This window comes from Streptomyces sp. NPDC054757, from assembly GCF_053612185.1.
In genome coordinates this window covers 1-53,956 of sequence record NZ_JBSHBW010000003.1, presented here as the reverse complement: position 1 = coordinate 53,956, position 53,956 = coordinate 1, and the positions used below count along the sequence as shown (strand labels likewise).

Genomic DNA, 53,956 nt, shown 5'->3' with positions numbered 1-53,956 from the left:
TCTTCGGGCTCGCGGCACGGTACGGACTTGAGCAGAACCGGCTGGTGCTGATCGGTATCGGTGTCTCCGCGGGCGCCGCGGCGCTGGTGAGCCTGCTGATCGTGCTGACCGACCCGCACAACGGTACGAAGGCGCTGGTGTGGCTCTCCGGATCGACGTACGGGCGCACGTTCCCCGAGGTCCTTCCGGTGCTGGCCGCTCTCGTGGTCTGCCTGCCCGTGCTCTCCGTGATGCGGCGCGACCTCGACATCATCGGCCTGGACGGCGACACACCGAGACTGCTGGGGATCCGTATCGGCAGTACGCGACTGGCCCTGCTCGGGGTCTCCGTCGTGCTCACCGCGGCGGCGGTCGCGGCGGTCGGTGTGATCGGCTTCGTCGGCCTGGTGGCACCGCACGCGGCCCGCGCCCTGGTGGGCCAGCGCCATGCCCGGGTGCTCCCGGTGGCCGCGCTGATGGGCGCCCTGCTGGTGGTGGTCGCGGACACGGTGGGCCGGACGGTGATCGCGCCCGCGCAGATCCCCGTGGGCGTGGTCACCGCGGTGATCGGCGCCCCGTACTTCGGGTGGCTGCTGTGGCGGGCCAGGGCGGACGGGTAGGGGGCGCAGCCGGACGGGCCCGGCAGGTGTGGATGCGGCCGGCGCCGGGCGGTGGGTATCCGGTCTCAGGCCGCGGCCGGCCCGGCAGCGCACTCCCAGGTCTCCGGCGACCACACACCCGAGCGGCGCAGTGATGCCGGGCAGTGCCGGAAGATCTCCTCGATCTCGACCACCAGGGCGAGTTCGGGCCGCCGCCCCCTGACCGTCATCGCGTCGAAGAACGGCGCGTCCCGGAGGAGCCGGGCCCGGCCGTTGACGCGCAGGACGTCCATGACGCCCGGTATCAGGTAGAGCAGCCCCACCTGCGGGTTGGACAGGACGTTGTGGAAGCTGTCGCCACGCCGGTTGCCCGGACGGTCGGGCAGCGCGAGCGTGCGCTCGTCCAGTACGCAGGTGAAACCGGCGGCGTCACCGCGCGGCGAGACGTCGCAGTTCCCCTCCGCGTCGCTGGTGGACAGGGCACAGAAGGGCGACCGCGCCAGCAGGCCCAGGTCCTCCTCGGTGAGCCGGTCGTGCACCTTGTCGATGACGATGGGGTGGGGCTCGCCGAGGATGTCCCGCAACTCGTCGGCCGACCGCACGGGCACGGCCCCGTCGAGCGGAGTGTGGGTGCCGGGGGCGAGCGGGGGTGCGACGTTCGACAAGGGGTGCTCCGTACCGTAAGAGGCTGCCCAGTACGACAGTGACCAGGATTTATTAGGCTTACCTTACTTGATCCGCCCGGCCCGGCACGGGGCCCGTTCAGGCGCCCGGCAGAAAGAGGCAGAACGGGTGGCCGTGCGGGTCGCGGAGGACTCGTACGCCCTCCTCGGGCTGGGACTCCGCCACCGTCGCACCCAGGGCGCAGGCGCGCTCGGTCTCGGCCTCCAGATCATCGACCTGCACGTCCAGATGCGCCTGCATCTGCTGCGTACCCGGACGCGGCGGCCACACCGGGGGCGTGTGGTCGGTCTCCAACTGGAAGCTGAGACCCGGGCGTTCCTGTTCGGGAGCCCTCAGACGGACCCACTCCGGGGTGCTCTCGACTTCCTGCCAGCCGAGCAGGCGCCGGTAGAAGTCGGCCAGCGCGAGCGGATCGGGAGTACCGAGAACAAAGGCACCGATTCTCGTCGTCATGACGCCATCCTGCCTCACACCCCGCCTCGGACCCTCGCCGTCACGGCCGGTCGGGCACTCCCGCGCCTTCCGTGTAGGGGTGCGGGGCGCGGGCGGGTCCGCGGAAACGGGCCGGACCTACACCGGGCCCGGCAGGAAGAGCACCGGCCGGGCCGTCCAGACCACACCGGCCGCCGTGAAGGCGTACGGCTCCCCGGCGCGCAGCCGGTAGAGGGCCTCCCACTGCCCTTGATCCAGCCAGTGATACGCCCGCTGCCGGTCATCGGCACCGAACTCCCGGAGCAGCAGCCGGACTTCGATGCGCATCCAGACGAGCGCACGCTCGGGGCGGTCCGCCCGGTACGCGAACGACACCTCGGGGGCGCGTACTTCGCACCACCAGCCCGGACACGCCGGCCCGCCGGACGGCCGGTGCAACAGGCTGACGTTACGCATCCCCGCCACCCCGGGTGGCGAGCTGCACCCAGACGGTCTTCCCGGCCACGGACCGCTCCCGCACCCCCCAGGCATCGGCGAGCGCGTCGACCAGCCATAAGCCCCGGCCGCCGAGGGCTTCCGGGTCAGGCTTGCGCAGTTCCGGCTGAGCCCAGGTGCAGGCGTCCGCGACCTCCAGCACGAGTACGGAGCGGCGGCGCCGCAGGGTCAACTCGAAGTATTCGGAGATCCCTTGGGCGTGCAGGACGGTGTTCGTGGCCAGCTCACTGGTGATGAGGACGGCCGGTTCGGCAAGGTGCCCGAGCTTCCACTCCACGAGCACGGCCTCGACGTGCCGCCTCGCCCTGGACACGGATGCCCTGTTTCGGCGGAAGCGGGTGGTGTTCGTACGGCCGGACATGGGGCCTCCAAGGGGCGCTGGGCAGCCGGACTTTTCACCTTCAGTGCCGCAATCGGCACCCTCAGTGACGCAACCCACGCTAGAGCGCCACCCATCGAAAACGCAATTCCCCTGAAGTCGCGAATTTGCGTGTGGCTGAGCGTTCCGTCGTGGTGGCGTGTAGCGTCCAGTGCCGTGCAAACTGAGCACGCGCAGTAAAGGAGGGGACATGCCCGCAGGTGGACGCCCTACGGTGCGAAGCAGACGTCTGGGAGCGGCCCTCCGCCGGTACCGGGAAATGGCCAAGCTCGACCAAGAACACGCAGCGGAGCAGATCGCCGGATCAAAGACCAAGATCAGCCGGATCAAGACCGGGCAGGTATCCGCCCGTCCCGGCGATGTACGGCTCATGCTGGAGCTGTACGGGGTCGAAGACCGCGAGGTGTACAGGCAGTTGGAGCAGCTGGCCCGGGACTCCAACAAGCGGGGTTGGTGGCTGGACTACCAAACCCCGTCACTGACGCAGCTGGGCGACTTCATCTCACTTGAGGCGGACTCTACGTACATCCGCTCCTGGCAGCCTGTGTTCGTTCCAGGTGTGCTCCAGTCCCCGGACTACACACGTGCGTTGATCGATGCCAACCCCAGCGTCTTCTCGGCGGAGGCAGTCGAAGAGATCGTGCAGGTGCGGCAGGAACGCCGCAAGGCAATCGCCGAGACGGGCTCGCGGTTCGCCGCCGTGATCTGGGAACCCGCCCTCACATCCCCCATGGCCTCCCCGACCACACACCGCGAGCAGCTCGCCCTGATCCTCGCGATCTCGGAACAGCAGAACGTAACGGTCCAGGTCCTCCCGCACAGCGAGTGGGCGGCTGCCCGCATCACGAATGCCTTCGTCACGTTCGCTTTCGACCAGCGAGCAGCCGCTGAGGCCGTGGCCTTCGACAGTCTGTCCAACACCATGATCCTTGAGGGCGAGGACGAACTGTCCAGCTACAGCAACGCTTTCGACTCCCTGAGATCCGCCGCGATGACTCCGGAGCAGAGCCGATCCTTCATCAAAAAGACGATGAGCGTCATCCCCGAGGAGAACGAGCAAGCGTGAACGGCAAGCAGATCATCACCCCCTTCGTGAAGTCGTCGTACTCAGGCGGCGCATCGAACGACTGCATAACGGTGGCCCGCACCGTCGATGGCGGCCACGCCGTCCGGGACAGCAAGTGCCCGGCGCACGGCACCGCGTATTACTCCAGCGCTGCCTGGGCAGTCTTCCTCGGAGCAATGAAGCACCACGATTAGCTCCACCTCAGCTCCCCTACTCGCCAAAGGGTCGCGACCATGACACGAAGGACGGCGCAAGCCCAGAACAAACGACTGACAACGGCCTTCCGCAAGTCTTCGTTTTCCTCCTCCACAGACAAGCAAGAGTGCGTAGAGGTAGCCGGAACGGCCGACGGAGGCCGTGCCGTCCGGGACAGCAAGTGCCCGGCGCACGGCATCACGTACCACTCCCCCGCCGCCTGGGCTGCCTTCCTCAAGGTGGTGCGGCCTCACGGATAGCACCCAGGAAGGGGCTCCCCGCTGGCCATTACTCGTATGTACAGGGAGTGATGAAGCGTTCTACGATTCATCACGGCACATACGAATGAACGCTCCGACCGAGGGGAGACGACATGCGTCCCTGGGAGGCCGATCCTTCCGCGCCCTTCGTGCGGCGGCTGGGAAAATCAGCTAGGGAACTGGGCACAACCCAGGATGAGGACGGCTGCCCGGACATCTGGGAGCTCGGCAACGGCGACATCGCCGTCGTCGGACGGGACCTCACAGATGTCTACGCCGCCCGTCTGCCCGCAGATGTCACCATCGCGGCGGACGAGCGCCTCGTGATCATTCCGGGCAGCATGCTCCGCTCGGCGAAGCCGGACATCGCAGATGCTTGATCCGGGCTCCCTCGAACTCGTCGCCTCGCAAGGAGACCGGCTGACGACTAACGCCTACCGTAGCGACTTCCGTCAGCGTCGCATGGAGATCAGCCGTCAGGACTGCTGGAAACTGGAGCGGCGGCAGCAGTTCGAAGAGCAGGACAGCAGCTGGCAGGCGGTCCGGCGAGGCAGCTGGGAGGAGGCTCTGCGGCTGTTGGAGGACAAGCGGGAAGGGCTGCTCAGTGCCACCCGGCGGGACCAGCAGCTCCATACCGTCTTTCGCCGTGTCCGAGTCGTGGAGGAGCCTCTCACTCCGTACCTGCAATGGGAGTTGCATGCCCTGAGAGTGCAGGCGGAGTCCGGCAGAGTAATTCGGGTCATCGACTCTGCCGAGCTGGCCGAACTCGAACGCGCCGGCCCGCTGCCCGAAGTGGTCGTGCTCGGGGACCAAGCCCTTTATCAGGTCGTCTACACCGAAGCCGGGGCTCTTGACGGGGCCGTCCGCTTCCGCGAGCCCACGCTGATCGCACGCTGGGCGAGCCTCGTCCGAGAGCTTTACGAGGCCGGCGAAGAGCTGCTGCCGTTCTTCGAACGCCGGGTGGCGGACCTTCCTCCGCCACGGGCAACAGCGGAGTAGGCGATCGGCGGCGACGGCATGAGCGGCGAACACTCCGGCGATACAGGCAATGAGCTGTCAGGATCGTCACGGGACGTGGTGCAGGCCGGAGCCATCAGGGACGTTCACTTTCACCACGACCGGGCAGCGTCCGGGAGCCGCACGGAAATCGCACCACGCCAGTTGCCCCGCGAGGCAGGGGGGTTCGTCAACCGGACGTCGGAACTGCGCCAGATCGACGCGTTCCTGACCGATGCCAACGGCGGATCTGCCGCAGTCTGTGTCATCGCCGGCACAGCGGGAGCGGGGAAGACCTCACTCGCCCTGCGCTGGGCCCACCGGGTCGAAGCCGACTTCCCCGGCGGCCAGCTCTATATCAATCTGCGGGGCTACGACCCGGGCGAGCCAGTCACCGCACAGGACGCACTCCACCGCTTCCTCACCGGACTCGGTGTCCCGCCCGGTGCCGTACCCTCGGAGACCGATACCGCCGCAGCGCTGTTTCGGTCCCTGCTGGCCGACCGGAGAATGCTGGTTCTCCTCGACAACGCCGCATCCGCCGACCAGGTGAGACCGCTGCTGCCCGGCCACTCGGACTGCCTCGTGATCGTCACCAGCCGGAGTCGTATGTCCGGACTGGCCGTACGCGACGGAGCGCATCGCATCACTCTGCGCACCCTCCCCGAAGGGGAAGCCGTTGCCCTGCTGCGGGCCGTGACCAACGGCTACCGGCCCGAAGACGACGCCGACAAGCTGACCGAGCTCGCCCGGCTCTGCGCGCGGCTTCCACTGGCGCTGCGCATCGCGGCCGAGCGCGCGGCGAGCCATCCCCATATGCAGTTGGACGAGCTGATTTCCGATCTGCGTGACGAGTCGGCCCTGTGGGAGGCGCTCAGTACAGGCGACGATCAGGAGTCGGAGGCGGTGCGCTCGGTCTTCGCCTGGTCCTACCGGGCTCTGTCGGCGGACGCGGCGCGCCTCTTCAGACTTCTTGGGCTGCACCCGGGGCCCGACTTCGGAGTCGGGGCCGTCTCCGCTCTCGCCGGGATCAGCACACGACGATCGCGAAACCTGCTGGATGTCCTCGTGGGCGCCCATCTGCTGGAACAAACCGCCCCCGACCGCTTCGAGTTCCACGATCTCCTTCGGGCCTACGCGACCGACCGGACCCGGGAGGAAACGCAGGACAGCCGTGATGCCGCGCTCCGGCGCGTTCTCGACTGGTACCTGCACTCCGCAGATGCCGCCCAGAGCTGGATTGCTCCTGCCCGCGACCACGTCACCCTGACACCGCCCGCCGAAGGTGCGCTCCCTCTGTCGTTCACCACCTACGACCAGGCCGTCGACTGGTCCGAACGTGAGCAGGGCAATCTCGTGGGGGCCGTACGCGCCGCCGAGAAGGCCGGACTCGACCTGTACACCTGGCAGCTTTCCGCGGTCTTCTGGAGCGCCCAGGCCCCCTCGGCCCCCGTAACCGACTGGCTCGCCACCGCACACACAGCCCTGCGGGCCGTCCGGCGTCTCGGTGACCGGGTCGGCGAGGCCATGCTGCTGGAGAGCGCCGGTTTTGCCCATCGCCGACTCAACCGCCTTGTGGAGGCGCGGCGTTCGCACCGGGATGCCTTGACGATCCGGCAAGAACTGAGGGATCCACGAGGAGAGGCCGCAGCACTCAACGCCCTTGGCCTGATCATGCTGCGGACACGGCAACTGCCGGAAGCGAAGGACCACTTCGTTCAAGCCGTGGCACTGTTCAGAGATCTCGGTGCCTCGCACTGGGAGGCCGTCGCACGCTCCAACCTCGCCGAGACACGTATCGAGAGCGGAGACCTGACCGAAGCGGCAGACGACCTCGACCGGGCCCTGGCAGTCCACCGCAGCATGGGGAACAAGCGCAGCGTAGGCAACGTGCTGCGTCTGTGGAGCGCGGTCCATCTCGACCGGGGCAAAGGTGCCGAAGCCGTTCGGGCGGCGAGTCAAGCCGTGGAGCTGGCCCTGGAGTTGCGTGATCACGCGTTGGAGGGGTACTGGATCCTCTACCTGGGCCATGCCCAGCAGGCCGTTGGACGGTTCACGGACGCGCTGGTCTCCTACCAGCGGTCCGCCACAATTCACCGCCGCTCGGGCAGCCGCAGCCGCGAGGCGCTGGCCTGGCAAGGAGCGGGTGAGGTGTACCAACGCCTGGGGCGGGGGCGTGAGGCCGCCGACTTCCACCGCAGAGCCGCCGCCGTGCATCAGGAACTCGGAGATTCCTGGCTCCGGGCCATCGCCCTCGACGGTCTCGCGTCCGCACTCCACTGCGAGGACCCCGAAGCGGCGGACGGGCACTGGGGTGACGCTCTTACCCTCCTGAGCCGCTACGAGGACGTACGCGCGGTGAGCATGCGGGAGCACGTCGAGGAACGGCGCGGGCTGCACCGGTGATAGGAGCGCGGAGGGGGAGGCAGGCTGGGAGACAACGCCACCGGCGACCGCCGATACCCCGCCCCACACGGAAATCCAGATGGCCGTCCGGGCGCGAGGCCCCTGCGCGCAAGAAACCGGATGGCCTCGGCAAGGATCAGCGTGATACGCCCCATGCCATGGACGACCTCATGACAGCACGGCTCGTACTCCATCCACTGACCGTGGCCGAAGCCGAGCGGCTGGTGGCGGGTCGGCCCGGTGAGGCGGATCGGTGGGCACCCGGATACCCCATGGAGGGGGACGTCTCCGCGGCCCGGCGGTTCCTCGGGGCGCGCGGCGGAGATGAGGGGGCGCACCCGGGTGCGTACGAGATCCGGCTGCGGGGCGACGGATGCGCGGTCGGGGGTGTGGACTTCCACGGGCCGCCCGACGCGCAGGGCAGCCTCACCATCGGCTACGGCCTGGTCCCGGCCGCGCAGGGCAAGGGATATGCGTCCGAGGCACTCCGGGCCCTGCTCGTCTCCGCACGGGAGCGGGGCTTCGCCCGGGTGAAGGGGGGCGCCGACCACGACAACGTCGCGTCCCACCGCGTGATGACCGCAGCGGGCATGCAACCGGTCGGACGGGACAAGCGAGTGAGGTACTACGAGACCGCCTGGGGCGACGGCGGACCCGAGCCCTGCGCAGCCGCCCCGCCATGATGCGAAAATAGCCGGGCGAGGACAACGCGGAATCGGAGTGGCATCAGTGATGGGCACGAATCCCGGCCCCGGTTCCGATCCCGGTTCTCAGTCCCGGGACGCCGCCCACCTGGGCTCCGAGGTCATCGAACTGTTGGAGATGTTCTGGGAGCAGGGTCGTGAGGCCGGTCACGCCGGGGCGGTCTCGCCCTCCCAGTTGCGCGTGCTGTACACGCTGGACCGCGACGAGGGCATCAATCTGCGGATGCTCTCCGACGCCCTGGGCTCCGCTCCCCCGTCGGTCAGCCGGCTGTGCGACCGGCTGCAGGCGATGGGATTCGTGGAGCGTGCTCCGTCCCCGGTAAGCAGGCGCGAGCTGAATCTGCGGCTGACCCGGCACGGCAAGACGTACCTCGCCGATCTGCGGGCCCGCAGGGAGAACGTCCTGATGTCGACGATCGACGCCATGCCGGCTGCGGCCCGGCAGGCACTGCTCGACGGGCTCGACGGTTTCCGGAGCGCCGCGGCTGCGGGACCGGACGAGATCGGCGGCCCGGGGATCTGGCCCTCCACGGCTTAAGCCCGTCCGTCAGTCCGTCAGTCCGTCAGTCCGTCAGTCCGTCAGTCCGTCAGTCCGTCAGTCCGTCAGTCCGCCCGTTCGGGCACATCGGGCAGCCTGCCAGACACACCACCCGCCCCGGCACGTCCGCCTGTCAGGCAGCCGCCCGCTCGGACCGACCGACCGCCCGCTCAGCCACACCCCCTGCTCAGGCCGACCGCCCGCCCCCGTCCATGCCATCCGTACGGTACTGACGGCCGAACCAGTCGAGGCAGACGACGAGCGCGTCGTCCTCCTGTGGCGAGGACCCCCGGTACTCCCGCAGATCACGGAGGACCGCCACCGGCACCTGGGCCGCCGGCAGGAAGCGGTGGGCCGACAGGGAGCGGGCCAGTGACCGCTCCCCGTACTGTTCGCCCGTCGCCGAGACACTGTCGTACACGCCGTCGCTGCCCACCAGGATCCGGTCCCCCGGTTCCATCCGCAGACGCTCCGCCGAGTAGACGGTCTCCTCGAACATCCCCAGGGGCAGCTGCGCGTCGAACCCGACGGGCTCGACGCTGCGCCCCCGCAGTCTCCACATGCGCGGAGAGCCGGCGTCGACCGCCTCCGCCTCGCCGGTGGTGAGGTCGAAACGGAGCAGCAGGACGGAGGCGTGCAGCGCCCCGCGGTACTCCGCGTAGACGGCCTGGTCGGCGAGGCTCGCCTGATCGGCGAGGCCGAGTCCCGCGCGGCGGGCGTTGCGCAGGGCGTTGACGACCAGGTTGGTCAGCAGCGCCGCCTGCATGCCCCGGCCCATCCCGTTGGTCACGGTGAGCGTGAGGTGGTGGGCCGTCACGGACCAGTCGAAGTTGTCGCCGAAGATCGCGTACGCCGGTTCGAGGTGCGCGCCCAGCGAGAACTCCGGCCGCGACACCGAACGGCCGGGCAGCAGCTGCCACTGCATCTCGGCGGCGAGGGTGAGCCGGGTGGCGCGCCGGGCGAGACGGTAGAGGTCGGTGTCCCGTTCGGCGACGAGGATTTCGCGGCCGAGCATGTCGCAGATCTGCTGGACCTCCACGAGATCCGCTTTCGCGTAGCCGTCCTCAAGAGTGCTGACGCTGAGGATCCCCATCCGGTCTCCGCGGACGGTCACCGGTACGTGGGCGGTGACCGCGCCCTGCGTGATCCTCGGCTCGACATAGGGCTCCTGCGCTCCGAAGGCCCGCCCCTGCGGGCTGCCGTCGATCGGTACCGGCTCCCTGAGCAGCGCCACGTCCTCCACCGCCTGAAGGGTGGTCAGACCGTAGTCGGCGAGGCGCAGCTCCACCCGCTGGGCGCCGTAGTGCTCCCGCAGGGCCGCCGTTACGACGTCGAGGAGCGAATCCGGTGCGGCGCTCCGCAACGCCCTCTCGACGGCAGCCAATCTGTCCACGTTGATCCTGCTTCTCGTGTCTGCACCGAAGGGAGATTCCGGCCGAGCACGAGTGCGGCGCGTCCGGACGTTCCTGCAGCGGTCGGGGGGGTGCGAGGGCCGGCCGGTGACTGGGCCGGGGGCCAGCCGCTCTTCGCCTCACTATACGTTGCGGAGAGACAACTGTTGTTGCGCGGCAAGAAAAGTGCGCCCAACCGGTGTGCGGTCCCCGAACCGGGGAAGTGCGACTAATGGGAAGCCTGCATGACGAGCGAGGAAGAGATATGACACTGATCGCTGAACGGACCATCGGCGCCACGCAGGACACCAAGGCTCCGGCTGCCGGTGAGGCTTCCGCCCTGGGCGACCTGCCCCGGGTCGAGGACGGCGGCAAGGTGGCGCCGAAGGACGCCCGGGCCCTGTCCAAGCTGTACTTCGACCGGCTTCAGAACCTTGAGGAGGGCACGCACGAGTACCAGTACGCGCGCAACACCCTCATCGAGATGAACCTCTCCCTCGTGCAGTTCGTCGCCTCCCGGTTCCGCAACCGCGGCAGCGGTGAGATGGAGGACATCGTCCAGGTCGGCACCATCGGCCTCATCAAGGCCATCGACCGCTTCGAGCTCTCCCGGGAAGTCGAGTTCACCACCTTCGCCATCCCCTATGTCCTCGGCGAGATCAAGCGGTTCTTCCGTGACACCAGCTGGGCCGTCCATGTCCCCCGCCGGCTGCAGGAACTCCGTATCGAACTGGCCAAGGCCAAGGACGAGCTCGGCAGGCGCCTGGACCGCGACCCGACGGTCAAGGAGCTCGCGGAGTACCTGAGCATCGGCGAGGACGAGGTCCTGGAGGGGATCATCGCCTCCAACGGCTATACGGCCGGCTCCCTGGACCTGTCCGTCGACGGCGCCGACAGCGCGACCCCCTCGACCCGTGCCTTCGCCGATGTGCTGGGTGAGCCGGACCCCGGTATGGAGACGGTGGAGAACCTGCACGCGCTCGCCCCGCTCCTCGGTGAACTCGACGAGCGGGAGCGCAGGATCATCCAGCTGCGCTTCGGCCAGGAGATGACCCAGTCACAGATCGGCGCGGAGATCGGCGTCTCGCAGATGCACGTCTCCCGCATCCTGTCCCGCACGCTCGCCAAGCTGCGTACCGGCATGTTCGCCTGAGCCGGGCTCCTTACGCTCCTTACTGAGCCAGGCCCCTACTGCCCGCAGTCGCCCTTCGTCCGCCCGCCCGGACGAGGGGCGACTGCGGTTTCGTCCGTGGACGTCCGCTCGCTCTCCCGGGGCGCCGCCTCCAGTACGAAGAGCTGCCGGGTGCCCGTGATGTCCAGCATGCGTTCCAGGAAGGGCGGGACGGCGTCCAGATGGAGCGTGATGCCGCGGGCGCTGGTGCCGCGGTGGAGCATCAGCAGCGTCGACAGACCCATGGAGTCGCACATCCGCAGCTGGGCACAGTCGAGGTGCAGCTCGCGCGGGGTCGGCTCGGCTGCCAGAAGCGCGTGGGCCCGCTCGGTGAGTTCGTCGCTGGTGTCGTAGTCGAGGTCACCGGCGATACGTACGAGTGCGGTGCCCGGCCCCGCTTCGACGGTGAGGGTGAAGTACGGGCGGGCCGGGGTGGTCATGCGAGGGCTCCGGGGTGTCGGCCGGCCGGGGCGGGGGTACCGTCCAGGGCGCGCCGTGCCCCGTCCAGCAGCCGCACCGACCGGGGGAAATCCTTGAGTTCGGCCGCCAGGACGTCCAGGGCGGGGTGCAGGGACCTGGCCGGGACGTCACGGGCGGTCAGGATGCCGGCGGTCCAGACCATGAAGGTCGTGAACAGGTCGTCGTCATCGGTGTAGAGGGCGACGGCCAGGAACTCCACGATGTGCGCGATGTCCTCCGCGGTGCGCTCGCGCTGCTGTTGGCTGTAGGCCGCCATCGCCGGGAACCGCTCCTCCAGCCGCGTCAGGACCTCTCTGACGAGCTGGCGCCGGGAGCGGGCGACGAGTGTGTACTCCTGGTCGGAGAGGTGGAGCAGGCCGCCCTCGGCCGGCTGCGGCCCGCCGCCGGAGCCGGGACGGGCGATGCCCTCCGCGAGCTGCCGCGCCGCACTGCGCGCGTCGGGGGCCCAGGCGTCGGCGCCGAGCAGACGCGCGTACCTGCCGTCGGGCCCGAAGGCCGCCCCGCCCGCCAGGACGGGTACACCGACGGCCTGGCAGGCGCTGATCGCGGAGTGGGCGGTGGGCAGCCGGGTGGGGACGGAGGAGGAGAGCGCGACCACGTCCGCGCCTCTGCTGTGCAGATGGTCGATGAGGTGCGGGGTCGGCACCTGGGCGCCGAGGAAGTCGACCTGCCAGCCCCTCAGGGTGAGGACCTCGGCGAGGAGCCTGGCCGGGAGGACGTGCCACTCCTGGTCGACACAGGCCACGGTGATACGGCCCAGACGGGGTGCGGCGCGGTGGGCCGGGCGATGGGCGAGGGCGGCGATGACCCGCTCGGCTATGGCACTGGCCGCGTGCTCCTGGGCGACCGTGAGGCGGTTGGCCGCCCACTCGGTGCCGACCCTCGCCTGGACCGGGGCGATCAGGTCCAGGAGGACGTCCTCGGCGTCCATCCCCCCGTCCAGCGCGGCGAAGACGATGCCCGCGGCGCCGTACTCGTCGCGGTCCGTCACTGCGGTCCACAGCTGGTCCCGGAGAGCCTGCCGGTCCGTGGTTGTTCCGTTCATGCGGTGTACCTGCCCCGGGTGTGGCCGTTCACCGCGCTCAGGTGGGCGGTCCGGGGGGCGGTGATGGCGACGAGGGCCATGTCGTCGTGGCTGTTCTCCCGCAGCCACTGGGCGGCGAGCATCTGGATCCGCTCGACGACGGCCTCACCCGGCATGCCCGCGCACTCGGCCAGGGCCCGCTTGAGCCGTTCTTCGCCGTACAGCTCGTCGCCCAGCGGCCCGCCACGGGCCTCCGTGATCCCGTCGGTGTAGAGCAGGCACGTGTCGCCGGGGAGCAGCGCGACCTCGACGGTGCCGGCCTCCACCTGCGGGATGGCCCCGATGAGGGTGCCGCTGGTGGGGATCTCCTCGACGGTGCCGTCGGTCCGTACGACGAGAGGGACCGGGTGGCCGGCCGAGGTGAGACGGAGCCGGACCTGGTTCTCCGTACGCAGCACGGAGGCCAGCACCAGGGTGGCGAAACGGGCGTGGTGGGAGTTGAGGAGCGCCCCGTTGAGGAGCTGGAGCATCCGCTGGTGGTCGTCGGCCATCGGCATCAGCGCCTGCAGGGTGTTGCGGATCTTCCCGGTCAGGACGGCGGCGTCCAGCCCCTTTCCGCAGACATCGCCCAGGACGACGAGAGAGGCATCGGCTTCGGTGGCGCCCGGGTGGACGTCGTAGAAGTCACCGCCCACCCGCTCCCTGTCGCCGGCCGGCCGGTATCCCCCGGCGAACTCCACTCCGTGTGTCCGGTGCAGCGGGGGCGGCAGCAGATCCCTCATGAGGGTCCGGGTGATGTCGCTCTGCTCGGCGTAGAGGCGTGCGGCGGAGAGCGCGGCGCCCGCGCGTGCGGCGAAGAGCCGGGCGAAGACCTCCTCGCTCTCGGTGAACCCGCTGTGGCCGGAGCCGCGCACCAGGATCAGGGCCCCGGCCGGCACCCCGTGTCCGGGCAGCGGGGTCACGACGACCGACCCGACCGACCCGGTGAAGCCGGGCGGGAGCACCCAGTCGGGCAGCGCGGCCGGGTCTATCCAGCGGGAGGGCACCGGCGGGAAGCCCTGCAACGCCTCGCTGAGGCCCGGGAGTTGCGCCGGGTCCGCGGTGACGAGGGTACGGGTGACGTCCTGCCCGGCGACGGCCCTCGCGACCGGCAGCCTGCGGCCCGCGTCCGGGGCGACGACGACGGCCACATCCGCCAGGTACTCTGCGGCGAGCTGCGCGGTGGCGCTCATGCAGCGGTCGGTGTTCAGCGAGGCCAGCAGGACGTTGGACGCCTCCGCGAGGAACGCGGTGCGCTGCCGCTCCGCGGTGAGCGCCTCCTCGGCGACCCGCCTGCCGGTGTTGTCGACCAGCCACCACACCACGTGCCCGTCCTGGCCCCGGGTGGGATGCGCCTCGAAGCTCCGCGCGGCGATCCGCCCCGAGACCGGAGCAGCAGGAACCGGCGGAGCCGGGACCGAAGAACCCGGGAGCGGACCCGGGGCCGAAGAACCCGGGGCCGCGGGAAGGGCGTCCGGGTCCGGAGTGTCGGCCGGTCCGCCTGCCGCCAGGTGGGCGCGGGCCAGCCAGTCCGGGACCGCGTCCGCCATGCTCGCGCCGGGCCGCGCACCCTCCAGCAGACGGGCCGCCGCCGGATTCACGTCGGTGACGGTGCCGGCCCGGTCGGCCGCGATCACGGGACAGGGGGCCAGGTTCCACACACCGGACGCCGGAACCTGCTCGGTCTTCGTAACGGAATATCCCTCGGTAGAGACCATGAAAGGGGGCCGTCCGAAACGGACCGCACCACCTCTCCTGACGGGTCGCCCGACGGATCGCCGGCCGCATCCCAGGACGCATCACTGCACGCGAAATTAGTTACCTGACGGCAACCATCCCGCACCCGCCCGCGTCATGGCAACCCGCCCCCGGAGAAGCCCGGTCGCCGCGTCCCCGTCAGCCTGCGGCCGGGCGCCCGTGCCAGTCGAGGCACACGACGAGGGAGTCGTCGGCGGCGGGACCGAAACCCCGGTGCCCCAGCAGCTCCTCCAGCATCGCGCTGGGCACCTGCGAGGCGGGCAGCCGGCTCGTCCCGGTGACCGCCCTGGCCAGGGCCCGGAGGCTGTACTTCTCACCCGCCGGGGACAGGGCGTCGTAGACACCGTCGCTGATGAACAGCAGCCGGTCGCCGGGCTCGACCGTGAAGTGCTGTGGCGTGTAGGGAGTGTCCTCGAACATCCCGAGCGGCATCTGCAGCTGAAGCTCGATGGGTTCGACGACTCCTGCCCGCAGCCGCCAGATGCGGGGCGAACCGGCGTCGATGATCTCCACGTTCCCGGTGGGAAGGTGGAAGCGGAGCAGCAACGTGGAGAGGTACTGGAGTCCCTGGTGCTGGCCGTAGACGGCCTGGTCGGCGAGGCCGGCCTGGCCCGCCAGGTCCAGGCCGGCGCGGCGGGCGTTGCGCAGCGCGTTGATGGTGAGACCGGTGAGCAGGGCGGCGTCGATTCCTTCGCCCATGCCGTTGCTGACCGTGAGGATCAGATCGTCGGCGGAGGCCGACCAGTCGAAGCTGTCGCCGAAGATGGCATAGGCGGGCTCCAGTTGGGCTCCGATGCTGTACTCGGGCCGGGAACAGGAGCGGCCGGGCAGCAACTGCCACTGCATCTCCGCGGCCAGGGTCAGCCGCTCGGTCCTGCGGGCCCGGAGGAACAGGTCGGTGTCCCGGTCCGCGACGATGATCTCGTGCGCCAGGGCGTCCGCGTACTCCAGGAGGCGTTCCGCCGTTTCCGCACCCGTTCCGTCCCGGCCCGCTGCACCGTCCCTGCCCGGTGCTACGTCCCCGCCCGCTGCACCGTCCCGGTCCGGTGCTCCGTCCGCGTCCGCGGGCAGGGTGACGCTCAGGACCCCCAGCCGGTCGCCGCGGACGCTGACGGGCACCGAGATGGTCACCGTGGCAGCAGTGGAGTCATGGTCGTACTGCGGCTCCTGGGTGCTGAACGCGCGTCCCGCCGGGCTGTCGTGGAGCGCGATCGGCGGCCCGGTGTGAGCAAGAACACCCACCGGCTGCAGCTCCACCATGGCGTAGTCGGCCATCAGGAGTTCGACGGCCACCGCATGGTGCCGACGTTCGATGAGGGCGCGGAGCACGTCGAAAACCTCGTGCGGGGCGGCCTCACGCAGCATGCGTTCGACCGCACAGGGTCTCTCCACCGGCAGGAACCTGCTTTCCTTGACATATCTTCATTACGCAAAGCTGCTCAGATCGACCAGCCGGTACGAGCCCATCGTGGACCATCGGGAGTTTCACATGCGCGAGGACTCCGTCCGTCACCACCCACAGGCCCCCGGGACCCTGCCCGAGGTCGGCCCCATGCTGGAGCTCCTGGAGGCCGCCTGGGAGCACGGCCGCGACGCCCTGAGCACCGCGCCGGTCTCGTCCTCCCAGATCCGCGTGATGTACATCATCGAGCGGGAGCCCGGCATCAGCCTGAGCGCGCTCCGCCGGCATCTGTCGGTGGCGGCCCCCTCCGCCACCCGTCTCTGCGACCGGCTGCAGGCCGCCGGATTCCTCCGCAGGACCCCGCGCCCCGAGGACCGGCGCGAGACGCGGCTGGACCTCACCGAGGCCGGCGCTGCGCACCTGCGTGAGATCCGGCGCCGCCGCGAGCAGGCCCTGCGCCTGGCCATGAGCCGGATGGCGCCCGACGCACGCGACGCGCTGACCGTCGGGCTGACCGCGTTCTGCGAGGCCGTCACCGAGACCCACCCGGTCCCGGAGTAGCGCCTGTCCGCGGCCTTCACCCGCACCACTTCACGCACCCTTACCACTGTCCGGGCGGTGGCCCGGGGCGTACGAGGAAATCAGCCGCCGATTCACCTCTGCGGGGTGCGAACCGGCCGGTCCCGGCCCCGGGGAGCCGACGGCCGCCTAATCTGACCGTACGCTCAACACCCGCGTCCGGGCGCCCACTTGACGGGGCTCTCCGAAGCGGCCGCAACCGAAGGGGAGCCATGCCGATCCATGTCATCGTGGCCGTCAGCAGTCAGGAGTCCCGGGCGGCGGACGAGCTCGAAACGCTTGCGCAAGGCGTCGCCGCGGCGGGGGAACGGACGGAACAGCGGCCCTTCGACGGCGAAGCCACGCTCCAGATTCTCATCGCACTGAGCGCCGCCACCTTTCCGTACTTCCGGACGTGGATCCGCTCACGCACCGAGCAGCGGAAAGTCACCAAGGTGGTGATCGACGGTCTTGAGCTGAGCGGCTACACGGAGAAGGAGGCGAACAGGATCCTGGACCGCGTCCAGAGCAGACTCGCCGCACTCCCTGAAAGCACCGACGGCCCTGAAAGCCCCGACAGCGCCGACGGCCCTGAAGCCGCCGGGCGCCCCACGGGTCGTCATGGATAGCGTCTATCTGAAGACCCTCTACGGCGAGGACTGCTTCGACCGGGTGCAGCCCGCCTGGTCCGGCCAGTACGAGGACTTGTTCCGGCTGTTCTGGCGGAGAGAGGCGGACCTGCTCCGCGTGGAGAGCGAACCGCCGCCCTTCGTGGTCGTTGATTCCTTTCACGCCCGGCCCTCGCACTTCCTGAGCGGAACCGGGGAGTACGTCGTCTACGACCAGCAACTCGGCCGGATCTTCCGCGCCCTGACCAATCTGGCGCTCAACGAGGCCGATCCCGAACAGGTCCTGGCGTGCCTGTACCGGCTGGCGGGCCACCGGCTCTATCTCACCGGCCATCTCGACTCCGCGTACTATCTCTCCCTCGCCCACGAACTCCTGCGCAAGCAGTGCGCGCCCGTCGCCGCGGCCTCCGACACCATCCTGACGCTGGCCCTCACACAGGAACTGTTCACCATCGCGCACGAGGTGTGCCACATCCTGCTGCGCAAGGCACCGGAGAGGGCCCGACAATGGAGCGACGACTCACTCGCCATCGTGCGGGAGTGGGCCGGAAGATTCTCCTCCGCACACGGCACGTACGCGTCCGGCGTGAGCGGTTTCGACGTGGACGGAATCGTGGGCGGTCTGACACCGTCCAGTCCGCTCATCGAGGAGTGCGTCTGTGACCACATCGCCTTCCTCTCCCTGGTGCCCTTCGTCAAGCACTCGGGGCTGCCGTGGCCGACGATGGACTCCGCGCATCTCGCACTGAAGAATCTCCATGTGCTCCAGCTGCTCGACGAGCGGGTGCGCGTCCACACGACGCGGGCCGAAGTGAGCGTGACCGACTCCTATATGGACTCCTTCATCAGGCAGGGCCATCTGCACACGCACATCGAATGGCTCTCGCAGGACCAGGCCAACCCGGAACGCTCCGGAATCGATCTCGGATCCGGCGACATCTACGAGGCCTCCCGCAAGAACGCGGCGAAGTTCGACCGGACCCTGGGAGACAGGTCGTTCCTGTTCGGCTTCGACGAACTGCTGGACAGGATCACCGAATCCGGGCTGCGCGACCAGCCGCTGCCGCCCGACCGTGAGCTGTCCGCCGTCGTACGCGGCCGGCTGGCCTTCTGACGGCCCGGCCGGCCCGCGGACGCCCCCACGCAGGAGGCCCCGCCCCCGCCGAAGCGGGACCGGGGCCCTCCGTGGTGCCGGTGTCGTGCCGGGTCAGCAGCCCAGCAGCCGGCCGCCGAGGTACGACTGGATCTGGTCCAGCGAGACACGCTCCTGCTTCATCGTGTCGCGCTCGCGGACCGTCACCGCGTTGTCGTCCAGCGTGTCGAAGTCGACCGTGACACAGAACGGCGTGCCGATCTCGTCCTGGCGGCGGTAGCGGCGGCCGATGGCGCCCGCGTCGTCGAACTCGATGTTCCAGTTGCGGCGCAGATCGGTCGCCAGGCCCTTGGCCTTCGGCGAGAGCTGCGGGTTGCGGGAGAGCGGCAGGACCGCGACCTTGACCGGCGCGAGGCGCGGGTCGAGGCGCATCACGGTGCGCTTCTCCATGACACCCTTCGCGTTGGGCGCCTCGTCCTCGATGTACGCGTCGAGCATGAAGGCCAGCATCGCCCGGCCGACACCCGCCGCGGGCTCGATGACGTACGGCGTCCAGCGCTCACCCTTCTCCTGGTCGAAGTAGGAGAGGTCGGTGCCCGACGCCTTGGAGTGCGCGCCGAGGTCGTAGTCGGTGCGGTTGGCGACGCCCTCCAGCTCGCCCCACTCACTGCCGCCGAAGCGGAAGCGGTACTCGATGTCGGCGGTGCGCTTCGAGTAGTGGGAGAGCTTCTCCTTCGGGTGCTCGAACCAGCGCATGTTCTCCTCGCGCATACCGAGGTCCCGGTACCAGTTCCAGCGCTGCTCCATCCAGTATTCCTGCCACTGCTCGTCCTCGCCCGGCTTGACGAAGAACTCCATCTCCATCTGCTCGAACTCGCGGGTGCGGAAGATGAAGTTGCCCGGAGTGATCTCGTTCCGGAAGGACTTGCCCATCTGCGCGATGCCGAACGGCGGCTTCTTGCGCGAAGTCTGCTGCACCTGGCCGAAGTTGGTGAAGATGCCCTGGGCCGTCTCGGGCCGCAGATAGGCGATGGAGCCGCTGTCCTGGGTCGGGCCGAGGTGGGTGGAGAGCAGACCCGAGAAGTTCTTGGGCTCGGTGAAGGTGCCCTTGTTTCCGCAGTTGGGGCAGTTGAGGTCGGCGAGGCCGTTGGCGGGCGCGCGGCCGTGCTTCTCCTCGTACGCCTCCTCCAGGTGGTCCGCGCGGAACCGCTTGTGGCAGGAGGTGCACTCGGTCAGCGGGTCGGAGAAGGTCGCGACATGGCCGGACGCCTCCCAGGTCTCGGAGGCCAGGATGACCGACGAGTCGAGCCCGACCACGTCCTCGCGCGCGGTGACCATGTAGCGCCACCACTGGCGCTTCAGGTTCTCCTTCAGCTCGACACCCAGCGGCCCGTAGTCCCAGGCGGCGCGCTGACCACCGTAGATCTCACTGGAGGGGTAGACGAAGCCACGGCGCTTGCTCAGGCTGACGATGGTGTCGATCTTGTCGGCGGCCACGGTGCTCTCTTCATTACGACGATGACGAACAGCGGAATACCTCAGGTTACCGGCGGCTCCACCCCCCGGATCAAATCGGTTCCCGCACGGACCCTTGTTGACAATCGTTTCCACTTTTGTTGAAAATGACTGTCATGAACGTACGACGCCTCATACCCGCCACAGCCGTCTCCGCAGCGGTCGCCGCCGGACTGGTCGCCCTCTCCGCCTGCTCCGGTTCCTCCTCATCCAGCGCCGACCACAAGGACGGCAAGCTGCACGTCGTGGCGTCGTTCTATCCGCTCCAGTACCTGACCCAGCAGATAGGCGGCGACCATGTCTCCGTCACCAACCTGACGAAGCCGGGTGTCGAGCCGCACGACCTGGAACTCAGCCCGAAGCAGACCGTCGCCCTCTCCGACGAGGACGCGATCGTCTATCTCAAGGGGCTCCAGCCCGCCGTGGACGAGGCGATCAAGCAGTCCGGCGTGAAGCACACCGCCGACGCCGCCTCGATGACCACGCTCGAAAAGCACGGCACCGAGGTCGACGGCCACCACCACACGACCGGGAACAACGACTCCCACTCGGAGAGCGAAGCCGGTCTCGACCCGCACATCTGGCTGGACCCGGTGCGGTACGCCCAGGTCGCCAAGGGCGTGGACAAGACACTCGCCGCGGCGGACCCGAAGCACAAGGCCGACTACCGCAGGAACACCGACGCCCTGGTGAAGAAGCTCGACGCCCTCGACAAGCAGTACGCCGACGGCCTGAAGCACCGCACGTCCGACACCTTCGTCACCACCCACGCCGCCTTCGGCTACCTCGCCGAGCGGTACGGCCTCACCGAGGAGGCCATCAGCGGTATCGACCCGGAGAGCGAGCCCAGCGTCTCGCGTATGAAGAACCTGCACGCCCTCGCCGCGAAGCACCACGTCAACACGGTCTTCTTCGAGACGATCGCGAACCCCGACACCGCGAAAACCCTCGCATCCGACCTGCATGTGAAGACCGATGTGCTGGACCCGCTGGAGGGCATCACCGACAAGTCCAGGGGACGCGACTACCTCCAGGTCATGAAGTCCAACCTGGTCGCACTCCAGAAGGCACTCGGCGCCAAGTGACCGCACCGAAAGCCGGACCGTCCGGGCCCGGCACCGCACCCGCGACCGCACCGGAGGCACGCGCCATGGACATGGAACCGGAACCCGTCATCTCCGTACGCGGTGCCACCGCCGCACTCGGCTCGCGCCCCGTGCTGCGCGGCATCGATCTCACCGTGCACCGCGGCGAGGTCGTCGCCCTGCTCGGCGCCAACGGCTCGGGCAAGTCGACCGCCGTACGCACGGTGATCGGCCAGGTCCCCCTCACGGGCGGCTCGGTCGAGCTGTTCGGCAGCCCGCTGGGCCGGTTCCGGCAGTGGGCGCGGGTCGGTTACGTACCGCAGCGCACCACGGCGGCCGGCGGGGTGCCCGCGACGGTGCGCGAGGTCGTCTCGTCCGGGCGGCTCGCCCGGACAAGGCTGCGGTGGCCGTCGAAGGCCGACCGGGCGGCGGTCTCGCACGCCATCGAGCTGGTGGGGCTCGGCGACCGGGCCGGCGACTCGGTGGGCGCGCTCTCCGGGGGCCAGCACCAGCGGGTGCTGATCGCCAGGGCGCTGGCGTCCGAGCCGGAACTGCTGATCATGGACGAGCCGATGGCCGGGGTCGACCTGGCCAGCCAGGAGATCCTCGCCTCGACGCTGCGCGAGCAGGTGGCCGCCCGGACCACCGTGCTGCTGGTGCTGCACGAACTGGGCCCGCTGGAGTCGCTGATCGACCGCGCTGTCGTACTGCGGGACGGCTGTGTCACCCACGACGGTCCGCCCCCGGAGGCGCTGGGCGTGCATGCGCTGCCCGGACACGACCACGTACACCCGCACGCGCCGGCCGAGCCGGCCAGGACAGGACTGCTGAGCTGATCATGGAACTTCTCCAGAGCGCCCTGATGCAGCGGGCCCTGCTCGCCGCCGTCCTGGTCGGCATCACCGCCCCCGCCATCGGCATCTATCTCGTCCAGCGCCGCCAGGCGCTGATGGGCGACGGCATCGGCCACATCGCCATGACCGGGGTGGGCCTGGGCTTTCTGCTCAACTCCAGCCCGGTGTGGATGGCGACGCTGGTCTCGGTCGTCGGCGCCGTCTCGATGGAGCTGATCCGCAGCTACGGCCGGATGCGCGGGGACGTCGCGCTGGCCATGCTCTTCTACGGCGGCATGTCCGGCGGGGTACTGCTGATCAACCTCTCCCCCACCGGCTCCAACGCCAACCTCTCGTCGTACCTCTTCGGCTCGCTCGCGACCGTCTCGGACAGCGATGTCACCGCGATCTGCGTCCTGGCCGCGTTCGTGGTCCTGGTCACGCTCGGGCTGCGCAGGCAGCTCTTCGCGGTCAGCCAGGACGAGGAGTTCGCCCGGGTCACCGGGCTGCCGGTGCGGGTGCTCAATCTGCTCATCGCGGTCACCGCGGCCGTCACCGTCACGGTCGCCATGCGGGTGGTCGGGCTGCTGCTCGTGAGCGCGCTGATGGTGGTCCCGGTGGCCGCCGCACAGCAGCTGACCAAGTCGTTCGCGGCCACCTTCGGACTGGCCGTGGTGATCGGTACGGCCGTGACGCTCTCCGGAACCGTCACCTCCTACTACCAGGACGTGCCGCCGGGAGCGACAATTGTGCTGCTGGCCATCGCCGTCTTCGTGGCCCTGACCGCGCTCGCCGCGCCCCTGGCGAGGCGCCGCGCACGGGCCGCGGAAGCGGCGGAGGCCGCGTGCGGCCCCGGCCTTCCGGCGGCGCGTCCGCCGGTGGAATCCGCCGGGACCTGACGGAGCTGGCACAATGGCCCGACACATGGGCGGCGACGCACGGCGAGGAGGCACCTGTGACCGCGGGAGCACCAGTACGAGGCCGGTCGACCCGGCAGCGGGCCGCGGTGGCCGCGGCGCTCGACGAGGTGGACGAGTTCCGCAGCGCCCAGGAGCTGCACGATGTGCTCAAGCACCGGGGCGACTCGGTCGGGCTGACCACCGTCTACCGCACGCTCCAGTCGCTGGCAGACGCGGGCGAGGTCGATGTGCTGCGCACGGGCGACGGCGAGTCCGTCTACCGGCGCTGCTCCACCGGTGAGCACCACCACCATCTGGTCTGCCGCAGCTGCGGCAAGGCCGTCGAGGTGGAGGGGCCGGCGGTGGAGAAGTGGGCCGAGTCGATCGCGGCGCAGCACGGGTATGTGAACGTCGCGCACACGGTGGAGGTCTTCGGGACCTGCGCGGAGTGCGCGGAGTCCGGCACGGAGAGCTGAGCCGGGCCAAGATCTGTCACGGAGAGCCGGGCCGGGGGTGCACTTGCGCCCCCGGCCCGGCCGTCTGTGCCCGGACCGGGACGCTCAGGCGGTCGTCTCCTCGATCGCGCCGCCGAACCGCCGGTCCCGCTGGGCGTATTCGAGGCAGGCCCGCCACAGGTCGCGGCGGTCGAAGTCCGGCCAGAGGACGTCCTGGAAGACCATCTCGGCGTACGCGCTCTGCCAGATCAGATAGTTGGACGTGCGCTGCTCACCGCTGGGGCGCAGGAAGAGATCCACGTCCGGCATGTCCGGGTAGTAGATGTACTTCGCGAAGGTCTTCTCATTGACCTTCGCCGGGTCCAGCCTGCCCTCCGCCACATCGCGGGCGATGGCCTGCGCCGCGTCGGCGATCTCCGCACGGCCGCCGTAGTTGACGCAGAAGTACAGCGTCATCGCGTCGTTGTCCTTGGTCTGCTCCTGTGCGACCTGGAGCTCCTGGACGACCGACTTCCACAGCTTGGGCATCCGGCCGACCCAGCGGATCCGGATCCCCAGCTCGTCCATCTGGTCCCGGCGGCGCCTGATGACATCGCGGTTGAAGTTCATCAGGAAGCGCACCTCGTCGGGCGAGCGCTTCCAGTTCTCGGTCGAGAAGGCGTACAGCGAGAGGTTCTTGACGCCCATCTCGATACAGCCGTTGAGCACTTCGAGCACGGTGGCCTCGCCGACCTTGTGGCCCTCGGTGCGCGGCAGCCCGCGCTCCTTGGCCCAGCGGCCGTTGCCGTCCATGACGACCGCCACATGGTTCGGCACCAGTTCGCCCGGGATCTTCGGCGGGCGGGCGCCCGACGGGTGCGCGTCGGGGGTCCTGTACTCGCGCTTGCTACGCCCCAGCATCCCGCGTCGTGCCATGTGCTCGTCTCCCTCTCACTACTTCTCTACGTAACGCAACGAGCGCAGCCCGCGCTCCAGGTGCCAGTGCAGATAGGCCGATACGAGCCCGCTGCCCTCCCTGACATGCCGCGGCTCGGCCGCGTCGGCCGTCGTCCAGTCCCCCGTCAGCAGTGCGCTGAGCAGCCCGACGGCCTCCGCAGAGGGTACGACGCTGCCGGGCACCCGGCAGTCGCCGCACACCGCTCCGCCACCCGCCACCGAGAAGAACCGGTTGGGCCCCTCCAGACCGCACCTCGCGCAGTCCTCGAAGCTGGGCGCGTAGCCGTTGACGGCGAGCGAGCGCAGCAGGAACGCGTCGAGGATCAGATTCGGGGCGTGCTCACCGCGGGCCAGGGTGCGCAGCCCGCCGATGAGCAGCAGATACTGCTGGACGGACGGCTCGCCCTCGTGGTCGGTGAAGCGCTCCGCCGTCTCCAGCATGGCCGTGCCGGCCGTGTAGCGGGCGTAGTCACTGACGATACCGCCACCGTACGGAGCGATGGTCTCACTCTGGGTGCACAACGGGAGCCCGCGACCGATGAGTTCACTGCCGCGCGCGAAGAACTGCACATCGACATGGGAGAACGGCTCCAGCCGCGCCCCGAATTTGGACTTCGTACGCCGCACGCCCCGCGCGACGGCGCGCACCCGCCCGTGGCCCCGGGTCAGCAGCGTGATGATGCGGTCGGCCTCACCCAGCTTCTGAGTCCGCAGGACGACCCCGTCGTCACGGAAAAGACTCATGGGGCCCATTGTCCCGTACGCGCGGAGCCCGGTTCGCGGGAGCCCCGCACCGACTGAATCAAGCCCGGCGGGCGATTGAGGCCAACGGGCCTCCGGGCCCGCTCCCGGCCTGTCCGGGTTCTGTTCCCGCCGCCCGTGCTCAGGCGCGGCGCCACTCCTCCCACACCGCCGTGAGATCCGCGTCGACCGCCGGGGCCACCGTGTCGAGCAGCCGCACCTGCGCCCCCGGTCCCGCCAGGTCCGTGCGGTACGGGTGAGGTGGGCCGCCCGGGGTGGCGCCGAGTGCGGTGACCGAGCCGATGACGCGGTGGGCGCCGAGGATGCCGGGCAGTTCCCTGATCTCCGGGTCGCGCAGGTCAAGCTCCTCGACCAGCAGGTCCGCGCCGTCGTATGTGGCACGGGTCGTCGCCCGTACCCTGCCGCCCCGCTCGCCGGAGCGCCCCAGGACCAGGGTGTCGCGCCAGAGCATCCGGGCACCGGCGGCCAGCCCGATGTCCATCGTGCGCAGGACGTCCGCCCCGGACGAGACCACGAACGGCTGGGCGTCCCAGGTGAGTTCGCCGCCCTCCGCGATCTCGACGCGGGCGTGCCAGGCCGATGTGCCGCCGCGGTGGTCGTACGCGACGAGCCCGGCGGGTTCGACCAGGTGCAGCCGCGCGCCCGCCCCGACCGTGATGCGCAGGGTCAGCGCGTCGCCCGCCAGGAGCCCGGCCCGGGTCCCGACCAGGGCGAGGTGCAGCCCGTCCGGGGCGGGGAGCAGCGGGCGCGGTGCCAGGAAGGCGCCGGGGCGCAGTTCACGGGGCACATCGCGGCCCGCCGTGTCGCGCTCGACGGCGACGACCGTGGGGTCGGTGCCGCCGTCGTCGGGCCCGGCCCCACGGTCGCCGCCACCGTCGCCGTCGCCGTCGGGCCCGGTCATGGGTGACTGTGGCCTTCGCCGTCACCGTGGCTGTGGGAGTGCGGGGCCATCGGGCCCGGGTCGCTGGGCACATGGGTGCCGGAGCGGTGGCGTACGAGCAACGCCCGTACCCAGTCGGCCAGTTCGGTGACCGAGGCCCGGTCGTGCTTGGAGAGGGCCAGCACCTGGAGACCGTCACGGGCGGCCTCCGCGTCGGCGACCATCGCCGGGACGTCGACCTCCACATACGGTGCGAGGTCGGTCTTGTTGATGACGAGGAGGTCCGCCCCGGTGATACCGGGCCCGCCCTTGCGGGCCACGTCGCCGCCGCCCGCGACATCGATGCAGAAGAGCTGTGCGTCGGCGAGCGCCGGGCTGAAGGTGGCGGTGAGGTTGTCGCCGCCGCTCTCGATGAGCACCAGGTCGAGCGGCCCGTACGCCTCTTCGAGGTCCTCGACCGCGTCCAGGTTGGCGCTGACATCGTCGCGGATCGCGGTGTGCGGGCAGGCGCCGGTCTCCACGGCGCGGATGCGCTCGGTGGGCAGGACCCCCGCCGACCGCAGGAAGCGGGCGTCCTCGTCGGTGTAGATGTCGTTGGTGACGACGGCCATGGAGAGTTCGTCGGCGAGCGCCCGGCAGAGGGTCGCCAGGATCGAGCTCTTGCCGGTGCCGACCGGCCCCGCGACCCCGAGGCGCAGGGCCCTCGGCTGGTTCAGCGGTTCGTTGAAGTGCTGGTTGAGGGGCGGCTCCGGCGCGCGGTCGCCGACCGGGTGCGCGTACGGGTACGGGTCCTGGAGCCGGTGCTCGGTCCGGGGGTCGCTCCCGGACGGGCGGGGGGCGTCCCCGGACTGACGGGGGGCGTTGCCGGGCAGGCGGGGGCCGTTGCCGGGCAGGCGGGGGGCGTTCTCAGGCAAGGAAGAGTCTCCGTTCTCGTCGGTCGTGTGCGAGGGCCCACTCCTCGGTGAGCAGGCCCGCCCTTGCGGGCAGTTCGTCCGGTGTCCGTACGGCGAGGGCCTCGGCCACCGCGTCGGCCGCCTCGGGACCGGCGGCGAGGATCCACGCCACCGAGTCGAGCGGATCGCCGGGAAGCAGCTTCAGCGCGGCTGCGGCCACCGTCTGGAGTTCGTCGTAGACGACGCCGTACGCGAGGTCCTCGTCCGGCACGTCGAGCACGGCGCCGAGCGCGCCCAGCGTGATGGGCCGCAGGGGGCGCAGGCTCGGCGTGCACGCCGTGGTGAGCGCCGTGACCGCCGGATGGCCGGGCGCGAGCCTGCGGGCGAGCCGGTGCACGCCCCGGCCGAGCGCCGCCGACGCCGCACGCATCGGCGCCACCGGCGTCCTGGCCGCGAGCGCCCGCTGTACGGGGGCATAGTCCACCGGGTCCTGTCGCGCGGCCCGCAGCGCCAGCACCGCGGCTGCGGCCTCGGTGACGGTGGTGGTGTGCAGCCTGGCCCGCAGGAGCGCCGGGATCCGGTCGCGGGTGAGCCCGGCCGCCACGGCCGGTTCGAGCCCGGCGCTGTAGGTGTACGCGCCGACCGGCAGCCGCCCGTCGGCGAGCAGCAGGGGTGCGAGCCCGGAGGTACGCATCAGAACATGCTGTACCGCTGCGTGAGCGGCAGTTCGGCGGCCGGGGCGGGCTCGACGAGTTCGCCGTCGATCCGGATGGCGAAGGTCTCGGGGTCGACGTCGATCGCCGGGAGCGCGGTGTTGTTGGGCAGATCCGCCTTGGTGAGGTGGCGGGTGGGCCGTACAGCGACCAACTCCCTTTCCAGACCCAGGCGTTCGGCGAGACCGTCGGCCAGGGCCGCCGGGGCGACGAAGCTGACCGAGAGGTGCGGGGCGGCACCGGCCGCCGCCGTGGGGCGGAGCAGGACCGGCTGGGTGGTGGGGATCGCCGCGTTGGCGTCGCCGAGTGGCGCGCTGACCACCATGCCGCCCTTGAGCACGGCGGCGGGTCTGATCCCGAAGAACGCCGGGTCCCAGAGCACCAGGTCGGCGAGTTTGCCGGGCTCGACGGAGCCGACCACATGGTCGATGCCGTGGGCGACGGCCGGGCAGATCGTGTACTTGGCGATATAGCGACGGGCCCGCTCGTTGTCCGCGGGAAGCTCCGTGCTGCGGTCCCCGAAGCGCTGCTTCATGGTGTGCGCGACCTGCCAGGTGCGGCAGATGACCTCTCCGATCCGGCCCATGGCCTGGGCGTCGGACGAGGTGATGGAGAGCGCGCCGATGTCGTGCAGGACGTCCTCGGCCGCGATGGTCGACGCACGGATACGGGACTCCGCGAACGCCAGGTCCTCGGGCACCCGGGGGTTGAGGTGGTGGCAGACCATCAGCATGTCGAGATGCTCGGCGACGGTGTTCACGGTGTGCGGGAGCGTCGGATTGGTGGACGCGGGAAGTACGTGGGGGTGCGAGGCGACCGTGATGATGTCGGGGGCGTGGCCGCCGCCCGCGCCCTCGGCGTGGAAGACATGGATGCCGCGTCCGCCGATGGCGGCCAGGGTGCTCTCGACGTAACCGGCCTCGTTGAGGCTGTCGCCGTGCAGCGCGACCTGGAGTCCGTAGGTGTCGGCCGCGCGCAGGGCGGCGTCGATGGCGGCGGGCGTGGCGCCCCAGTCCTCGTGGACCTTGTAGCCGCCGGCACCGCCGAGCGCGGCCTCGCGCAGGGAGTCGTCGCCGACGGTGGAGCCCTTGCCGAACAGCATGACGTTGAGTGGCACCCGGTCCAGGGAGCGGTGCATCATCGCGAGGTTCCAGGCGCCGGGGGTGACGGTGGTCGCCTTGGACCCCTCACTGGCCCCGGTGCCGCCGCCGATCACGGTGGTGGTGCCGGTGGCGAGCGCCTCGTGGAGGGTCTCCGGCATCAGGAAGTGGACATGGGTGTCGATGGCGCCCGCGGTCAGGATGCGCCCCTCGCCGGACACCACATCGGTGCCGGGGCCGATCACCAGGCCGGGGTGGACCCCCTCGCTCATATCCGGATTGCCGGACCGGCCGAGCGCGACGATACGGCCCGCGCGGATGCCGACGTCCGCCTTGACGACGCCCCAGTGGTCGAGCACCACGGCATTGGTGATGACCAGGTCGAGAGCGCCCTCGGCGCGGGAGGCGGTGGCCTGGGCCATGGACTCGCGGATGGACTTGCCGCCGCCGAAGACCGCTTCGTCGCCGCCGAAGCAGTGGTCCTCCTCGACCTCGATCCAGAGGTCGGTGTCGGCGAGGCGGATCCGGTCCCCGGTGGTGGGTCCGTAGAGCGCCGCGTAGGCGGCGCGGGTCATCCGGGCCATCTCAGCCTTCCTCCGTCCGTGCGGGTGCTCCGGGCGCGGGCGGCGCGGTGGGCGCCGGGGGCACGGTGGGTTTCGGCGGCGCGGTGGGTTTCGGCGGCGCGGTGGGTGCCTCGCATGTCCGGTGGCGGGCGCCAGGCAGTACGAGGCCGGGGACCGCCCGCCGTCCGCTGAGCTCGACCAGCGTCACCTCGGCGCCGACGCCGGGCTCGAAGCGCAGCGAGGTGCCGGACGGAATATCGAGTCTGAATCCCTCGGCCGCAGCCCGGTCGAAAGAAAGGAATGAATTCGTGTCGGCGAAATGAAAATGCGAGCCGATCTGAATGGGACGGTCGCCGTCATTCACCACGGAGAGGCGCAATTGCATCAGGTCTTCATTGATTTCGAGTACACCGGGACCGGTGCGGATCTCGCCGGGAATCACGGGATCGGCGCGGTGATCGTGACGAGCTTGCGCCCGTCCGGGAACGTCGCCTCGACCTGGACGTCCTGCAGCATCTCCGGTACGCCTTCGAGCACGTCAGCGCGGGTCAGGACGGACCTGCCCGCCGCCATGAGCTCGGCGACACGGGCGCCTTCACGGGCTCGTTCCATCGCCCAGCAGGCGAGCAGCGCAACCGCCTCGGGGTAGTTCAGACGTACACCGCGTTCACGCCGGTCACGGGCGACCATTCCTGCGACGCTCAGCAGCAATTTCTCCGTGTCGGACGGAGTGAGAAGCATGGGGAACCTCCATGGCGGCAGCCCCCGGAATTCCCGGAATCGCCACAGCCACATCCCTCTTATAAACCCGCCGAAGGCACTGTGGCAACTTTCGGCGCACTATAAAAAGTCCCCTTCTGGGGTTATGACCCACTAAATACGGGCAAACGGTACAAAATCTCTCCCGCATTCAGCCCTTCGTCGCACCGGATCCGGCCGCGGATCCGAGCACCCGGGCGGTGAAGGCCGCCAGCTGGGAGCGCATCCGTTCACGACCTGTCCGCTCCTGGCCGACGAGGTGTTCCACGAGGTCGGCACGGACGGCGGCGAGCAGCGCGTGCGCCGTGAAGTCGCTGTCGCCGGCAAGCCCGGGGATCTCCTCCAGCGCACCGCGCAGCAGCCCGTGCCACCACTCGTAGTGCTCTGCCCGGTAAGGTCCGGCGCCACCGCCCCCCGTACCCTCCAGGGCCAGCGCGAGGTGGCGGTTGTCGAGCTTGAAGCAGAGCAGGGCGTCGAGCAGGGCCGGTACGCGCAGCAGTGGCGGAGCGGCCGGCCCCAGAGGCGGCGGGCCCTCATCGGCCGCGCTCCTGACCGGTTCGAGCCGCGCTCCGTACAGCGCGCGGATCAGACCGGTGCGGTCACCGAAGGCACGGAAGAGCGTCGCCTTGCCCACCCCGGCCGCCGCCGCGATATCGGCCATCGTGACGGCGTCGGGGCTCTCACAGCGGGCGAAGAGGTCATCGGCCGCCGCGAAGGCCGCCGCACGGTTGCGGGCCGCGTCCTTGCGTGGCTTGCGGTCGGGCATACGTGACCTCCAGTTGCGAAGCGGACCAGCGGTCCGTATCTTCGAGCGAAACGGACCCTGGGTCCGCATCGTACGGGACGGAGCACCCATGACCACGGACACGGCGCCGGCGGACCTGTACCGCCACGGCCTGCGACTGCTGCTGGACAAGGACATCGAAGGCTGGGTCGGCCTCTGGGACGAGAACGGCGTCTTCGAGTTCCCCTTCGCACCTGACGGCTGGCCCCGGCGGCTGGAGGGCAGGGCGGCGATCGCCGACTACATGCGCGGCTACCCCGGCCACATCGACCTCCACGACTTCCCCTCCGTCGAGATCCACCGGACCACCTCCCCGCGGACCATCGTGACCGAGATGCGCGGGGTGGGGCGGCTGGTGCGGACCGGCAGCCCCTTCGACATGACCTATATCGCCGTGGTGACCTTCGACAACGGCCTCATCACCCACTACCGCGACTACTGGAACCCGCTCACCATCCTCCGGGACACGGCGGCCGACTTCACCGGGAGCCACTGATGGCAGCATCCGGCACCACCCCCGGCGCCGTCCTCGTCACCGGCGCGACCGGCACCACCGGCAGCCGGGTCACCGCCCGGCTCGCGGCGGCCGGGCACCGGGTCAGGGCGGCCGGCCGCCACGGCACCCCCGTGGAGGGCGCCGAGGCCGTCCGCTTCGAGTGGAACGACCCCGCGACCCACGCCGAGGCCCTGACCGGCGCCGACCGGGTCTACCTGGTCCCACCGCCCGGAGCGCCGGACCCGGCGGCCGTCATGCTGCCCTTCCTGCGGCGGGCCCGTACGGCAGGTGTGCGGCGTGCGGTACTGCTCAGCTCATCGGCGATCCCCGCGGGCGGCCCCGGCGTCGGCCAGGTGCACCGGGCCCTGCCGGAACTGTTCGACGAGTGGGCCGTGCTGCGCCCCTCGTGGTTCATGCAGAACTTCACCGGCGACCACGTCCACGCCCGGAGCATCCGGGACCGCGGGATCATCGAGACCGCGACCGGCGAGGGCCGCGTCGCGTTCGTGGACGCGGACGACATCGCCGCCGTCGCCGTACACGCGCTGACCGACGCCGAGGCACCCGACACCGACCTGGTCATCACGGGCCCCGAGGCGCTGAGCCACCGTGAGGTCGCCGCCCTCCTCACCGGGATCACCGGCCGCCCCGTCACCCACCGGCAGCTGAGCCACGGCGAACTGCGGCAACGGCTCGCCTCCGTCGTACCCGAGGCATTCGCCGCACTCCTCGCCGACCTGGACCGGGCCATCGCCGCCGGAGCCGAGGACCGCACCACGGACACCGTCCAGCGGCTCACCGGCCGCCCGCCGCGCGACTTCCGTACCTTCGCGGAGCGCGCGACGGCCTGACGCGGTACACAGGTACGGGTACGGGTCACGGGTCCAGGCCCCCGGTCGCGCCAGGGCCCCGGGCACGGCCGCGGCGCCGGAGCACCGTCGCAGCGCCGGAGCCCAGCCGCAGCGCCGAAGCACGGCCGCCCCCGGCGGAAGACCCGTCCGGCGCCGAGCACCCTCAGGAGGGCGTACGCGCCGCTGCCACCAGCAGCCTGGCGGTGTCCTCCGTGCAGAGCTGGAGCGCGCCGCCGACCGTCGCGAGCACCTCACGCTCGGCGGGGCTGTACGGTCCGTCGGCGAGGGCGATCCGGGCGCCCTGCAGCAGGATCGACTCCCGGCCGACCGGGGCGAGATGGGGCGCCAGCGGCTGGAGCGACTCGTGCAGCTCGATGGTGAGCGCGGCCCCGCACGGCTCGGCGTCGGTGACGAAGCGGCCGGTGTCCGCGGCGAGCGCGTCGACCAGGGCGGTCAGCTGCTCCTCGGTGCACTCGTCGAATCCGGCGGCCCGGACCGTGGAGACGGCGGTCTCGACCACCGCGTGGGAGCCGGTGCCGCCGGCGGTGAGGACGGCGAGCGTCACGGTGTGAACGGCGTCGCGCAGCATCGCCGAGAAGCGTGTCGTGGTGGGGCGGTCGAGGGTGTCGGTGGAGAACTGCGTCCAGCAGGCGGAGCATTCGACCACCGGGCCGGTGCGGCCACGCGAGAGGAGCGGCACTCCGAGCACGGTCAGCCGCCTGCGGCCGTTCAGACGGCGGTAGTTGCGGTCCCCGCCGCAGTCCGCGCAGAAGAACTCGCCGTCGCCGACCGTGTCCCAGGAGGTGCGCACGGACCAGACGATCGACTTCCTGCCGCCGCGTCCACGGATTGACAGCACGGCTCACCTCCGTAACACCGGCAACGCTCCGTTGCGTTGCGCTCCACCACGCCCGTGTCCCCCGGTTGTTCCGTCGGACACAGGGCCGTCATGTGGACGTGATGTTAGCCACATCGATGATGTGCCGTCAGCACCCTGACGGGAGATGGCTTGGTCCCGCCCCTCGCCGTGCACGGCCGGGAGCCGTGAATGATGAGGTCAAATGGGGTCCGCGTGGACCGGAGGCCCGAAATTTCGCAAGCGGGGCCGTACCCGTAAGAACACCTCGGGTACGGCCCCGGCCGTGCGGGGGACGCGCTGCGTCAGCGGGCGGCCCGGTTGACCGCCGAGACGACCGCCTTCAGCGAGGCCCGGGTGGTGTTGGCGTCGATACCGATGCCCCACATGACCTTGCCGTCGATCGCGCACTCGATGTACGAGGCGGCCAGCGCGCTCGCACCCTCGCTCATCGTGTGCTCCTGGTAGTCCAGCAGCCGGGCGTCCACACCGGTCTCGGACAGCGCGGCGAAGAAGGCCGAGATCGGACCGTTGCCGGTGCCCGACAGCGCTGTCTCGACGCCGTCCACGACGGCCTCGACGGTCAGCGTGTCCCGGCCGTCGGTGTCCGTGGTGGTCTGGCCGGAACGCAGCTGGATCCGGCCCCAGCGGGCGTCGTCGTCGGCGGAGCTGGGCAGGTACTCGTCCTGGAAGATCGCCCAGATGTCCTTCGGTGTGACCTCGCCGCCCTCGGCGTCGGTCTTCGTCTGGATGATCTTCGAGAACTCGATCTGCATCCGGCGCGGCAGGTCCAGCTTGTGCTCGTTCTTCAGGACGTACGCGATACCGCCCTTGCCGGACTGCGAGTTGACCCGGATCACGGCCTCGTACGAGCGGCCGACGTCCTTGGGGTCGATCGGCAGATAGGGGACGGCCCACTCGATGTCGTCGACCGTCTTGCCCTGCGCGGCCGCCTCGGCCTCCATCGCGTCGAAGCCCTTCTTGATGGCGTCCTGGTGGGAGCCGGAGAAGGAGGTGTAGACCAGGTCGCCCGCATAGGGGTGGCGCGGGTGGATCTCCATCTGGTTGCAGTACTCGGCGGTGCGGCGCACCTCGTCGATCTGCGAGAAGTCGATCTGCGGGTCGACGCCCTGGCTGAACAGGTTCATGCCCAGCGTCACCAGGTCGACGTTGCCGGTGCGCTCGCCCTGCCCGAACAGACAGCCCTCGATACGGTCGGCGCCCGCCATGATGGCCAGTTCGGCGGCGGCGACGGCGGTGCCGCGGTCGTTGTGCGGGTGCACCGACAGGCATACGTACGCACGCCGCGACAGGTTCCGCGACATCCACTCGAAGCGGTCGGCGTGCGTGGACGGCGTCGAACGCTCCACGGTGGCGGGCAGGTTGAGGATGATCTCGCGTCCGGCCTCGGGCTGCCAGACGTCCATGACCGCCTCGCAGACCTCCAGGGCGAAGTCCAGCTCGGTGTCGGTGAAGATCTCCGGGCTGTACTGGTAGCCGAAGGTCGTCTCCGGGCCCAGGATCTTCTCGGCGTACTCCATCACCAGGCGGGTGCCGTCCACGGCGATCTGCTTGATGTCCTCCTTGGAGCCGCGGAAGACGACCCGGCGGAAGGTCGGGGCGGTGGCGTTGTACAGATGCACGGTCGCGCGGCGGGCGCCGCGCAGCGACTCGACGGTGCGCTCGATCAGGTCCTCACGGGCCTGGGTCAGGACGGAGATGGTCACGTCCTCGGGGATCGCGCCCTCTTCCTCGATGATCGAGCGTACGAAGTTGAAGTCGGTGTCGCCCGATGCGGGGAAGCCGACCTCGATCTCCTTGTAGCCCATCTTCACCAGCAGGTCGAACATCTCGCGCTTGCGCGCCGGTGACATGGGGTCGATCAGCGCCTGGTTGCCGTCGCGCAGATCGGTGGAGAGCCAGCGGGGGGCCCGCGTGATGCGGTTGTCGGGCCAGCTGCGGTCGGGGATCTCGACGGCCTCGTACGGGCCGTACTTGTGCACCGGCATTCCGGACGGCTTCTGCATCCGGGTGGCGTTGGTGATCGGCGTGGGGTGCGACATCTGCGTGGGGCTCCTCGGGATCCGGCGGGGGAAGGCCGACTGTGCCGCTGCAGCACCAGACTCCGCGGGGAGGGGGTCGGCCTACGACTACAGGCCCTCGCCGCGGCAGCTAAGGAGAAGCAGCCCGAAACGCATGATGTTCCGCAGCCTAGCCCAGCGGCGCCGGGAACGCCGCTTCCGTATCAGTATGCGGACCGGCGGATGCCTGGGGCGAACCCGGCCCGGTGCGGTGCCGGGGCCCGGCCCCGGCACCGCACGGCTCGCAGCCGCCCCAGGGACCGACACTGTGTCCAACGTCGCATCCCGCCGGACCGGGGCAAGGTCCGAACCAGACCGGCCGGTTCCAGAAGTCACTCTTTCTCGTCAATAACCGTCGCAACCAGTGACAAGTCACTTACGCAGTGCCACCTTCGAAGACATGACTGACACGCCTGAGTTGACCGGTCCGACCGCTCGCCCCGTCCTCTGCACGATCATTCCGCCGCACATCCTCTCCAAGCTCGCCGACGCCGACGACCCGGAGCTCTCCGAGCCCGCCCGCCGCACCCTCGAAGCGGACGACTCGCACCGGGGCAGGCGCCGGACGGCCACGGCCGCCGCCGTGCGCGACGCGGGCGGTGCCTCCGGGCCCGCCGACCCGGCGGACAAGAAGCCGAAGCGCACCATCTACGACGCGGGTCACGGCACCCAGCTGCCCGGCACCGAGGTCCGCGCGGAGGGAGCGCAGCCGGGCAAGGACGCGACGGTCAACCGGGCGTACGCGGGCCTCGGCGCCACCTTCGACCTGTACCTCAAGGCGTACGGGCGGTACTCGATCGACGGCAAGGGGCTGGCGCTCAACGCGAGCGTCCACTACGACCGGAAGTACAACAACGCCTTCTGGGACGGCAGTCAGATGGTCTTCGGCGACGGAGACGGGAAGATCTTCCTCGACTTCACCATCCCGGTGGACGTCATCGGCCACGAACTCACCCACGGCGTCACGCAGTACACCGCGAACCTGGCGTACTCCGGCCAGTCCGGCGCGCTCAACGAGTCGGTCTCGGACGTCTTCGGCTCGCTCATCAAGCAGTACGCCCTGGGCCAGACCGCCGACCAGGCCGACTGGCTGATCGGCGCCGGCCTCCTCGCCCCGCATGTCTCGGGGGTCGCCCTGCGCTCGATGAAGGCACCGGGCACCGCGTACGACGACGATGTGCTCGGCAAGGACCCGCAGCCCGCGACGATGAAGGGTTACGTCAGGACCACCGACGACAACGGCGGCGTCCATCTCAACTCCGGCATCCCCAACCACGCCTTCTATCTGCTGGCGGACGCCCTGGGCGGAAAGGCGTGGGAGCGGGCCGGCCAGATCTGGTACGACACCCTGACCGGCGGCGAGCTGGCGAAGGACGCAAGCTTCGCGGACTTCGCGCGGCTGACGGTCGCGGCCGCCAGGGCCCGCTTCGGCAGCGGCGACGAGCAGGAGGCGGTGACCAAGGCCTGGTCCACCGTCGGCGTCCCGACAGGCGCGTGAGCCGGTGTACCGGCGGGCGCGTAAACGGCTGACAGGGGGTAGACACGTCCCATGCGTATCCAGGTAAGGCGCACGGGAGGCTTCGCCGGTATCGAGCGCCGGGCCGAGGTGGACACCTCGGCCCGGCCCGATGCGGCTGACTGGCACGAGCTGGCCGAAGAGGCGGTGACCACAGGCCACGACGCACCGCCCCAGGGAGTGCCGGACGGGTTCAACTACCGCATCACGGTGGACGACCGGACGGTGTACTGCACGGACCCACGGCTGAGCGAGGCCCAGCGGACGCTGATCGCGCGGGTACTGAAAGAGGGTGCGTGAACGGCGTGAACGTTATACCCGGATGACGCGGTCACCACGGCAGGCGTCGACCGGGTAGGTGTTCCGGGCCGGATTCCGGTCGGCTCAGGCCCCGGCCCGGTGACTCAGAACCCGAGCTTCCGCAGCTGCTTCGGGTCCCGCTGCCAGTCCTTGGCCACCTTCACATGCAGGTCGAGGAAGACCGGCGTGCCCAGCAGTGCCTCGATCTGCTTGCGGGACTTCATTCCGACGTCCTTCAGCCGCGCGCCCTTGGGCCCGATGATGATGCCCTTCTGGCTCGGCCGCTCGATGTACACATTCGCGTGGATGTCGAGCAGCGGTTTGTCCGCGGGGCGGTTCTCGCGGGGCAGCATCTCCTCGACGACGACGGCGATGGAGTGCGGCAGCTCGTCCCGTACGCCCTCCAGCGCGGCCTCCCGGATCAGCTCCGCGACCATCACCATCTCGGGCTCGTCCGTCAGATCGCCCTCCGGGTACAGCGGGGGGCTCAGCGGGAGCAGCGGGGCGATCAGGTCGGCGAGGAGCGAGACCTGCTGGTCGCCGACGGCGGAGACGGGGATGATCTCGGCCCATTCGAAGCCGAGTTCCGCGGCGAGCTGGTCGATGGCGATGAGCTGCTCGGCCAGCTGCTTGCCGTCGACCAGGTCGGTCTTGGTGACCACGGCGATCTTCGGGGTCTTCTTGATCCCGGCGAGTTCCTTGGCGATGAACTTGTCGCCGGGGCCGAGCTTCTGGTCGGCGGGGACGCAGAAGCCGATGACGTCGACCTCGGCCCAGGTGGTCCGTACGACGTCGTTGAGCCGCTCGCCCAGCAGCGTGCGGGGCTTGTGGAGCCCGGGGGTGTCCACCAGGATCAGCTGGGCGTCGGGGCGGTGCACGATGCCACGCACGGTGTGGCGGGTGGTCTGCGGCCGGCTGGAGGTGATGGCCACCTTCTTGCCGACGAGAGCGTTCGTGAGAGTGGACTTGCCCGCGTTGGGGCGGCCGACGAAGCAGGCGAAACCAGCCCGGTGGGTGGCTTCGGATGACTGGGTGTGAACGCTCATGGCGCCCATTCTCCCCGATCGGCCGGTGAGCGCCGACCAGGTGGCCCCGCGGTGAGTTCCCGGTAACCGTCCCGCGACACGAAATACGGACGAAACACGGGTGCAGTCGCCCGGAAACCCTGAGGCGGGAACCTCTACCGGAACGTAACCGGAGAGGTGACCCCTTGTGACGCATGCGACGCCTGCGACACCCCTGCCACCACTGAGCACCCTGGCCGCCGGTATCGACACCGGCGACACGGCCTGGCTGCTCGCCGCGACCGCGCTGGTGCTGCTGATGACGCCCGGTCTCGCGCTCTTCTACGGCGGGATGGTCCGCACCAAAAGCGTGCTGAACATGCTGATGATGAGCTTTGTATCGATCGCGCTCGTCACCGTGGTCTGGCTGGTCGCGGGCTACTCGCTGGTCTACGGCCCGGACACGCTCGGCGGCCTGATCGGCGGGCTCGGCCACGCCGGAATGGCCGGAATCGGGCCGGGCAGCGTGCGGGGCTCCGTGCCGACGCTGCTCTTCGCCACCTTCCAGCTCACTTTCGCGATCATCACGGCCGCTCTGGTCAGCGGGGCCATCGCGGACCGGGCGAAGTTCGGCGCGTGGCTGGTCTTCGTGCCGGTGTGGGCGCTGCTCGTATACGTCCCGGTGGCGCACTGGGTGTGGGGGCCCGGGGGCTGGATCCTCAGCGATCTCAAGGCGCTGGACTTCGCGGGCGGGATGCCGGTCGAGATCGTCTCGGGCGCTTCGGGGCTCGCGCTCTGTCTGGTGCTCGGGCCGCGGCTCGGCTTCAAGAAGGACTCGATGCGCCCGCACAACCTGCCGATGGTGGTGATGGGTGCGGGGCTGCTCTGGTTCGGCTGGTTCGGCTTCAACGCGGGCTCCGCGCTCGGCGCCAACGGGCTGGCGGCCGCCGCCTTCCTGAACACACTCGCCGCGGGCTGCACCGGTCTGCTCGGCTGGCTCTTCGTCGAACAGAAGCGGGACGGCCACCCGACCACCCTTGGCGCGGCATCCGGGGCGGTGGCCGGGCTGGTCGCCATCACCCCCTCCTGCGGTGCGGTCGGCCTGATCGGGGCGCTGGCCGTCGGACTCGCGGCCGGGGTGCTCTGCTCGTACGCGGTCAGCTGGAAGTTCCGGCTGAACTACGACGACTCGCTGGATGTCGTCGGGGTGCACCTGGTGGGCGGGATCGTCGGGACACTGCTGATCGGGCTGTTCGCGACCTCGGGGATGACGGGCGGCGCGCGCGGGCTGCTGTACGGCGGCGGGTTCGCCCAGCTGGGCCGGCAGAGCGCCGGTGTGCTGGCGGTCGCGGTGTACGCGTTCGCCGTGACGTACGGCATCGGCAAGGCCATCGACCGGCTGACCGGCTTCCGGGCCGACGAGGAGCACGAGCAGCAGGGCCTCGATCTGACGGTGCACGCGGAGAGCGCCTACGATCACGGCGTGCTGGGCCACGGAGCCCCGCTCTCCGCCTCCGCCCTGCAGAAGGCCAAGCCATGAAGCTGATCACCGCGGTCGTCAAGCCGCACAAGCTCGACGACGTCAAGACGGCCCTCCAGGAACTCGGGGTCAACGGCCTGACGGTCACCGAGGCGAGCGGATACGGCAGACAGCGCGGCCACACCGAGGTCTACCGGGGCGCCGAGTACCGCATCGACCTCGTCCCCAAGGTCCGGATCGAGGTGGTCGTGGACGACGCGGAGAGCGAGGCGGTCATCGACGCGGTGGTACGGGCCGCCCACACCGGCAAGATCGGTGACGGCAAGGTCTGGGCCGTGCCGGTGGAGACGGTCGTACGCGTCAGGACGGACGAGCGCGGCCCGGACGCGCTCTGAACTCTCGCAGTCGCTGCCGAAGCCCCCCTTACTGGCCTGTCAACGCCCCTGCTGTTAGGGGCCATTGACCCCCGTCAACCCGCCGCGACCGTCGTCCGCAGTGCGCCGTCCGGGCCCGCCAGCAGGACCGGCGTCCCGGCTCCGCCCAGGTCCCGTACGGCCGCACGGTCCTCGTCGGGCACCTCTCCCGCCGCGCTGACCACCGCGGCGGCCTCCAGCGACCGCGCCCCGCTCGCCACCGCCATCGCGACGGCGGTCCGCAGCGCCGAGAGTTTCAGCGAGTCCAGCTCGACGGTGCCCGCCACATACGTACGCCCGGTCTCGTCCCGTACGGCCGCGCCCTCGGAGACCCCGTTACGGGCCCGAGCGCTGCGCGCCAGCGTGATGATCTTGCGGTCCTCGGCATCCGGGACCGGAACCCCGGCCGCCGTACCGTCCGTACCCATGCCCGTACCGGAGCCCGTACCCGTGCCGGTGCCCGTACCGCTGTCTGCGCTGCGTGCTGCGTCGTCGCTCATGGGCAGAGCATAAAGAGCCGGGGCGGGTCAGTTGGCGACCGGGTACATCGAGCCCCTGCGGCCCTCCGGAGACGCCAGCCACTGGAGCTTGGCCTCCGTCCCCGTGTCGGGCAGCGGGGTGTGCAGCACGATCGCCAGATCGGGCCGGGCCGGAACCCTCAGCTGGGTGGACTCGACGAAGAGCGTGCCGACCACCGGATGCTCAAGCTCCTTGCTGATCTGCCCGCCCGGCGCGATGTCACGGCGCTCCCACAGCTCGGCGAACTCGGGGCTCTGCTCCTTCGCCTCGGTGACCACCGCCTGGAAACCGTCGTCGTCGGGGCACTCCGAGCAGGCCGCCCGGAACTGCGCGACCACCTGGTGCGCGACCGACTCCCACCGCTTGGCGCGGGCCCGGTAGACGGGGTCGGTGAAGAACGCGATCAGACAGTTCTGCACGAGGCCGGGCCGCATGGCCAGCGTCATCGCGGCGGCGTCGTTGTACATGATCGTGTTCCAGTAGCGGTCCATGATGTGCGCCGGGAAGGGCATCCAGGCGTCGATCAGCCGTCTGAGCCCGTCGCACATGTCGACATGGGACGGATCGACCTCCTGCGGCGGCGGGTTGAGCCCGGCCAGCACATAGAGATGGCGGCGCTCCACACTGCTCAGCTTCAGCACCCGCCCCACCGAGTCCAGGACCTGCGGCGACACCGTGATGTCCCGGCCCTGTTCGAGCCACTGGTACCAGGAGACGCCCACCCCCGCCAGGACGGCGACCTCCTCGCGGCGCAGCCCCGGGGTACGCCGCCGGCCACCGCCGTCGGGCAGGCCCGCCTCCGCCGGAGTGATCCTGGCCCGCCGGCTCATCAGGAACTCCCGCAGCTCACTGAGGCGGTGCGCCTTGGTGCCCGGCCTCGGCCCGGCAACGCCACGATCCGCCCCGCGCCCGGCCGGATCCGCCCCGCTCTCCATCGGACTCGACACGCCATCTCCCCCTGTCCGGCTGCCTGGTGGTGCGGCCACCAGCATAAGTTCCCGCTCCCCACGATTGTTCCCGCGGCCCGAAGCTCGGTCCATGGCGATCGACACCTCACCCACACTCACCCCGAGCCCCGCCCCGCCTGCCGCAGACCGGCTGTCCGGCCGGGCCAGGCTCGTCCTCCTCGTCCTGTGCGCCGCCCAGTTCATGGTGGCCCTCGACTTCTCCGTACTGAATGTGGCGCTCCCCGCGCTCGGCAGGGACCTGGGCATGAGCCAGGCCGGGCTGCAGTGGGCCGTCACCGCGTTCGCACTGCCCTCCGGCGGCTTTCTGCTGCTCTTCGGCCGGATAGCCGACCTGTTCGGCCGGCGCCGGCTCTTCCTCACCGGGCTCACCGTCTTCGGCGCGGCCTCGCTGATCGCGACCTTCGCCTGGAACCAGGAGGTCTTCCTCACCGGGCGGGCCCTCCAGGGCCTGGGCGCCGCCGTCATCGTGCCGACCGGGATGTCCCTGCTGACCACCACCTTCCCCGAGGGCCCGCAGCGCGACCGGGCGCTGGGCATCAGCGGCACCCTGCTCTCGCTCGGCTTCACCGTCGGGATGGTGCTGGGCGGTGTCATGACGGACACCCTGGGCTGGCGCTCGACCATGGGACTGCTGGGCGGCGCCGCGGTGGTGGTGCTCGCCCTGGCACCGGGGCTGCTCACCGAGTCGCGCCACCCCGAGCGCCCCCGGCTCGACATCCCCGGCGCGGTCACCGTCACCGGCGGGCTGCTCGCGGTGATCTACGCCCTGTCCACGGCGGCCCAGCACGGTTTCGGCCACACCGACGTCCTGGTGTCGCTGGTCCTGGGTCTCGCGCTGCTGGCCGGCTTCGTGGTGGTCGAATCCCGCGCCGCCGCCCCGCTGGTGTCCCTACCGATGCTGCGGCGGCCCACCGTGGCCTGGGGCAACCTGGGCGGGCTCGTCACCTTCTCGATGATGTCGACGGTGGTCTTCGTCCTGACCCTGTACCTCCAGGAGGTCCTGCACCTGTCCAGCTTCAGGACCGGGCTGGTCTTCGGCGTCCAGGGACTGGCGTCGGTGGCCGCCGGGATGGCCGCACCGAAGGTCATCGGCCGGCTCGGCGCCCGCCGGGTGCTGGTCGGTTCGCTGCTCGCCCAGGGCCTGTTCATCGCCACGATGCTGGGGCTCGGCGCACATGCGGGGGTCTGGCTGGCCACGGTCGCCGTCTCGGTGGCCAGCATGGCGCACCTGGGCGCGATCATCTCGTACGGGCTGACCGTCACCTCGGGTGTGCCGGACGCCGAACAGGGCCTGGCCACCGGTCTTGTCACCACGACCCAGCAGGTCGGCATCACCGTCGGGATCCCGCTCCTCGGCGTGCTGGCCACCACTCGGACCGACCTCTTCGACGGGGTACGGACCGTGCTGGGCATCGGGGCTGCGATCCTCGTCGGGACCGCGGTGCTGGTGGCGGCCGGGCTGCGCCGGAGCAGCCGTGACCGCGCCCGCGCCCTCTGAGCCGGGCCCGGACAGCGCCTGTCGCGGTCGGGTTCCCGCAGGAGCCGGCGCGATCCGGCTGCCGTCCGGGCAAGTCCGGGCAGGGCTCGCCGCGATCGGGCCGCCGTCCGGTCAGGGCCGGTCGAGCCGGAGGCGCTCCGCCTTCGGCAGACCGGCCACCACCAGGTCGTACGAGTCCTCGATGAGCTCATGGACCAGACGGTCGGGCAGGGGCCCGACCGTCACCGTGTTCCAGTGGCGCTTGTTGAGATGCCAGCCCGGGACGACCGCCTCGTACTCGGCGCGCAGCCTGACCGCTTCGTCCGGGTCGCACTTGAGGGAGATCTGCAGCGGGTCGCCTTCGAGGTGGCTCAGGGCGAAGACCTTGCCGCACACCTTGAACACCGAGGTCTCCGGACCGAACGGGAACTCCTCGGCCGCGGCGTTGAATTCCAGGCAGAACGCCCTGAGCTCCTGCGGTGTCATCCCGCCGCCTCCTCCATATCGGCCACCGGCTCGGCCAGCACCGTCACGATCTTGTTCCGGCGGCCCGCCGGGGACTCGGCGGTGAGCCGCAGCCGTCTGCCGTCCGGCAGGTCGACGACGGCGGACGCCCCCGCGATCGGCACCCGGCCGAGCGCCTTGGCCAGCAGACCACCGACGGTCTCCACATCCTCGTCGTCGTACCCGCCCAGGCCGTACAGCTCGCCCAGGTCGTCGATGTCCAGACGGGCGGTGACCCGGAAGCGGCCCTCGCCCACCTCCTCGACCTGCGGCAGTTCGCGGTCGTACTCGTCGGTGATCTCGCCGACGATCTCTTCGAGGATGTCCTCGATGGTCACGATGCCGGCCGTGCCGCCGTACTCGTCGATGACGACGGCGACATGGTTGCGGTCCTGCTGCATCTCGCGCAGGAGGTCACCGGCGTTCTTGGTGTCGGGCACGAAGACGGCGGGACGCATCGCCGTGGAGACCAGGTCGGTCTCCGCGTCCCGGCTGATGTGGGTCTTCCTGACCAGGTCCTTGAGGTAGACGATGCCGACGATGTCGTCCTCGTTCTCCCCGGTGACCGGGATCCGCGAGAAGCCCGAGCGCAGCGCAAGCGTGGTGGCCTGACGGACCGTCTTGGAGCGTTCGATGCAGACCAGATCGGTGCGCGGCACCATCACCTCGCGTACCAGGGTGTCGCCCAGCTCGAAGACGGAGTGCACCATCCGGCGCTCGTCGTCCTCGATCAGCGACTCCTGCTCGGCGAGGTCGACCATGGCGCGCAGCTCGGCCTCGGACGCGAACGGGCCCTTGCGGAAACCCTTTCCGGGCGTCAGAGCGTTGCCGATGAGGATCAGCAGCTGCGGCACCGGGCCCATCACCCGGGCGAGCGGCAGCAGCACATACGCGGCCGCGGTCGCCGTGTTCAGCGGGTGCTGGCGGCCGATGGTTCGCGGCGAGACCCCGACGGCCACATAACTCACCAGCACCATCAGGGCGATGGCCACCACCAGCGCCTGCCAGGTCTCGGAGATCTCCTGGAGGCAGACATAGGTGACGAGGACCCCGGAGGCCATCTCGCAGGCGACCCGCACCAGCAGCGCCACATTGAGATAGCGGGTCGGGTCGGTGGCGATCTGCGCCAGCTTCTCGCTGCCGCGCCGCCCCGACCGTACGGCCTCGGCGGCCCGGAAACTCGACGTCCTGGCGATACCCGTCTCGGCACAGGCTGCCAGCCAGGCGACGACGACCAGCGCGACCGCGCCGACGATCAGCTGTGCGGTCATGAGACGGTCGGCGCCGGGGAGGGACCGGTGAGCCCCTTCTCCGTCCGCCAGCCGTCCACGATCGCGGCCTGCAGACCGAACATCTCGGCCTTCTCGTCGGGCTCCTCGTGGTCGTAACCCAGCAGGTGCAGCACCCCGTGGACGGTCAGGAGCTGGAGCTCGTCGTCCATGGAGTGCTGCGTCGGGGCGTCCTCGCCCTGCTGTTTGGCGACCTCGGGGCAGAGCACGATGTCACCGAGGAGCCCCTGCGGGGGCTCCTCCTCGTCCTTGGCCGGCGGACGCAGCTCGTCCATCGGGAAGGACATGACATCCGTGGGACCCGGCAGATCCATCCACTGGATGTGCAGCTGCTCCATGGCCTCGGTGTCCACCACGATCACGGACAGCTCGGAGAGCGGGTGGATCCGCATCCGGGTGAGGGCGTAACGGGCGATGTCGAGGATCGCCTGCTCGTCGACCTCGGTTCCGGACTCGTTGTTGACGTCGATCGACATGGGGCCTGCTGACTCTTTCGGTCTGTTCCTACAGCCGTTTCTGGCTGTCGTGCTTCTCGTACGCGTCGACGATACGGCCGACGAGCTTGTGCCGGACGACATCCTCCGTGCCGAGCCGCGAGAAGTGCACGTCGTCGATGCCCTCCAGGATGTCCTGCACCTGACGCAGCCCGCTCTTGGTGCCGCTCGGCAGGTCGACCTGGGTGACGTCACCGGTGACGACGATCTTCGAGTCGAAGCCGAGGCGGGTGAGGAACATCTTCATCTGCTCGGCGCTGGTGTTCTGCGCCTCGTCGAGGATGATGAAGGCGTCATTCAGAGTCCGGCCACGCATATAAGCCAGCGGCGCCACCTCGATCGTGCCCGCCGCCATCAGCCGCGGGATCGAGTCCGGGTCGAGCATGTCGTGGAGCGCGTCGTACAGCGGGCGCAGATACGGGTCGATCTTGTCGAAGAGCGTGCCGGGCAGGAAGCCGAGCCGTTCGCCCGCCTCGACCGCGGGCCGGGTCAGGATGATCCGGCTGACCTGCTTGGACTGCAGGGCCTGGACCGCCTTGGCCATGGCGAGATACGTCTTGCCGGTGCCCGCGGGGCCGATGCCGAAGACGATGGTGTTCTTGTCGATGGCGTCGACGTAGCGCTTCTGGTTGAGCGTCTTGGGGCGGATCGTACGGCCGCGGCTGGACAGGATGTTCTGGGTGAGGACCTCGGCGGGGGTCTCGCCCCCCGGCTCGCCCTCGCTGTCCCGGAGCATGGCGATCGAGCGTTCCACAGCGTCCTCCGTCATCGGCTGCCCGGTGCGGAGCACCAGCATCATCTCGTCGAACAGGCGCTGGATCAGAGCGACGTCCGCCGCCGCTCCCGTCGCACTGATCTCATTGCCCCGGACGTGGATGTCGGCCGCCGGGAACGCCGTTTCGATCACGCGCAGCAGCGAATCGCCCGATCCGAGCAGCATCACCATGGGGTGTGCGGCCGGGATCGTGATGTGGGCGCGCGCCTGCGGGTTTGTGGGTGTCTGAGTCATGGGCCGGCCCTCGGGCCTGCGCATACCTCCCGTTGCAGGGTTCTCGCTGCTCGACAACCTCTGGAACACCAAGCCTACGACGCCGCACCGACAACGCCATGGTTTTTAAGTGCTGTCCGGGTCCGGTGCACGGAAGGCCGCGGGTGAGGCCGCGCGGAAGGCTACTGGGGCGCCCGGAAGCCGATCGTCGGTACGGCCCTGCGCAGCGGCCAGGACCGGGCGGCCGCGGGCAGCAGTTCCTCAAGGAAGGCGTACCGGCGCAGGGCGGCCCGGTCCTGGCCCCGGCAGGTCCGCACCTGCCGCCACCAGGCGGCGACCTCGGTCCAGCCGGGTGCCGAGAGCGAGCCGCCGAACTCCTGGACCGAGAGCGCGGCCGTGAGGCCCGCGAAGGCCAGCCGGTCGGCCAGCGGCCAGCCCGCGAGGGTCCCGGTGACGAAGCCCGCGACGAAGACGTCGCCCGCGCCCGTCGGGTCCAGCGCCTCGACCGCGATGGCGGGCACCGAAGCGGACTCGCCGGTCGATCCGTCCACGGCGTACGCGCCCTCGGCCCCCAGGGTCACGACGGCCAGCGGGACCTTCTCGGCGAGTGCGTGCGCCGCGGCGCGCGGGCAGTCGGTGCGGGTGTAGCGCATCGCCTCCTCGGCGTTGGGCAGGAACGCCTCGCAGTGCTCCAGGTCGGTGAGGCCCGCCAGGTCCCAGCGCCCGGTCTCGTCCCAGCCGACGTCCGCGAAGACCTTGGTGCCGCGGTCGGCGGCGTGCAGCACCCACTCCTCGCGGCTGCCCGGCCCCAGCGAGGCGATGGCGGCGCGGGCGCGCGGCGGGCAGTTCGGGTAGCTGCCTCCCGGCAGGGGGGCCTCGTGGCCGTGCGAGACCATGGTGCGCTCGCCCTCGTACGCCATGGAGACGGTGACCGGGGAGTGCCAGCCGGGCACGGTGTGGGAGCGCGAGAGATCGATCTGCTCGCCCTGTTCCAGGGCGTCCCAGCAGTACTCGCCGTAGTGGTCGTCCCCGAAGGCGGCGGCGAGCGAGGTGCGCAGCCCGAGCCGGGCCAGTGCGGTGGCCATGTTGGCCACTCCGCCGGGGCTCGAACCCATGCCGCGCGCCCAGGACTCGGTGCCGCGGACCGGGGCGCTGTCGAGGCCGGTGAAGATGATGTCCAGGAAGACCGTGCCGGTGAGGAAGACGTCGCAGGCCGGGTCCTGGGGGGCGCGCAGCCCGTCCAGCGGGTCGAGTTTCTGGTTGTCGTGGACCACGCCGCGCTCCCCGGTTGTGCCGTGCGATCGGGCCAGTCTGCCCGATGGCCGGCCCGCTCCTTCGTTACCAGCGTGGCAGATCCGGGCTGGTCCACTCCCGGTACCCGTCGGCCTTGCGCATCGCTGCGGCGTCGTCGCGGTCGCGCATGGTTCCGTCGTCGTCGAGCCAGCGGCGGTGGAGTGCGGCGAGCCGGTCGCGGTCGAGTGTGACGCCGAGGCCGGGGGCGTCGCCGACCGGGAGGCGGCCGTCGCGGAAGACATGGCGGGTGGTGATCACGTCGTCGGTCTGCCACGGGTAGTGGCTGTCGCAGGCGTAGTCCAGGTTGGGGACGGTGGCGGCGACGTGGGTCATGGCGGCGAGGCTGATGCCGAGATGGGTGTTGGAGTGCATGGAGAGCCCGACGCCGAACGCGCGGCAGATCGCGGCCAGTTCGCGGGTGGCGCGCAGTCCGCCCCAGTAGTGGTGGTCGGAGAGGACGACCTGCACGGCGTCGGTGCGGAACGCCTCGCGGATCTCGGGGACCGTGGTGACGCACATATTGGTGGCGAGGGGGACGCCGGTGCCCGCCGACACCTCCGCCATCTCCGCGGTGCCGGTGGCCGGGTCCTCCAGGTATTCGAGTACGTCGGCGAGTTCGGCGGCGACCTTCAGCGAAGTGGCCGGTGTCCAGCCGCCGTTGGGGTCCAGGCGCAGCGGCCGGCCGGGGAACGCCTCGGCGAGCGCCCGTACCGCGGCGATCTCCTCGGCGGGCGGGAAGACCCCGCCCTTGAGCTTGAAGGAGGTGAAGCCGTAATCGTCGGCGAAGCGCCGTGCCTGCGCGACGATGCCGGCCGGGTCGAGCGCCTCGCCCCAGGTGTCGGTCTCGCCCGCGCCGCCGGGGTGCGCTGCCCAGCGGTAGAAGAGATAGGCGCTGTACTCGACGGTGTCCCGCACTTTGCCGCCGAGCAGGGCGTGCACCGGCAGCCCGCGGATCTTGCCGAGTGCGTCCAGGCAGGCGACCTCGAACGCCGAGTAGACGGAGAGCCGCAGCTTGTCGGCGGTCTGCACCCCGCGCAGCCCGCCGACGTCGACGGCGCCGGTCAGCTGCGTCCGGTCGACGCCCACCTGCTGGGCGAGTCCCGCGAGGGTGTTGAGGTCGTGGAGGGCGTGGCCGGGGAGAAGGTCCGCGTAGGGGCGGGCGATGTCCAGGTAGCGGGTGTCGCCGTAGGTCTCGCCGATGCCGGTGACGCCGTCGTCGGTGACGATCTCGACGATGAGGCGCGGGGTGTAGGGCTGGTGCACGCCGTGCACGTTGAGCAGCGGCGGGTCCGCTATGAGCACCGGGGTGAGCCGGACTTCGGCGATGGTCGTGCTGCGCTGGGCCGGTCCGTGCGCGGTCGGGGTCATCGGGTGGCTCCTACGAGGTCGAGTCCGGCGGTCAGCAGGGTGTCCAGGGCTGCGAGGTCCTCGGGTCCGGGGCCGGTCAGCGGTGCGCGTACGGGTCCGACCGGGTGGCCGCGCAGCCGGGCGGCGGCCTTGACCAGCGAGACGGCGTAGCCGGGGACCCGGTCGCGCAGTTCGACGAGCGGGATGTAGAAGCCGCGCAGGAGAGCGTCCAGGCGGGTCCGGTCGTCGGCGTGCAGGGCGGCGAAGAAGGCTCCGGCGATCTCGGGGGCGAAGGCGTGGACGGCGGACGAGTAGGCGGGGACGCCCACGGTGGCGTAGGCGCGGGCCTGGATCTCGGCGGTGGACGCGCCGTTGAAGAAGAGGAAACCGTCGGGGGCGGCGAGGGTCAGCCGCTGGAGCCGGTCGAGGTCGCTGTGGCCGTCCTTGAGCCCGATGACGCCGGGGATCGCGGCGATTCGGCGCAGGGAAGCGGCGCTGAAGGCGACCTGTCCGCGCTGGTAGGCGATGAGGGGCAGCCGGGTGCGGGCGGCGATCTGTTCCAGTTGCGCGACGAGCCCGTCCTGCGGGGCCGCGACGAGATAGTGCGGGAGGACGAGCGCGGCGTCGGCGCCCGCTTCTTCGGCGATCCGGGCGAAGCGGACGGCCTGCGCCCAGCCGTATCCGATGCCCGCGACGACGGGCGTCCGTCCGGCGGCTGCTTCGACGGTGGCGGTGACGACGGCGCGGTACTCGTCCTCGTCCAGCGAGAAGAACTCACCGGTGCCGCAGGCCGGGAAGACCCCGCCGGGGGCCGCGGCCAGCTGGATGTCCAGGGCAGCGCGGTATCCGTCGATGTCGAGCCGGCCGTCGTCGGTGAAGGCGGTCAGCGGGAAGGAGAGGACCCCGCGGGCCATGCCTTCCCGGAGCCGGGCCGCCGCCCGGGCCGCCATCCGGTCCGCCTCAGCGGTCCGCGGGTCCGCCCCGGTGAGCCCTGCTTCCGGTCGCGCAGCGGCGCTGTCCGGCCCTGCCCCTGCCCCCATCATGTCTCCATATGTAGATGGTGTCCATGCATGAAAATGGAGACTAGATACATGGACCGGGGGCGTCAATATGCGGGCACCCCTTCGCCCGCGAGGAGAGTTACCCGCGAAGGGGCGCAAGGGAGCGCACAAAAGCGCGACAGGCATTACAGGTTCACGCCGGGGCGCATTAATTAGCGCTGATACACACCTAATTGCGCCGGTTCACTCCCGATCACACCGGGCCGCACGGGATCGCCGCGACGACACATGAGCCGTAACGGCGCGTGAACTCCAGGCAGGTGGTCGGAATCGCGGCCCGGACGCCATCCAGTGCACCCGACTGATCCGAGGCAAAAAAAACAGGCCGCCGACCGCGCCTGCGTGACTATAAACGGAAAGTGCTATAGATCACAGAGTGGGCACCTTTTCGTTGACTAAGCATGGTTGATCCCTATGTGACCGCACATATGGCCATGCGCTCCCGCCAACGGCACGACGCCCCAACCCCCCACTCTTCTGCCTGGTCACAGGCATATCTCTGTCAGGAACACACCGTGTCTTCGCGCGCATGCGCCACATGGCCGCTCATTGCCGTGTTCACCGCTGGTTACCTCGCCTCGTACCTCCTCCCGACCATCGTCGGACGCCTCGGCTCCGGTCTTGGTCTCTCTCCTGCCGAAGCCGGTGTCGCCGGTTCGGTCCTCCTTCTCTGCTCGGCGTGCGCCGGTCTCTTACTGGCCTCGCACGTCGAGCGCATCGGCCCGCAGCGGGTCGCCCGCGCCGGACTGCTGCTCACCCTCGCCGGATTCGGCGCCGCCGCCACCACCGCGCACCTCCCCCTCGTCATCGTGGGGGCCGCCATCGGCGGCATCGGTTCCGGTACGGCGACCGCGGTGGCCGCAGGCGGTATCGCGGGCCTGCCCGACCCCCACCGGGCCTCGTCCACCGGCCTGCTCACCGTGTCGGCGACAGCCGGCGCCCTCTATCTCGTCCTGCCGCAGATCGGCGGCGGCCACCGGGCGCCGTTCGCCGCGGTCGCCCTGGTCGCCGCCCTCGTCTGGCCGGCGACCGGCCGGCTCGGCAGACCACGCCCGCACCCGCCCGCAACCGGCACCGGCCGCGGCCGGATGCCTCATCCGCGCTCAGGCTCGGTACTGGCCGGCGCCGTGGTCTGCTGGGCCATGGCTCAGAACTCGCTCTGGGGCGTCAGCAGCCGGATCGGCCAGGACCAGGCGGGGCTCTCCGAAGTCGCGGTCGGCGCGATCTTCGCGATCTCGCTCGGCGCCGGTCTCATCGGCGTCGCCGGGGCCGGGGCGCTCGGTTCCCGGCTCGGCAGAGCGGTGCCGATCGGCGGCGGTACGGTGATCATCTCCGCCTGTATCGCGCTGAGTTCATCGGCGAGCGGACTGGTCTCGTTCGCGTCGGGCGAGATCCTCTGGAACACCTTCTACCCGGTGGTCCTGTCGTATCTGATCGGCCTGGCCGCCTCGCTGGACCCGCGCGGCCGGTGGGCCGTGTTTGTCGGCTCGGCGTCGTCGCTCGGCGTGGCCTGCGGCCCGGTCGCCGGCAGTCTGCTCGCCGCGCGGACCGGATTCCCGGTGATGGGTGCGGTGCTGTGCGCCCTGCTCCTGCTGCTCGCGGTCCCACTGACCGGAGTGGCGCTGCACACCGCAGGACATGCGCCGCTGCCCGGCGCGGCCGAAGTCGCGGACGCCCAGGGCGGGGTGGCGGCCCCCGCCGCACAGCCGGGCCCGGCCGGAGTCGCCGCCGAGACCGCCGTGAAGCCGGTACCGCGCCGCAAGTACCGGCTCCCCGGGGGCTTTCAGCCCAGATCGAGGTCGGCGTCGAAGTCGTACGCGTCGACCTCGGCCAAGTAGCGCGCCCTGCGCTCCTCGTCGTGGTCGAGGAAGGCGGCGAGGAAGGAGTTGCGGGCCAGTGTCCGCAGTTCCTCGTGCCCGAGGCCGAGTGCTTCGTGCACGGCGTGGAAGGTGTCGCCCGCGTAGCCCCCGAAGTACGCGGGGTCGTCGGAGTTGACGGTGCAGAGCAGCCCCGCGGCCATCATCCGCGGCAGCGGATGCTGCTCCAGGGTGTCCACGGCCCGCAGCCGTACGTTCGACAGCGGGCAGAGCGTCAGCGGCACCCGCTCCCTGACCAGCCGCTCCACCAGCTCCGGGTCCTCCATCGAGCGCAGCCCGTGGTCGATCCGCTCCACGCCGAGGACGTCCAGGGCCTCCCGCACATAGGTGGCGGGGCCCTCCTCGCCCGCGTGGGCGACCTTGCGCAGCCCCAGCGCGCCGGCCGCCGCGTACACCTCGCGGAACTTCGACGGCGGGTGCCCGACCTCGGCCGAGTCGAGGCCGACCGCCGCGATCCGGTGCAGATACGGCTTGGCCGCCTCCAGGGTGCGCATCGCCGAGTCGGCCGACTCGTCGCGCAGGAAGCACATGATGAGCTGGGTGGAGATGCCGTGCCGCTCCTCGCTGCGCCCGAGCGCCCGGGAGATCCCCTCGACGACGGTCCCGACCGGCACTCCGCGCGCGGAGTGCGCCTGCGGGTCGAAGAAGATCTCCGCATGGCGCACGCCCTGCGCGGCGGCGCGCGCGAGATAGGCGTCGGTCAGCTCCTCGAAGTCCTCCTCGGTGCGCAGCACCGCCATCAGCCCGTAGTACAGGTCGAGGAACGACTGCAGGTCGCTGAAGAGGTACGCCTTGCGCAGCGCCTCGGTGTCCGCGTACGGGAGTTCGACGCCGTTGCGCGCGGCGAGCGCGAAGGCGAGTTCGGGTTCGAGGGTGCCTTCGATGTGGAGGTGGAGTTCGGCCTTGGGGAGGTGGTGCATGGGGACTCGCTCAGCTCGGTGACGGGTGAAGGACGTGGGGACGCAGGAACGCGGGGACAGAGGGGCGGGAGCGGTGGATACGGCGGTCAGGCGGTGGGGTGCCGGGTGGGGACCGGTACGCGCATCAGGTCGTCGGCGACGGTGAGTTCGCCGTCGAAGCCCGCGGCGCGCGCCTGTCTGCCGAACTCCGCGGGGTCGGGGTACCGCTGCGAGAAGTGCGTCAGGACGAGATGCCGTACGCGCGCGTCACGCGCGGTCCGGCCCGCCTGCCCGGCGGTCAGATGGCCGTGGTCGGCCGCCAGCCGGGCGTCCTCGTCCAGGAAGGTCGACTCGATGACCAGCAGATCGCAGCCGTCCGCGAGCCGGCCGACCCCGTCACAGAGCCGGGTGTCCATGACGAAGGCGAACCGCTGGCCCCGCCGCACCTCGCTGACCTGGTCGAGGGTGACCCCGTCGAGCGCGCCGTCCCGCTGGAGCCGTCCGACGTCGGGCCCGGACACCCCGTGCTCGGCGAGCTTCGCCGGGAGCATCCGGCGCCCGTCGGGCTCGGTCAGCCGGTAGCCGTACGACTCGACGGGGTGCGAGAGCCGGACCGCCTCCAGGGTGTACGCATCGGTCCGCGCCAGCACTCCCCCGTCGCCCGTGGCCGGGGCCTGGGCCAGGGAGACGGACTCGCGGTAGGCGGTGGAGTACCGCAGCCGCTCGAAGAAGCGCTGCCCGCTCGCCGGGTAGTGCGCGGTGACCTGGTGCGGGACCTGGTCCAGGTTGATCCGCTGGATCACCCCGGCCAGGCCCAGCGAGTGGTCGCCGTGGAAGTGCGTGACGCAGATCCGGTCGATGTCGTGCGCCGCGACCCCGGCGTGCAGCATCTGGCGCTGGGTCCCCTCGCCGGGGTCGAAGAGGATGCCCTGTCCGTCCCAGCGCAGCAGATAGCCGTTGTGGTTGCGGCGCCGGGTCGGGACCTGGCTGGCGGTGCCGAGCACCACGAGTTCTCGTACGGACAACGGAACTATCCGGGCGGCCAGTTGAGCCCGCGGCCGCCCAGCACATGGGCGTGCGCGTGGAAGACGGTCTGGCCGGCGCCCGATCCGGTGTTGAAGACGATCCGGTACCCCTTCTCGTCGACCTTGTCCCCGGCGGCGACCTCGGCCGCCTCACGCAGCACGTCGGCGGCGATCCCCGGCTCGGCCGCCGCGAGGGAGGCCGCGTCCGGGTAGTGCACCTTGGGGATCACCAGGACGTGCGTGGGTGCCTGCGGGTTTATGTCACGGAAGGCGACGGTGGTGTCGGTCTCCCGGACCACGGTCGCCGGAATGTCCCCCGAGACGATCTTGCAGAACAGGCAGTCGGTCTGTGGCTCTCCCGCCATGCGCTGACTCCTCGGTCGTGGTGTCGGTCGGTGATGATCGTGCAGGTGGCCATGCTAGCGCCGCGGCACTCCGCACCCGCTGCGGTATCGGCGGTGCGGCTGGTCCCGACCGCACCGGGGTCCGCCGCCGCCTGCCCCGGGGCCGTTGCGCGTGGGGCAGTACGCGTGAGGCCGTGCGCCCCGGGACGATGCCGGGGGACGCGTGAAGCCAAGCCCGCGCGGGCCGCACGCATGAGGCCGTACCCGCGCGGGCCGTACGCACGAAGCCGTACCCACCGAGGCCGCGCGCCCCCGCCCGGTCGCGGGCGGGGGCGCGGCCCTCAGCCCCGCCGGCCCCGCGGCGGGGTCTTATACACAAATACGAGCCCACCACACAGAACTCAATCGCGGATGGCGGC

The 53,956-nt window shown here is 70.5% G+C and carries 59 protein-coding genes (1 of these 59 cut by a window edge); 25 read left to right on the top strand and 34 right to left on the bottom strand.

Annotated features, from left to right (window positions below):
- Positions 1-599: the end of an iron ABC transporter permease gene (locus ACWGKJ_RS05410; protein ID WP_385022805.1), read on the top strand. Its footprint begins 1,597 nt before the window's first position; only the last 599 of its 2,196 coding nucleotides appear in the window; the start codon falls outside the window, past its left edge; the stop codon is at positions 597-599.
- 65 nt (positions 600-664) lie between these two features.
- Here the strand turns inward: ACWGKJ_RS05410 and ACWGKJ_RS05405 are convergent, their stop codons facing one another.
- The 4 genes from ACWGKJ_RS05405 to ACWGKJ_RS05390 form a co-directional block, all read right to left on the bottom strand.
- The gene (locus ACWGKJ_RS05405; RefSeq protein ID WP_385022808.1) at positions 665-1,243 is read right to left on the bottom strand and encodes an MSMEG_1061 family FMN-dependent PPOX-type flavoprotein; all 579 of its coding nucleotides are present in this window, start codon (positions 1,241-1,243) and stop codon (positions 665-667) included.
- A gap of 97 nt (positions 1,244-1,340) precedes the next feature.
- Positions 1,341-1,715 (bottom strand): VOC family protein, encoded by a 375-nt coding sequence (locus ACWGKJ_RS05400; protein ID WP_385022811.1) that lies wholly within the window; start codon positions 1,713-1,715, stop codon positions 1,341-1,343.
- 117 nt (positions 1,716-1,832) lie between these two features.
- Positions 1,833-2,150, bottom strand: coding sequence for a hypothetical protein (locus tag ACWGKJ_RS05395; RefSeq protein WP_385022814.1), 318 nt, complete (start codon positions 2,148-2,150; stop codon positions 1,833-1,835).
- Positions 2,143-2,502: an ATP-binding protein gene (locus tag ACWGKJ_RS05390; protein WP_453315673.1), complete on the bottom strand. Its 360-nt coding sequence runs from the start codon at positions 2,500-2,502 to the stop codon at positions 2,143-2,145. Before ACWGKJ_RS05390 ends, ACWGKJ_RS05395 begins: the two co-directional genes overlap by 8 nt.
- A gap of 256 nt (positions 2,503-2,758) precedes the next feature.
- On the opposite strand from ACWGKJ_RS05390, the gene ACWGKJ_RS05385 reads away from it, so the two are divergent.
- The 8 genes from ACWGKJ_RS05385 (at position 2,759) to ACWGKJ_RS05350 (ending at position 8,733) form a co-directional block, all read left to right on the top strand.
- Complete coding sequence (locus tag ACWGKJ_RS05385; protein ID WP_385022820.1) at positions 2,759-3,634, top strand: helix-turn-helix domain-containing protein; 876 nt, start codon at positions 2,759-2,761, stop codon at positions 3,632-3,634.
- On the top strand, positions 3,631-3,828 hold the full coding sequence (locus ACWGKJ_RS05380) for a DUF397 domain-containing protein (protein WP_385022823.1): 198 nt from the start codon (positions 3,631-3,633) through the stop codon (positions 3,826-3,828). The genes ACWGKJ_RS05385 and ACWGKJ_RS05380 overlap by 4 nt, the downstream gene beginning before the upstream one ends.
- Before the next feature lie 39 nt (positions 3,829-3,867).
- A complete protein-coding gene (locus tag ACWGKJ_RS05375; protein ID WP_385022826.1) occupies positions 3,868-4,089 on the top strand; it encodes a DUF397 domain-containing protein in 222 nt (73 codons plus the stop codon).
- Between the two features lie 113 nt (positions 4,090-4,202).
- The gene (locus ACWGKJ_RS05370) at positions 4,203-4,469 is read left to right on the top strand and encodes a hypothetical protein (protein WP_385022829.1); all 267 of its coding nucleotides are present in this window, start codon (positions 4,203-4,205) and stop codon (positions 4,467-4,469) included.
- A complete protein-coding gene (locus tag ACWGKJ_RS05365) occupies positions 4,462-5,088 on the top strand; it encodes a DUF6879 family protein (RefSeq protein ID WP_385022832.1) in 627 nt (208 codons plus the stop codon). Before ACWGKJ_RS05370 ends, ACWGKJ_RS05365 begins: the two co-directional genes overlap by 8 nt.
- 162 nt (positions 5,089-5,250) lie before the next feature.
- A complete protein-coding gene (locus ACWGKJ_RS05360) occupies positions 5,251-7,491 on the top strand; it encodes an ATP-binding protein (protein ID WP_385022835.1) in 2,241 nt (746 codons plus the stop codon).
- 158 nt (positions 7,492-7,649) lie between these two features.
- Positions 7,650-8,174 (top strand): GNAT family N-acetyltransferase, encoded by a 525-nt coding sequence (locus tag ACWGKJ_RS05355; protein ID WP_385022838.1) that lies wholly within the window; start codon positions 7,650-7,652, stop codon positions 8,172-8,174.
- Between the two features lie 49 nt (positions 8,175-8,223).
- Positions 8,224-8,733: a MarR family winged helix-turn-helix transcriptional regulator gene (locus ACWGKJ_RS05350; RefSeq protein ID WP_385022841.1), complete on the top strand. Its 510-nt coding sequence runs from the start codon at positions 8,224-8,226 to the stop codon at positions 8,731-8,733.
- Positions 8,734-8,920: 187 nt separating this feature from the next.
- Here ACWGKJ_RS05350 and ACWGKJ_RS05345 read toward each other — a convergent pair whose 3' ends face one another.
- Positions 8,921-10,126 (bottom strand): PP2C family protein-serine/threonine phosphatase, encoded by a 1,206-nt coding sequence (locus ACWGKJ_RS05345; RefSeq protein ID WP_385022843.1) that lies wholly within the window; start codon positions 10,124-10,126, stop codon positions 8,921-8,923.
- A gap of 263 nt (positions 10,127-10,389) precedes the next feature.
- On the opposite strand from ACWGKJ_RS05345, the gene ACWGKJ_RS05340 reads away from it, so the two are divergent.
- On the top strand, positions 10,390-11,277 hold the full coding sequence (locus ACWGKJ_RS05340; RefSeq protein WP_385022846.1) for an RNA polymerase sigma factor SigF: 888 nt from the start codon (positions 10,390-10,392) through the stop codon (positions 11,275-11,277).
- A 35-nt stretch (positions 11,278-11,312) separates the two neighbouring features.
- Here the strand turns inward: ACWGKJ_RS05340 and ACWGKJ_RS05335 are convergent, their stop codons facing one another.
- From ACWGKJ_RS05335 to ACWGKJ_RS05320, 4 genes are all read right to left on the bottom strand, one after another.
- Positions 11,313-11,735 (bottom strand): STAS domain-containing protein, encoded by a 423-nt coding sequence (locus tag ACWGKJ_RS05335; protein ID WP_385022849.1) that lies wholly within the window; start codon positions 11,733-11,735, stop codon positions 11,313-11,315.
- Entirely contained in the window at positions 11,732-12,820 is a 1,089-nt protein-coding gene (locus ACWGKJ_RS05330; protein WP_385022851.1) for a cobalamin B12-binding domain-containing protein, read from the bottom strand. The genes ACWGKJ_RS05335 and ACWGKJ_RS05330 overlap by 4 nt, the downstream gene beginning before the upstream one ends.
- Positions 12,817-14,556 (bottom strand): SpoIIE family protein phosphatase, encoded by a 1,740-nt coding sequence (locus ACWGKJ_RS05325; protein WP_385022853.1) that lies wholly within the window; start codon positions 14,554-14,556, stop codon positions 12,817-12,819. The genes ACWGKJ_RS05330 and ACWGKJ_RS05325 overlap by 4 nt, the downstream gene beginning before the upstream one ends.
- Positions 14,557-14,734: 178 nt before the next feature.
- The gene (locus ACWGKJ_RS05320; RefSeq protein WP_385022855.1) at positions 14,735-15,988 is read right to left on the bottom strand and encodes a PP2C family protein-serine/threonine phosphatase; all 1,254 of its coding nucleotides are present in this window, start codon (positions 15,986-15,988) and stop codon (positions 14,735-14,737) included.
- A gap of 97 nt (positions 15,989-16,085) precedes the next feature.
- Between ACWGKJ_RS05320 and ACWGKJ_RS05315 the strand changes: the two genes are divergently transcribed.
- The 3 genes from ACWGKJ_RS05315 to ACWGKJ_RS05305 all read left to right on the top strand — a co-directional run bounded on the left by ACWGKJ_RS05315 (position 16,086) and on the right by ACWGKJ_RS05305 (position 18,299).
- Positions 16,086-16,559, top strand: a complete 474-nt coding sequence (locus ACWGKJ_RS05315) for a MarR family transcriptional regulator (protein WP_385022857.1) — start codon at positions 16,086-16,088, stop codon at positions 16,557-16,559.
- Positions 16,560-16,789: 230 nt separating this feature from the next.
- The gene (locus ACWGKJ_RS05310) at positions 16,790-17,185 is read left to right on the top strand and encodes a hypothetical protein (RefSeq protein WP_385022859.1); all 396 of its coding nucleotides are present in this window, start codon (positions 16,790-16,792) and stop codon (positions 17,183-17,185) included.
- Entirely contained in the window at positions 17,178-18,299 is a 1,122-nt protein-coding gene (locus tag ACWGKJ_RS05305; protein WP_385022861.1) for a hypothetical protein, read from the top strand. The genes ACWGKJ_RS05310 and ACWGKJ_RS05305 overlap by 8 nt, the downstream gene beginning before the upstream one ends.
- Positions 18,300-18,392: 93 nt before the next feature.
- On the opposite strand, the gene ACWGKJ_RS05300 is transcribed toward ACWGKJ_RS05305, so the two are convergent.
- Complete coding sequence (locus tag ACWGKJ_RS05300) at positions 18,393-19,775, bottom strand: glycine--tRNA ligase (protein WP_385022863.1); 1,383 nt, start codon at positions 19,773-19,775, stop codon at positions 18,393-18,395.
- Positions 19,776-19,909: 134 nt separating this feature from the next.
- On the opposite strand from ACWGKJ_RS05300, the gene ACWGKJ_RS05295 reads away from it, so the two are divergent.
- The 4 genes from ACWGKJ_RS05295 to ACWGKJ_RS05280 all read left to right on the top strand — a co-directional run bounded on the left by ACWGKJ_RS05295 (position 19,910) and on the right by ACWGKJ_RS05280 (position 23,086).
- On the top strand, positions 19,910-20,878 hold the full coding sequence (locus tag ACWGKJ_RS05295) for a metal ABC transporter substrate-binding protein (protein WP_385022865.1): 969 nt from the start codon (positions 19,910-19,912) through the stop codon (positions 20,876-20,878).
- A 65-nt stretch (positions 20,879-20,943) separates the two neighbouring features.
- Positions 20,944-21,714, top strand: a complete 771-nt coding sequence (locus tag ACWGKJ_RS05290) for a metal ABC transporter ATP-binding protein (protein ID WP_385022927.1) — start codon at positions 20,944-20,946, stop codon at positions 21,712-21,714.
- A gap of 2 nt (positions 21,715-21,716) precedes the next feature.
- Positions 21,717-22,610: a metal ABC transporter permease gene (locus ACWGKJ_RS05285; protein WP_385022867.1), complete on the top strand. Its 894-nt coding sequence runs from the start codon at positions 21,717-21,719 to the stop codon at positions 22,608-22,610.
- A gap of 56 nt (positions 22,611-22,666) precedes the next feature.
- Positions 22,667-23,086 (top strand): Fur family transcriptional regulator, encoded by a 420-nt coding sequence (locus ACWGKJ_RS05280; RefSeq protein WP_385022869.1) that lies wholly within the window; start codon positions 22,667-22,669, stop codon positions 23,084-23,086.
- An 84-nt stretch (positions 23,087-23,170) separates the two neighbouring features.
- On the opposite strand, the gene ACWGKJ_RS05275 is transcribed toward ACWGKJ_RS05280, so the two are convergent.
- The 9 genes from ACWGKJ_RS05275 to ACWGKJ_RS05235 form a co-directional block, all read right to left on the bottom strand.
- A complete protein-coding gene (locus ACWGKJ_RS05275; protein ID WP_385022871.1) occupies positions 23,171-23,980 on the bottom strand; it encodes an isoprenyl transferase in 810 nt (269 codons plus the stop codon).
- Positions 23,981-23,998: 18 nt separating this feature from the next.
- Positions 23,999-24,745 (bottom strand): DNA repair protein RecO, encoded by a 747-nt coding sequence (gene recO, locus ACWGKJ_RS05270; protein WP_385022873.1) that lies wholly within the window; start codon positions 24,743-24,745, stop codon positions 23,999-24,001.
- 139 nt (positions 24,746-24,884) lie between these two features.
- The gene (locus ACWGKJ_RS05265) at positions 24,885-25,664 is read right to left on the bottom strand and encodes an urease accessory protein UreD (protein ID WP_385022875.1); all 780 of its coding nucleotides are present in this window, start codon (positions 25,662-25,664) and stop codon (positions 24,885-24,887) included.
- The gene (gene ureG / locus ACWGKJ_RS05260; protein ID WP_385022929.1) at positions 25,661-26,359 is read right to left on the bottom strand and encodes an urease accessory protein UreG; all 699 of its coding nucleotides are present in this window, start codon (positions 26,357-26,359) and stop codon (positions 25,661-25,663) included. Before ureG ends, ACWGKJ_RS05265 begins: the two co-directional genes overlap by 4 nt.
- A gap of 190 nt (positions 26,360-26,549) precedes the next feature.
- Entirely contained in the window at positions 26,550-27,230 is a 681-nt protein-coding gene (locus ACWGKJ_RS05255) for an urease accessory protein UreF (protein WP_385022877.1), read from the bottom strand.
- Positions 27,230-28,933, bottom strand: a complete 1,704-nt coding sequence (locus ACWGKJ_RS05250; RefSeq protein ID WP_385022879.1) for an urease subunit alpha — start codon at positions 28,931-28,933, stop codon at positions 27,230-27,232. Before ACWGKJ_RS05250 ends, ACWGKJ_RS05255 begins: the two co-directional genes overlap by 1 nt.
- A gap of 1 nt (position 28,934) precedes the next feature.
- A complete protein-coding gene (gene ureB, locus ACWGKJ_RS05245; RefSeq protein ID WP_453315672.1) occupies positions 28,935-29,354 on the bottom strand; it encodes an urease subunit beta in 420 nt (139 codons plus the stop codon).
- Entirely contained in the window at positions 29,351-29,653 is a 303-nt protein-coding gene (locus ACWGKJ_RS05240; RefSeq protein WP_385022881.1) for an urease subunit gamma, read from the bottom strand. The genes ureB and ACWGKJ_RS05240 overlap by 4 nt, the downstream gene beginning before the upstream one ends.
- A gap of 169 nt (positions 29,654-29,822) precedes the next feature.
- Positions 29,823-30,437 (bottom strand): TetR/AcrR family transcriptional regulator, encoded by a 615-nt coding sequence (locus tag ACWGKJ_RS05235; RefSeq protein WP_385022883.1) that lies wholly within the window; start codon positions 30,435-30,437, stop codon positions 29,823-29,825.
- Positions 30,438-30,525: 88 nt separating this feature from the next.
- Between ACWGKJ_RS05235 and ACWGKJ_RS05230 the strand changes: the two genes are divergently transcribed.
- Together ACWGKJ_RS05230 and ACWGKJ_RS05225 are read left to right on the top strand one after the other, a co-directional pair.
- Complete coding sequence (locus tag ACWGKJ_RS05230) at positions 30,526-30,951, top strand: nuclear transport factor 2 family protein (RefSeq protein WP_385022885.1); 426 nt, start codon at positions 30,526-30,528, stop codon at positions 30,949-30,951.
- A complete protein-coding gene (locus ACWGKJ_RS05225) occupies positions 30,951-31,802 on the top strand; it encodes an NAD(P)H-binding protein (protein WP_385022887.1) in 852 nt (283 codons plus the stop codon). The genes ACWGKJ_RS05230 and ACWGKJ_RS05225 overlap by 1 nt, the downstream gene beginning before the upstream one ends.
- 163 nt (positions 31,803-31,965) lie before the next feature.
- On the opposite strand, the gene ACWGKJ_RS05220 is transcribed toward ACWGKJ_RS05225, so the two are convergent.
- Together ACWGKJ_RS05220 and leuA are read right to left on the bottom strand one after the other, a co-directional pair.
- A complete protein-coding gene (locus ACWGKJ_RS05220) occupies positions 31,966-32,661 on the bottom strand; it encodes a TerB family tellurite resistance protein (RefSeq protein WP_385022889.1) in 696 nt (231 codons plus the stop codon).
- A gap of 302 nt (positions 32,662-32,963) precedes the next feature.
- A complete protein-coding gene (gene leuA, locus ACWGKJ_RS05215) occupies positions 32,964-34,721 on the bottom strand; it encodes a 2-isopropylmalate synthase (protein ID WP_385022891.1) in 1,758 nt (585 codons plus the stop codon).
- 418 nt (positions 34,722-35,139) lie between these two features.
- On the opposite strand from leuA, the gene ACWGKJ_RS05210 reads away from it, so the two are divergent.
- Together ACWGKJ_RS05210 and ACWGKJ_RS05205 are read left to right on the top strand one after the other, a co-directional pair.
- Positions 35,140-36,237: a M4 family metallopeptidase gene (locus ACWGKJ_RS05210; protein ID WP_385022893.1), complete on the top strand. Its 1,098-nt coding sequence runs from the start codon at positions 35,140-35,142 to the stop codon at positions 36,235-36,237.
- Between the two features lie 51 nt (positions 36,238-36,288).
- A complete protein-coding gene (locus ACWGKJ_RS05205) occupies positions 36,289-36,555 on the top strand; it encodes a protealysin inhibitor emfourin (protein ID WP_453315671.1) in 267 nt (88 codons plus the stop codon).
- 104 nt (positions 36,556-36,659) lie between these two features.
- On the opposite strand, the gene era is transcribed toward ACWGKJ_RS05205, so the two are convergent.
- Positions 36,660-37,601, bottom strand: coding sequence for a GTPase Era (gene era / locus ACWGKJ_RS05200; protein WP_385022897.1), 942 nt, complete (start codon positions 37,599-37,601; stop codon positions 36,660-36,662).
- Positions 37,602-37,767: 166 nt separating this feature from the next.
- On the opposite strand from era, the gene ACWGKJ_RS05195 reads away from it, so the two are divergent.
- Positions 37,768-39,099 (top strand): ammonium transporter, encoded by a 1,332-nt coding sequence (locus ACWGKJ_RS05195; protein ID WP_385022899.1) that lies wholly within the window; start codon positions 37,768-37,770, stop codon positions 39,097-39,099.
- Positions 39,096-39,434: a P-II family nitrogen regulator gene (locus tag ACWGKJ_RS05190; protein WP_385022901.1), complete on the top strand. Its 339-nt coding sequence runs from the start codon at positions 39,096-39,098 to the stop codon at positions 39,432-39,434. The genes ACWGKJ_RS05195 and ACWGKJ_RS05190 overlap by 4 nt, the downstream gene beginning before the upstream one ends.
- A 74-nt stretch (positions 39,435-39,508) precedes the next feature.
- Here the strand turns inward: ACWGKJ_RS05190 and ACWGKJ_RS05185 are convergent, their stop codons facing one another.
- Both ACWGKJ_RS05185 and ACWGKJ_RS05180 read right to left on the bottom strand, forming a co-directional pair.
- The gene (locus ACWGKJ_RS05185; protein WP_385022931.1) at positions 39,509-39,880 is read right to left on the bottom strand and encodes a cytidine deaminase; all 372 of its coding nucleotides are present in this window, start codon (positions 39,878-39,880) and stop codon (positions 39,509-39,511) included.
- Between the two features lie 99 nt (positions 39,881-39,979).
- Positions 39,980-40,801, bottom strand: coding sequence for a helix-turn-helix transcriptional regulator (locus ACWGKJ_RS05180; protein ID WP_385022933.1), 822 nt, complete (start codon positions 40,799-40,801; stop codon positions 39,980-39,982).
- Positions 40,802-41,009: 208 nt separating this feature from the next.
- Here ACWGKJ_RS05180 and ACWGKJ_RS05175 point away from each other — a divergent pair, with 208 nt between their 5' ends.
- Positions 41,010-42,437, top strand: a complete 1,428-nt coding sequence (locus ACWGKJ_RS05175; protein ID WP_385022903.1) for an MFS transporter — start codon at positions 41,010-41,012, stop codon at positions 42,435-42,437.
- Positions 42,438-42,548: 111 nt separating this feature from the next.
- Here the strand turns inward: ACWGKJ_RS05175 and ACWGKJ_RS05170 are convergent, their stop codons facing one another.
- The 7 genes from ACWGKJ_RS05170 to ACWGKJ_RS05140 form a co-directional block, all read right to left on the bottom strand.
- Positions 42,549-42,902 carry an MmcQ/YjbR family DNA-binding protein gene (locus ACWGKJ_RS05170; protein WP_453315670.1) on the bottom strand — a complete coding sequence of 118 codons (354 nt, stop codon included), beginning with the start codon at positions 42,900-42,902 and terminating at the stop codon, positions 42,549-42,551.
- Positions 42,899-44,191 carry a hemolysin family protein gene (locus ACWGKJ_RS05165; RefSeq protein ID WP_385022905.1) on the bottom strand — a complete coding sequence of 431 codons (1,293 nt, stop codon included), beginning with the start codon at positions 44,189-44,191 and terminating at the stop codon, positions 42,899-42,901. The genes ACWGKJ_RS05170 and ACWGKJ_RS05165 overlap by 4 nt, the downstream gene beginning before the upstream one ends.
- Positions 44,188-44,685: an rRNA maturation RNase YbeY gene (ybeY, locus tag ACWGKJ_RS05160; RefSeq protein WP_385022907.1), complete on the bottom strand. Its 498-nt coding sequence runs from the start codon at positions 44,683-44,685 to the stop codon at positions 44,188-44,190. Before ybeY ends, ACWGKJ_RS05165 begins: the two co-directional genes overlap by 4 nt.
- 28 nt (positions 44,686-44,713) lie before the next feature.
- Positions 44,714-45,712 (bottom strand): PhoH family protein, encoded by a 999-nt coding sequence (locus tag ACWGKJ_RS05155; protein ID WP_385022909.1) that lies wholly within the window; start codon positions 45,710-45,712, stop codon positions 44,714-44,716.
- Positions 45,713-45,873: 161 nt separating this feature from the next.
- On the bottom strand, positions 45,874-46,965 hold the full coding sequence (locus ACWGKJ_RS05150) for a PfkB family carbohydrate kinase (protein WP_385022911.1): 1,092 nt from the start codon (positions 46,963-46,965) through the stop codon (positions 45,874-45,876).
- Positions 46,966-47,029: 64 nt separating this feature from the next.
- On the bottom strand, positions 47,030-48,352 hold the full coding sequence (locus tag ACWGKJ_RS05145; RefSeq protein WP_385022913.1) for a glucarate dehydratase family protein: 1,323 nt from the start codon (positions 48,350-48,352) through the stop codon (positions 47,030-47,032).
- Positions 48,349-49,281: a 5-dehydro-4-deoxyglucarate dehydratase gene (locus tag ACWGKJ_RS05140; protein WP_385022935.1), complete on the bottom strand. Its 933-nt coding sequence runs from the start codon at positions 49,279-49,281 to the stop codon at positions 48,349-48,351. Before ACWGKJ_RS05140 ends, ACWGKJ_RS05145 begins: the two co-directional genes overlap by 4 nt.
- A gap of 626 nt (positions 49,282-49,907) precedes the next feature.
- Here ACWGKJ_RS05140 and ACWGKJ_RS05135 point away from each other — a divergent pair.
- On the top strand, positions 49,908-51,230 hold the full coding sequence (locus tag ACWGKJ_RS05135) for an MFS transporter (protein WP_385022915.1): 1,323 nt from the start codon (positions 49,908-49,910) through the stop codon (positions 51,228-51,230).
- Here ACWGKJ_RS05135 and ACWGKJ_RS05130 read toward each other — a convergent pair.
- The 3 genes from ACWGKJ_RS05130 to ACWGKJ_RS05120 all read right to left on the bottom strand — a co-directional run bounded on the left by ACWGKJ_RS05130 (position 51,176) and on the right by ACWGKJ_RS05120 (position 53,558).
- Positions 51,176-52,189 (bottom strand): adenosine deaminase, encoded by a 1,014-nt coding sequence (locus tag ACWGKJ_RS05130; RefSeq protein ID WP_385022917.1) that lies wholly within the window; start codon positions 52,187-52,189, stop codon positions 51,176-51,178. The two genes, ACWGKJ_RS05135 and ACWGKJ_RS05130, sit on opposite strands and share 55 nt — an antisense overlap.
- 86 nt (positions 52,190-52,275) lie before the next feature.
- Positions 52,276-53,193, bottom strand: a complete 918-nt coding sequence (locus tag ACWGKJ_RS05125; protein ID WP_385022919.1) for a ribonuclease Z — start codon at positions 53,191-53,193, stop codon at positions 52,276-52,278.
- Between the two features lie 5 nt (positions 53,194-53,198).
- On the bottom strand, positions 53,199-53,558 hold the full coding sequence (locus ACWGKJ_RS05120; RefSeq protein WP_385022921.1) for a histidine triad nucleotide-binding protein: 360 nt from the start codon (positions 53,556-53,558) through the stop codon (positions 53,199-53,201).
- Between the last annotated feature and the right edge of the window lie 398 nt (positions 53,559-53,956).

Coding starts and splice junctions, on each gene's coding strand:
- ACWGKJ_RS05165 (WP_385022905.1), bottom strand. CDS start 44,191: ATGACCGCACAGCTGATCGTCGGCGCGGTCGCGCTGGTCGTCGTCGCC.
- ACWGKJ_RS05140 (WP_385022935.1), bottom strand. CDS start 49,281: ATGGCGGCCCGGGCGGCGGCCCGGCTCCGGGAAGGCATGGCCCGCGGG.
- ACWGKJ_RS05335 (WP_385022849.1), bottom strand. CDS start 11,735: ATGACCACCCCGGCCCGCCCGTACTTCACCCTCACCGTCGAAGCGGGG.
- recO (WP_385022873.1), bottom strand. CDS start 24,745: ATGAGTCTTTTCCGTGACGACGGGGTCGTCCTGCGGACTCAGAAGCTG.
- ACWGKJ_RS05230 (WP_385022885.1), top strand. CDS start 30,526: ATGACCACGGACACGGCGCCGGCGGACCTGTACCGCCACGGCCTGCGA.
- ACWGKJ_RS05295 (WP_385022865.1), top strand. CDS start 19,910: ATGAACGTACGACGCCTCATACCCGCCACAGCCGTCTCCGCAGCGGTC.
- ACWGKJ_RS05375 (WP_385022826.1), top strand. CDS start 3,868: ATGACACGAAGGACGGCGCAAGCCCAGAACAAACGACTGACAACGGCC.
- ACWGKJ_RS05225 (WP_385022887.1), top strand. CDS start 30,951: ATGGCAGCATCCGGCACCACCCCCGGCGCCGTCCTCGTCACCGGCGCG.
- ACWGKJ_RS05205 (WP_453315671.1), top strand. CDS start 36,289: ATGCGTATCCAGGTAAGGCGCACGGGAGGCTTCGCCGGTATCGAGCGC.
- ACWGKJ_RS05235 (WP_385022883.1), bottom strand. CDS start 30,437: ATGCCCGACCGCAAGCCACGCAAGGACGCGGCCCGCAACCGTGCGGCG.
- ACWGKJ_RS05265 (WP_385022875.1), bottom strand. CDS start 25,664: ATGACCGGGCCCGACGGCGACGGCGACGGTGGCGGCGACCGTGGGGCC.
- ACWGKJ_RS05170 (WP_453315670.1), bottom strand. CDS start 42,902: ATGACACCGCAGGAGCTCAGGGCGTTCTGCCTGGAATTCAACGCCGCG.
- ybeY (WP_385022907.1), bottom strand. CDS start 44,685: ATGTCGATCGACGTCAACAACGAGTCCGGAACCGAGGTCGACGAGCAG.
- ACWGKJ_RS05305 (WP_385022861.1), top strand. CDS start 17,178: ATGGATAGCGTCTATCTGAAGACCCTCTACGGCGAGGACTGCTTCGAC.
- ACWGKJ_RS05315 (WP_385022857.1), top strand. CDS start 16,086: ATGCGCGAGGACTCCGTCCGTCACCACCCACAGGCCCCCGGGACCCTG.
- ACWGKJ_RS05185 (WP_385022931.1), bottom strand. CDS start 39,880: ATGGGTACGGACGGTACGGCGGCCGGGGTTCCGGTCCCGGATGCCGAG.
- ACWGKJ_RS05175 (WP_385022903.1), top strand. CDS start 41,010: ATGGCGATCGACACCTCACCCACACTCACCCCGAGCCCCGCCCCGCCT.
- ACWGKJ_RS05180 (WP_385022933.1), bottom strand. CDS start 40,801: ATGAGCCGGCGGGCCAGGATCACTCCGGCGGAGGCGGGCCTGCCCGAC.
- ACWGKJ_RS05365 (WP_385022832.1), top strand. CDS start 4,462: ATGCTTGATCCGGGCTCCCTCGAACTCGTCGCCTCGCAAGGAGACCGG.
- ACWGKJ_RS05145 (WP_385022913.1), bottom strand. CDS start 48,352: ATGACCCCGACCGCGCACGGACCGGCCCAGCGCAGCACGACCATCGCC.
- ACWGKJ_RS05120 (WP_385022921.1), bottom strand. CDS start 53,558: ATGGCGGGAGAGCCACAGACCGACTGCCTGTTCTGCAAGATCGTCTCG.
- ACWGKJ_RS05285 (WP_385022867.1), top strand. CDS start 21,717: ATGGAACTTCTCCAGAGCGCCCTGATGCAGCGGGCCCTGCTCGCCGCC.
- ACWGKJ_RS05350 (WP_385022841.1), top strand. CDS start 8,224: ATGGGCACGAATCCCGGCCCCGGTTCCGATCCCGGTTCTCAGTCCCGG.
- ACWGKJ_RS05210 (WP_385022893.1), top strand. CDS start 35,140: ATGACTGACACGCCTGAGTTGACCGGTCCGACCGCTCGCCCCGTCCTC.
- ACWGKJ_RS05190 (WP_385022901.1), top strand. CDS start 39,096: ATGAAGCTGATCACCGCGGTCGTCAAGCCGCACAAGCTCGACGACGTC.
- ACWGKJ_RS05330 (WP_385022851.1), bottom strand. CDS start 12,820: ATGAACGGAACAACCACGGACCGGCAGGCTCTCCGGGACCAGCTGTGG.
- ACWGKJ_RS05155 (WP_385022909.1), bottom strand. CDS start 45,712: ATGACTCAGACACCCACAAACCCGCAGGCGCGCGCCCACATCACGATC.
- ACWGKJ_RS05340 (WP_385022846.1), top strand. CDS start 10,390: ATGACACTGATCGCTGAACGGACCATCGGCGCCACGCAGGACACCAAG.
- ACWGKJ_RS05275 (WP_385022871.1), bottom strand. CDS start 23,980: ATGGCACGACGCGGGATGCTGGGGCGTAGCAAGCGCGAGTACAGGACC.
- leuA (WP_385022891.1), bottom strand. CDS start 34,721: ATGTCGCACCCCACGCCGATCACCAACGCCACCCGGATGCAGAAGCCG.
- ACWGKJ_RS05290 (WP_385022927.1), top strand. CDS start 20,944: ATGGACATGGAACCGGAACCCGTCATCTCCGTACGCGGTGCCACCGCC.
- era (WP_385022897.1), bottom strand. CDS start 37,601: ATGAGCGTTCACACCCAGTCATCCGAAGCCACCCACCGGGCTGGTTTC.
- ACWGKJ_RS05325 (WP_385022853.1), bottom strand. CDS start 14,556: ATGGTCTCTACCGAGGGATATTCCGTTACGAAGACCGAGCAGGTTCCG.
- ACWGKJ_RS05370 (WP_385022829.1), top strand. CDS start 4,203: ATGCGTCCCTGGGAGGCCGATCCTTCCGCGCCCTTCGTGCGGCGGCTG.
- ACWGKJ_RS05250 (WP_385022879.1), bottom strand. CDS start 28,933: ATGGCCCGGATGACCCGCGCCGCCTACGCGGCGCTCTACGGACCCACC.
- ACWGKJ_RS05130 (WP_385022917.1), bottom strand. CDS start 52,189: ATGCACCACCTCCCCAAGGCCGAACTCCACCTCCACATCGAAGGCACC.
- ACWGKJ_RS05355 (WP_385022838.1), top strand. CDS start 7,650: ATGGACGACCTCATGACAGCACGGCTCGTACTCCATCCACTGACCGTG.
- ACWGKJ_RS05255 (WP_385022877.1), bottom strand. CDS start 27,230: ATGCGTACCTCCGGGCTCGCACCCCTGCTGCTCGCCGACGGGCGGCTG.
- ACWGKJ_RS05385 (WP_385022820.1), top strand. CDS start 2,759: ATGCCCGCAGGTGGACGCCCTACGGTGCGAAGCAGACGTCTGGGAGCG.
- ACWGKJ_RS05400 (WP_385022811.1), bottom strand. CDS start 1,715: ATGACGACGAGAATCGGTGCCTTTGTTCTCGGTACTCCCGATCCGCTC.
- ACWGKJ_RS05310 (WP_385022859.1), top strand. CDS start 16,790: ATGCCGATCCATGTCATCGTGGCCGTCAGCAGTCAGGAGTCCCGGGCG.
- ACWGKJ_RS05395 (WP_385022814.1), bottom strand. CDS start 2,150: ATGCGTAACGTCAGCCTGTTGCACCGGCCGTCCGGCGGGCCGGCGTGT.
- ACWGKJ_RS05240 (WP_385022881.1), bottom strand. CDS start 29,653: ATGCTTCTCACTCCGTCCGACACGGAGAAATTGCTGCTGAGCGTCGCA.